Source organism: Methylomonas sp., from assembly GCF_023228165.1.
GTDB lineage: Bacteria > Pseudomonadota > Gammaproteobacteria > Methylococcales > Methylomonadaceae > Methylomonas.
This window is the reverse complement of record NZ_JALOBS010000016.1, coordinates 57,672-115,342: the sequence shown is the minus strand read 5'-3', so window position 1 is coordinate 115,342 and position 57,671 is coordinate 57,672. Positions and strand designations below refer to the sequence as shown.

The 57,671-nt window shown below is 51.8% G+C and carries 48 protein-coding genes, 1 pseudogene and 1 CRISPR repeat array (2 of these 50 cut by a window edge); of the genes and pseudogenes, 23 read left to right on the top strand and 26 right to left on the bottom strand.

The features are described 5' to 3' along the window. From M0R33_RS13715 to M0R33_RS13690, 6 genes and pseudogenes are all read left to right on the top strand, one after another. A protein-coding gene (locus M0R33_RS13715; protein ID WP_292570107.1) for a methyl-accepting chemotaxis protein crosses the window boundary here: on the top strand, positions 1-1,081 show its 3' portion. It extends 380 nt beyond the left edge of the window; 1,081 of the gene's 1,461 nt are visible here — the last part of the coding sequence; its start codon lies off the left edge, out of view; its stop codon occupies positions 1,079-1,081. A gap of 11 nt (positions 1,082-1,092) precedes the next feature. After that, positions 1,093-1,350, top strand: a pseudogene (locus M0R33_RS24425) (Hpt domain-containing protein); the annotation flags it as partial. Between the two features lie 114 nt (positions 1,351-1,464). Beyond that, positions 1,465-3,318, top strand: a complete 1,854-nt coding sequence (locus tag M0R33_RS13705) for a response regulator (protein ID WP_292570101.1) — start codon at positions 1,465-1,467, stop codon at positions 3,316-3,318. Between the two features lie 166 nt (positions 3,319-3,484). Then, a complete protein-coding gene (cheB, locus tag M0R33_RS13700) occupies positions 3,485-4,582 on the top strand; it encodes a chemotaxis-specific protein-glutamate methyltransferase CheB (protein ID WP_292570098.1) in 1,098 nt (365 codons plus the stop codon). 17 nt (positions 4,583-4,599) lie between these two features. Further along, positions 4,600-7,884 (top strand): response regulator, encoded by a 3,285-nt coding sequence (locus M0R33_RS13695; RefSeq protein ID WP_292570095.1) that lies wholly within the window; start codon positions 4,600-4,602, stop codon positions 7,882-7,884. Between the two features lie 11 nt (positions 7,885-7,895). After that, on the top strand, positions 7,896-9,116 hold the full coding sequence (locus tag M0R33_RS13690) for an EAL domain-containing response regulator (protein WP_292570092.1): 1,221 nt from the start codon (positions 7,896-7,898) through the stop codon (positions 9,114-9,116). A 231-nt stretch (positions 9,117-9,347) separates the two neighbouring features. Here the strand turns inward: M0R33_RS13690 and M0R33_RS13685 are convergent, their stop codons facing one another. The 6 genes from M0R33_RS13685 to M0R33_RS13660 all read right to left on the bottom strand — a co-directional run bounded on the left by M0R33_RS13685 (position 9,348) and on the right by M0R33_RS13660 (position 20,986). Beyond that, positions 9,348-10,436, bottom strand: coding sequence for an HD domain-containing phosphohydrolase (locus tag M0R33_RS13685; protein WP_292570089.1), 1,089 nt, complete (start codon positions 10,434-10,436; stop codon positions 9,348-9,350). An 802-nt stretch (positions 10,437-11,238) separates the two neighbouring features. Then, complete coding sequence (locus tag M0R33_RS13680) at positions 11,239-14,964, bottom strand: AAA family ATPase (protein ID WP_292570086.1); 3,726 nt, start codon at positions 14,962-14,964, stop codon at positions 11,239-11,241. Further along, positions 14,961-16,205 (bottom strand): exonuclease SbcCD subunit D, encoded by a 1,245-nt coding sequence (locus M0R33_RS13675; protein ID WP_292570084.1) that lies wholly within the window; start codon positions 16,203-16,205, stop codon positions 14,961-14,963. The genes M0R33_RS13680 and M0R33_RS13675 overlap by 4 nt, the downstream gene beginning before the upstream one ends. A gap of 127 nt (positions 16,206-16,332) precedes the next feature. Beyond that, positions 16,333-17,205 (bottom strand): M35 family metallo-endopeptidase, encoded by an 873-nt coding sequence (locus M0R33_RS13670; protein ID WP_292570081.1) that lies wholly within the window; start codon positions 17,203-17,205, stop codon positions 16,333-16,335. Positions 17,206-17,814: 609 nt separating this feature from the next. Then, complete coding sequence (locus M0R33_RS13665; RefSeq protein ID WP_292570078.1) at positions 17,815-20,328, bottom strand: plasma-membrane proton-efflux P-type ATPase; 2,514 nt, start codon at positions 20,326-20,328, stop codon at positions 17,815-17,817. 76 nt (positions 20,329-20,404) lie between these two features. Beyond that, the gene (locus M0R33_RS13660; RefSeq protein WP_292570075.1) at positions 20,405-20,986 is read right to left on the bottom strand and encodes a DUF308 domain-containing protein; all 582 of its coding nucleotides are present in this window, start codon (positions 20,984-20,986) and stop codon (positions 20,405-20,407) included. Between the two features lie 742 nt (positions 20,987-21,728). On the opposite strand from M0R33_RS13660, the gene M0R33_RS13655 reads away from it, so the two are divergent. Continuing rightward, entirely contained in the window at positions 21,729-23,639 is a 1,911-nt protein-coding gene (locus tag M0R33_RS13655; RefSeq protein WP_292570073.1) for a TIGR00341 family protein, read from the top strand. A 207-nt stretch (positions 23,640-23,846) separates the two neighbouring features. On the opposite strand, the gene nhaD is transcribed toward M0R33_RS13655, so the two are convergent. The 10 genes from nhaD to M0R33_RS13605 all read right to left on the bottom strand — a co-directional run bounded on the left by nhaD (position 23,847) and on the right by M0R33_RS13605 (position 37,140). After that, positions 23,847-25,208, bottom strand: a complete 1,362-nt coding sequence (gene nhaD / locus M0R33_RS13650; RefSeq protein ID WP_292570070.1) for a sodium:proton antiporter NhaD — start codon at positions 25,206-25,208, stop codon at positions 23,847-23,849. Between the two features lie 196 nt (positions 25,209-25,404). After that, entirely contained in the window at positions 25,405-26,802 is a 1,398-nt protein-coding gene (locus M0R33_RS13645; protein ID WP_292570067.1) for a heavy metal sensor histidine kinase, read from the bottom strand. Next, positions 26,783-27,454, bottom strand: a complete 672-nt coding sequence (locus M0R33_RS13640; protein WP_292570064.1) for a heavy metal response regulator transcription factor — start codon at positions 27,452-27,454, stop codon at positions 26,783-26,785. The genes M0R33_RS13645 and M0R33_RS13640 overlap by 20 nt, the downstream gene beginning before the upstream one ends. Beyond that, complete coding sequence (locus M0R33_RS13635) at positions 27,442-30,564, bottom strand: efflux RND transporter permease subunit (protein ID WP_292570061.1); 3,123 nt, start codon at positions 30,562-30,564, stop codon at positions 27,442-27,444. The genes M0R33_RS13640 and M0R33_RS13635 overlap by 13 nt, the downstream gene beginning before the upstream one ends. Continuing rightward, complete coding sequence (locus tag M0R33_RS13630) at positions 30,564-31,628, bottom strand: efflux RND transporter periplasmic adaptor subunit (RefSeq protein ID WP_292570058.1); 1,065 nt, start codon at positions 31,626-31,628, stop codon at positions 30,564-30,566. Before M0R33_RS13630 ends, M0R33_RS13635 begins: the two co-directional genes overlap by 1 nt. Beyond that, the gene (locus M0R33_RS13625; protein ID WP_292570055.1) at positions 31,612-33,045 is read right to left on the bottom strand and encodes a TolC family protein; all 1,434 of its coding nucleotides are present in this window, start codon (positions 33,043-33,045) and stop codon (positions 31,612-31,614) included. The genes M0R33_RS13630 and M0R33_RS13625 overlap by 17 nt, the downstream gene beginning before the upstream one ends. 265 nt (positions 33,046-33,310) lie before the next feature. After that, positions 33,311-33,464: a CRISPR direct-repeat array (repeat unit 23 nt; unit sequence AAGCCGCCTGTGCGGCGGCGGAC). 224 nt (positions 33,465-33,688) lie between these two features. Further along, the gene (locus M0R33_RS13620; RefSeq protein WP_292570053.1) at positions 33,689-34,522 is read right to left on the bottom strand and encodes a hypothetical protein; all 834 of its coding nucleotides are present in this window, start codon (positions 34,520-34,522) and stop codon (positions 33,689-33,691) included. A 171-nt stretch (positions 34,523-34,693) separates the two neighbouring features. Beyond that, positions 34,694-35,827 carry an SEC-C metal-binding domain-containing protein gene (locus M0R33_RS13615; RefSeq protein ID WP_292570050.1) on the bottom strand — a complete coding sequence of 378 codons (1,134 nt, stop codon included), beginning with the start codon at positions 35,825-35,827 and terminating at the stop codon, positions 34,694-34,696. A gap of 126 nt (positions 35,828-35,953) precedes the next feature. Next, positions 35,954-36,790, bottom strand: a complete 837-nt coding sequence (locus M0R33_RS13610; RefSeq protein WP_292570047.1) for an NERD domain-containing protein — start codon at positions 36,788-36,790, stop codon at positions 35,954-35,956. A gap of 65 nt (positions 36,791-36,855) precedes the next feature. Next, positions 36,856-37,140 (bottom strand): hypothetical protein, encoded by a 285-nt coding sequence (locus M0R33_RS13605; protein ID WP_292570044.1) that lies wholly within the window; start codon positions 37,138-37,140, stop codon positions 36,856-36,858. A 139-nt stretch (positions 37,141-37,279) separates the two neighbouring features. Here M0R33_RS13605 and M0R33_RS13600 point away from each other — a divergent pair, with 139 nt between their 5' ends. Further along, entirely contained in the window at positions 37,280-38,344 is a 1,065-nt protein-coding gene (locus tag M0R33_RS13600; protein ID WP_292570042.1) for an IS1595 family transposase, read from the top strand. Positions 38,345-38,348: 4 nt separating this feature from the next. Here the strand turns inward: M0R33_RS13600 and M0R33_RS13595 are convergent, their stop codons facing one another. From M0R33_RS13595 to M0R33_RS13550, 10 genes are all read right to left on the bottom strand, one after another. After that, complete coding sequence (locus M0R33_RS13595) at positions 38,349-38,579, bottom strand: hypothetical protein (RefSeq protein WP_292570039.1); 231 nt, start codon at positions 38,577-38,579, stop codon at positions 38,349-38,351. Positions 38,580-38,625: 46 nt separating this feature from the next. Next, on the bottom strand, positions 38,626-38,790 hold the full coding sequence (locus M0R33_RS13590) for a hypothetical protein (protein WP_292570036.1): 165 nt from the start codon (positions 38,788-38,790) through the stop codon (positions 38,626-38,628). 30 nt (positions 38,791-38,820) lie between these two features. Continuing rightward, positions 38,821-39,216, bottom strand: a complete 396-nt coding sequence (locus tag M0R33_RS13585; protein WP_292570033.1) for a type II toxin-antitoxin system VapC family toxin — start codon at positions 39,214-39,216, stop codon at positions 38,821-38,823. After that, positions 39,216-39,446, bottom strand: coding sequence for a hypothetical protein (locus M0R33_RS13580; protein WP_292570030.1), 231 nt, complete (start codon positions 39,444-39,446; stop codon positions 39,216-39,218). The genes M0R33_RS13585 and M0R33_RS13580 overlap by 1 nt, the downstream gene beginning before the upstream one ends. A 56-nt stretch (positions 39,447-39,502) precedes the next feature. Then, positions 39,503-40,486: a hypothetical protein gene (locus tag M0R33_RS13575; protein WP_292570027.1), complete on the bottom strand. Its 984-nt coding sequence runs from the start codon at positions 40,484-40,486 to the stop codon at positions 39,503-39,505. Positions 40,487-40,540: 54 nt separating this feature from the next. Next, the gene (locus M0R33_RS13570) at positions 40,541-42,457 is read right to left on the bottom strand and encodes a CRISPR-associated endonuclease Cas3'' (RefSeq protein WP_366043868.1); all 1,917 of its coding nucleotides are present in this window, start codon (positions 42,455-42,457) and stop codon (positions 40,541-40,543) included. 7 nt (positions 42,458-42,464) lie between these two features. Further along, positions 42,465-43,436 carry a type I-F CRISPR-associated endonuclease Cas1f gene (gene cas1f, locus M0R33_RS13565; protein ID WP_292570021.1) on the bottom strand — a complete coding sequence of 324 codons (972 nt, stop codon included), beginning with the start codon at positions 43,434-43,436 and terminating at the stop codon, positions 42,465-42,467. A gap of 140 nt (positions 43,437-43,576) precedes the next feature. Next, positions 43,577-44,218, bottom strand: coding sequence for a response regulator transcription factor (locus M0R33_RS13560; RefSeq protein ID WP_292570019.1), 642 nt, complete (start codon positions 44,216-44,218; stop codon positions 43,577-43,579). A gap of 96 nt (positions 44,219-44,314) precedes the next feature. Continuing rightward, positions 44,315-44,929: an NUDIX domain-containing protein gene (locus M0R33_RS13555; RefSeq protein ID WP_292570016.1), complete on the bottom strand. Its 615-nt coding sequence runs from the start codon at positions 44,927-44,929 to the stop codon at positions 44,315-44,317. Further along, positions 44,926-46,035: a PQQ-dependent sugar dehydrogenase gene (locus M0R33_RS13550; protein WP_292570013.1), complete on the bottom strand. Its 1,110-nt coding sequence runs from the start codon at positions 46,033-46,035 to the stop codon at positions 44,926-44,928. Before M0R33_RS13550 ends, M0R33_RS13555 begins: the two co-directional genes overlap by 4 nt. A gap of 114 nt (positions 46,036-46,149) precedes the next feature. Here M0R33_RS13550 and htpX point away from each other — a divergent pair, with 114 nt between their 5' ends. The 15 genes from htpX to hypB all read left to right on the top strand — a co-directional run. Next, the gene (htpX, locus tag M0R33_RS13545) at positions 46,150-47,025 is read left to right on the top strand and encodes a protease HtpX (RefSeq protein ID WP_292570010.1); all 876 of its coding nucleotides are present in this window, start codon (positions 46,150-46,152) and stop codon (positions 47,023-47,025) included. A 45-nt stretch (positions 47,026-47,070) separates the two neighbouring features. Beyond that, positions 47,071-47,301 (top strand): DUF2835 domain-containing protein, encoded by a 231-nt coding sequence (locus M0R33_RS13540; protein WP_292570007.1) that lies wholly within the window; start codon positions 47,071-47,073, stop codon positions 47,299-47,301. Between the two features lie 874 nt (positions 47,302-48,175). Further along, positions 48,176-49,267 carry a hydrogenase small subunit gene (locus M0R33_RS13535; protein ID WP_292570004.1) on the top strand — a complete coding sequence of 364 codons (1,092 nt, stop codon included), beginning with the start codon at positions 48,176-48,178 and terminating at the stop codon, positions 49,265-49,267. Continuing rightward, positions 49,267-51,063, top strand: a complete 1,797-nt coding sequence (locus M0R33_RS13530; RefSeq protein WP_292570001.1) for a nickel-dependent hydrogenase large subunit — start codon at positions 49,267-49,269, stop codon at positions 51,061-51,063. The genes M0R33_RS13535 and M0R33_RS13530 overlap by 1 nt, the downstream gene beginning before the upstream one ends. A gap of 110 nt (positions 51,064-51,173) precedes the next feature. Beyond that, positions 51,174-51,383, top strand: coding sequence for a hypothetical protein (locus tag M0R33_RS13525; protein WP_292569998.1), 210 nt, complete (start codon positions 51,174-51,176; stop codon positions 51,381-51,383). Continuing rightward, positions 51,380-52,081 (top strand): Ni/Fe-hydrogenase, b-type cytochrome subunit, encoded by a 702-nt coding sequence (cybH, locus tag M0R33_RS13520; protein WP_292569995.1) that lies wholly within the window; start codon positions 51,380-51,382, stop codon positions 52,079-52,081. The genes M0R33_RS13525 and cybH overlap by 4 nt, the downstream gene beginning before the upstream one ends. Then, a complete protein-coding gene (locus M0R33_RS13515) occupies positions 52,078-52,749 on the top strand; it encodes a HyaD/HybD family hydrogenase maturation endopeptidase (RefSeq protein WP_292569991.1) in 672 nt (223 codons plus the stop codon). The genes cybH and M0R33_RS13515 overlap by 4 nt, the downstream gene beginning before the upstream one ends. Beyond that, complete coding sequence (locus M0R33_RS13510) at positions 52,749-53,045, top strand: HypC/HybG/HupF family hydrogenase formation chaperone (protein ID WP_292569988.1); 297 nt, start codon at positions 52,749-52,751, stop codon at positions 53,043-53,045. The genes M0R33_RS13515 and M0R33_RS13510 overlap by 1 nt, the downstream gene beginning before the upstream one ends. Then, a complete protein-coding gene (locus M0R33_RS13505) occupies positions 53,042-53,461 on the top strand; it encodes a hydrogenase (RefSeq protein WP_292569985.1) in 420 nt (139 codons plus the stop codon). The genes M0R33_RS13510 and M0R33_RS13505 overlap by 4 nt, the downstream gene beginning before the upstream one ends. A 396-nt stretch (positions 53,462-53,857) precedes the next feature. Continuing rightward, positions 53,858-54,706 (top strand): hydrogenase expression/formation protein, encoded by an 849-nt coding sequence (locus M0R33_RS13500; protein ID WP_292569982.1) that lies wholly within the window; start codon positions 53,858-53,860, stop codon positions 54,704-54,706. Then, entirely contained in the window at positions 54,703-54,924 is a 222-nt protein-coding gene (locus tag M0R33_RS13495) for a rubredoxin (protein WP_292569980.1), read from the top strand. The genes M0R33_RS13500 and M0R33_RS13495 overlap by 4 nt, the downstream gene beginning before the upstream one ends. Before the next feature lie 2 nt (positions 54,925-54,926). After that, positions 54,927-55,388 (top strand): [NiFe]-hydrogenase assembly chaperone HybE, encoded by a 462-nt coding sequence (gene hybE, locus M0R33_RS13490; protein WP_292569978.1) that lies wholly within the window; start codon positions 54,927-54,929, stop codon positions 55,386-55,388. Further along, a complete protein-coding gene (locus tag M0R33_RS13485) occupies positions 55,389-56,576 on the top strand; it encodes a Ni,Fe-hydrogenase I large subunit (RefSeq protein WP_292569976.1) in 1,188 nt (395 codons plus the stop codon). Further along, on the top strand, positions 56,569-56,910 hold the full coding sequence (gene hypA, locus M0R33_RS13480) for a hydrogenase maturation nickel metallochaperone HypA (RefSeq protein WP_292569973.1): 342 nt from the start codon (positions 56,569-56,571) through the stop codon (positions 56,908-56,910). Before M0R33_RS13485 ends, hypA begins: the two co-directional genes overlap by 8 nt. After that, positions 56,910-57,671, top strand: the 5' portion of a protein-coding gene (gene hypB / locus M0R33_RS13475) for a hydrogenase nickel incorporation protein HypB (protein WP_292569971.1). 51 nt of this gene lie beyond the right edge of the window; the window shows 762 of its 813 coding nt (coding positions 1-762); it begins with the start codon at positions 56,910-56,912; the stop codon falls past the right edge of the window. The genes hypA and hypB overlap by 1 nt, the downstream gene beginning before the upstream one ends.

Below are 57,671 nucleotides of genomic sequence, written 5' to 3'. Positions count from 1 at the left end.
AATCGATTTGTTAGTGAATGAGGACTACCAAAAAGCCGATCAATTTGTCGTGCAGGAACTTACCCCCTATACCGCACAAATTAACCATGGAATGGCCGAAGTGGGCGATTTCGCGGAAAAAAAAGCGCAATCCTACATGAGTGAAGCCAATGAAACAGGCCGGCATGCGGTGATTCTGTCATCTCAGCTACTGTTGGCGGTCATTATTACAGGCGGAGTTCTGGCGTTTTTTACCACCCGCATCATCAACCGCCAATTACGCGAGACCATCAACCAGCTCGCCACCAGTTCCAGCGAAATTCTGACCACAACGGCGCAAGTGGCGTCGGGCTCCGCGGAAACCGCATCGGCCGTGAGCGAGACCACCGCGACGGTGGAAGAAGTAAAACAGACGGTACTGCTGGCCAGCCAGAAGGCCGGATACGTCTCCGAGAGCGCCCAGCAGACTGCGCAAGCCGTGCAGGTCGGCCAGCAAGCGTTGGAGCGGATGATCGATGGCATGGGCGGTATTCGGGCACAGACCGCCGCCACTGCCGACGCCATCGCCCGCTTGAGCGAACAGAGCCAGGCCATCGGTGAGATAATCGCCAGCGTCAACGACCTCGCCGAGCAATCCAACCTGCTGGCGGTCAATGCCGCTATCGAGGCGGCCAAGGCCGGTGAGCAAGGCAAGGGCTTCACCGTGGTAGCGCAGGAAATCAAGAGTTTGGCCCAGCAGTCCAAGCAGGCCACTGCCCAGGTGCGCGCAATCCTGAGCGACATCCAGAAAGCCACCACAGCGGCTGTGATGGCCACCGACCTAAACGGCAAGGCGGTGGAAGCGGGCGTGCAGGAGTCGGCGGCGGCGGGTGACGCCATCCGTTTGCTGGCGGACAACATCTCGGCGGCGGCACGGGCGGCGCTGCAGATCGCCGCTTCCAGTCAGCAACAGATGGTGGGCATGGATCAGGTGGCGCTGGCCATGGAAAACATCAAACAGGCCAGCGCCCAGAACATGGCCGGCACCCGGCAAGCCGAAATTGCCGCCCGGGACTTGCATGAAATGGGTGACAGGCTGAAACAGCTGGTAGGGAAGAATTAGGGAGATACCCGATGGCCGACACAAATCATGCCTTCCTCAAGCGACTCCTCGCCACCTTCATGACCGAGGCGCAGGAACATCTCGACGCCCTGTTTTCCGGCGTCGCCGAACTCGAGAAAGCCTCTGACGAAGTCACGCAGGCCAAAATCGTCGAGACGATCTTCCGCGAAGCGCACAGCCTGAAGGGCGCCGCCCGCTCGGTGAAACTCACGCAAATCGAAGCCGCGTGTCAGTCGCTGGAAAGTACCTTCGCTGCAATGAAAAGCAAACAGCTTCCCCTGACCGCCACGCTGTTCGTCACTCTGCACCAGGAAATCCGTCGCCTGGGTGATCAAATTGCCGCGTTGCAGACCGAGCCAAAGCCGGTAGTAGCGCGGACCGCAATGCCAGCGGACACACCGATAACGGCACAACCGGAGGCGGACGCCCTGCCCTCGCCTAGCGCCACCGTCGTGGCGACATCCCGCAACTTGCCGGAGGAAAAGTCGCCGCAAATCGGAACGGTTAGAGTGGCCAGCGAAAAACTGGATGCGGTTTTCCTGCAAGCGGAGGAGCTGCTTTCGGCCAAGCTGCTGTCAGAGCAACGTCTTCGCGACCTAAGCGAGATTCAGGCACAGGTCGCCAGCAGAAGTAAATCATGGACCAACATCCGCACGCGCCACCCGGATTTTTATAGTGCCACGGCATCGCAGCCGCAATGGCTGGAACACCTCGAACAGAATACTGTATTCCTGAAAGACCTGACCTATCAACTGGACGCCATGGAGAAATCAGCTCGCCAGGATCAGCGTTTGTTGGGAAAAATGGTGGACGACCTGCTGGAGGGGATGAAGCATATCCTGATGCTGCCGTTTTCGACCTTAATGGAAATACTCCCCAGGCTGGTCAGCGATCTTGCCAGCGACAGCGGCAAGGAAATCGATTTGGAAATCCATGGCGCCGAACTCGAGGCCGACCGCCGGATACTGGAGGAATTCAAGGCCCCGTTGATTCATCTGCTACGCAATTGCGTCGACCACGGCATCGAGAAACCGGAGCAGCGGAGGCTCCGCGACAAGCCCGCGCGCGGTAACATCGACATAACTATTGCGCCTCGCAGCGGCAACCGGGTGGAAATCAAAATATCGGACGACGGCGTGGGGATAGACATTGCCAAGCTGAAAGCCACAGCCGAGCGCTTGGGCCTGCTGGACCAGGATACCGCGTCCCGGCTGGACGAGCACGCTGCATTAGCATTGATGTACCAATCCGGGATTTCTACCAGCCCAATCATTACCGAAGTCTCGGGGCGTGGCCTTGGTTTAGCCATCGTGCGCGAGAAAGCGGACAAACTGGGAGGCGATGTCCGTGTCGAAACCCGCCCCGGTGCCGGCACCACCTTCCGTATCGTGCTGCCGCTCACGCTGACCACCTATCGCGGCATCATTGTACGTCTGGACGATCAGCTGTTCGTATTGCCGATCACTAATGTCGAGCAAAGCATCAGAGTGCATGAAGATGTCGTACAAACCGTGGAAAATCGCCCCACCATTCGGCTCGAGCAGGCCACGTTGTCAATGGTATGGCTCGGCGACCTGCTGGGTGTGCCATGCCGGCAAAAGGCCGAAACCGGACTTTATCAGGTGGTCGTGCTAACCGCGACGGGAATGCGCATCGCCTTTGTGGTGGATGAAGTGCTGGGCGAGCAGGAGGTGCTGGTCAAAAGCCTCGGCCGCCAACTGTCCCGGGTACGCAATGTCGCGGCAGCGACTATACTGGGTTCGGGCAAGGCCGTACCTATACTCAATGTCACCGACCTGATGAAATCCGCGCAGCTGGCGCCGGCCGGCAAAGCCCGGCTAACGACCGCGGCAGATACGGAAAAAACCGGCGAGGAATCATCCGTGCTGGTAGTGGAAGACTCGATCACCGCACGCAGCCTGATCAAAGGCATCCTCGAGCTGGCCGGCTACCGGGTCAGCACGGCGGTGGACGGCATCGACGGCTGGACCCAGTTGCGCAGCAAGAAATTCGACTTGGTGGTGTCCGACGTGGACATGCCGCGCATGAACGGTTTCGAACTGACCAAAAAAATCCGTGGCGACAAACAGCAGGCCGATCTGCCGGTGGTGCTGGTTACCGCCCTCGAATCGCGCGAAGACCGCGAGCATGGCATCGAGGTGGGCGCCAATGCCTATATCGTCAAACGCAGCTTCGAGCAGAGCAACCTGCTGGAAGTGGTGCGCAGGCTGATTTAACTATAAAACGCTACGATCCTCCAGGAACACGGGAATAAAATGTTGAGAATCATGAAACGGCAGCTTGCGGCGCCCCGAACTCCAGGAGAATTCAGAAGGTTGGGCCTGCTGCGGAATAGAAATGTGGTTTTCAGATCGTGGTTGACATTCTGCAAGGAGCCGAAGGATGACTAATCGTCCATCGAACCAGGAAAACCGCCCCCCGATCAGGTTGCTGGTTGTCGAGGATTCGCCCACGGTGCGCGAATTTCTGGTCTATCTATTCGCCTCGGATCAGGAAATCCAGGTCATCGGTACCGCCAGCAACGGAGAGGAGGCGCTGGCAGCCGTCAGGCAGCAACAGCCCGACGTCATCACCATGGACGTCAATATGCCGAAAATGGACGGCTATGCCGCGACACGCGCTATTATGGAGCTTTTCCCCACCCCCATAGTCATCGTAACCGACACCGCGCTGACGGATGGAATAAGCACAACGCTTGCGGCGCTGGACGCCGGTGCGCTGGCGGCCGTCAAAAAGCCGGCCGGCATCGGTCATCCGGATCATGCATCGACCACTAGGGAATTGGTGCAGACCGTCAAGCTGATGGCTGAGATCAAGGTCGTCCGACGCTGGACGCGGCACGGCGCACAGGCAAAAACGGTCAATGAGGTTATTTTAACGGCGATGCCGCCCTGCGTCGTTTCCCTGCCGCACGATATTCGGCTGGTAGCCATAGGCACCTCCACCGGCGGACCGCTGGTATTGCAGCAGATATTCTCCGCGCTGCCCAGGGATTTGTCCGTGCCCGTCATTGTCGTTCAGCATATCGCACAAGGCTTTACCGATGGACTGGTCGAATGGCTGAGCGAATCCACCGGATTCCCGATTCGCGCGGCCGCGTCCGGTGAAGCCATGCTGCCGGGCCGGGCCTACATCGTGCCGACCGGCTATCAGGCGGCGGTAAACAGTAGCGGCCGTATTGCCTTGATCGCGAATAATGCGGAGAACGGCCATTGTCCGTCGGTGTCGTACCTATTTCGCTCGGTGGCCGCCGCTTACGGCGCAAGGGCAATCGGTATTCTGTTGACGGGGATGGGCAAGGATGGCGCCGTCGAGCTCGGATTGATGAAAACGCAAGGCGCGATTACCATTGCCCAGGATAAGGAAAGCTCCGTGGTACACGGCATGCCGGGCGAGGCCATTAGCCTCGGCGCTGCCTCCTATGTACTGGCGCCGGACAAGATCGCCGCGGTGTTGGCAAACTTGGCGATGCACAAATAGTAAGAGGAACTTAGGCCATGACACCCACAACAAACCCGCTCAACAGTATCAACATCCTGATCGCCGAGGACAGTCCCACCCAGGCCGAACAACTGCGCTATCTGCTCGAACAGCAGGGCTATCGGGTGACCGCCGCCGCCAACGGTAGGCACGCGCTGGCGGAGGCGCAAGCGCACAAGCCGGATTTGGTCGTCAGCGACGTCGTCATGCCGGAGATGGATGGCTACGACTTGTGCAAGTCGATCAAATCCGACGAAAACCTGAAGGGTGTGCCGGTGATCCTGGTGACATCGCTATCCGACTCACAGGACGTGATTCGCGGCCTGGAATGCGGTGCCGACAGCTTTATCCTCAAACCCTATGACGAAAGCGACCTGGTTAACCGGGTCAAGCTTATACTGCTTAATAGCGAAGTCTACCAAGCCGAGCAGATCGGCATAGGCGTAAAAATATTCTTCAACGGTCAGCAGCATTTCATTTCCAATGACCGCCTGCAGATCATCACCCTGCTGCTCTCCACCTACGAAGCCGCCATTCAGAAAAACCGGGAACTGAACATGGCCCAACAGGCGCTGCGCGCCAACGAGCAACGCCTGCAAACCGTTCTGGACGCGGCGCTGGACGCCATCGTCAGCATGGATACGCAGGGAATGGTGCTGGACTGGAACCCCAGAGCCGAACAAATGTTCGGCTATACGCATGCGGAGGCAGTGGGCAAACCGCTGGCCGACTTGATCATTCCACCCACTCTGCGCGCATCGCATTGGCAAGGACTCGGGCGCTTTTTAAAAACCGGGGAAGGTTCGCTGCTGGGACGACAGGTTGAAGTGACCGCCATACGGGCGAATGGCAGCGAATTTCCGGTCGAACTGGCTATAACGGCTATCCATCATGACGATACCGTCTTTTTCAGTGCCTTTCTGCGCGACATTACCGAGCGCAAACAGGCCGCGGATCAGTTGCGCGACAGCGCCGCACGCCTGCATGCGATTCACGAAACCGTAGTAGACGGTATTATCACTATTGACGAGCTTGGCACCATCGAGTCCTTCAATCCCGCGGCCGAACGCCTGTTCGGCTATTCCGCGACCGAGCTCATCGGGCAGAACCTCTCGATGCTGATGCCCGATTCCAAACTCAGTGTGCATGAAGCCCGCGCCAGCGGCGGCGGACGCGAAGTCACCGGGCGGCGCAAGGATGGCGGCAGCTTTTCGCTGGAACTGGCGCTGAGCGAGATGCGACTGGGCGAGCAGCGCCGCTTTACCGGCATCGTGCGAGACATTACGGCACGCAAACAAGCCGAACTGCAAATCATCGCCGCCATGAACGAAGCGCAACAAGCCAACACAGCCAAATCCGCTTTTCTCGCCGCCATGAGCCACGAGATCCGCACACCCATGAACGGCGTCATCGGCATGGTCGACGTGCTGCACCAGAGCAGCCTCAAGGGTTATCAGGTGGAAATGGTCAACCTGATACGCGAATCGGCATACGCTCTGCTGGATATCATCGACGACATTCTCGATTTTTCCAAGATCGAAGCCGGCAAGCTGGAGCTCGAAAAGGTACCGATTTCGGTAGCCGAGGTGGTGGAAAAGGCCTGTACCATGCTGGATCGGCTTGCAGCGAAGAAAAAGGTGGAACTTACCCTATTCACCGATCCGGCACTCCCGGCAAAGGTGTTCGGCGATGCGGGGCGTTTGCGTCAAGTGTTAATCAACCTGATTAATAACGCCATCAAGTTTTCCTCCGGCCTCGAACATGCCGGCCAGGTATCGGTGCGTGTAGTACTGGTCGAACACGGCCCGGACCGGATCGTGGTGGAACTTCGCATTACCGACAACGGCATTGGCATGAATGCCGCCACCCAGTCGGGTTTGTTCACCCCGTTCACCCAGGCAGACGCCTCAACCACAAGGCGCTTTGGCGGTACCGGACTTGGGCTGGCCATTTCCCGTCATCTGATCAATCTTATGGGCGGCGAAATCTCCGTACAGAGCGCACCTGACCAGGGTACCACCTTCTGCGTGCGCCTGCCCTTGGTGCCGCTACCCGCCAAAGCTGATGCCGAGGCATCGCCTATCGCCGGATTATCGTGCCTGGTGATCGGCGACCCGCAAGGAATGGCCGGCGATATCGCTGTTTACCTTGCCCATTATGGCGCAACGGTCGAGCAAGTGCCCAATATGCTGACGGCCTGCGACCGGGGTAGGTCCGAGCACTCATCTGTTGAGGTGTGGATTCTCGATGCCGGAAGCGTGGCACTGCCCTTGGACGAACTGCGCGCCATCGCTCGCTTGCCGCAAGACATCCGTTTCGTGGTGATTAAACGCGGCCAGCGCCGCAAGCCGCGACTGGAAGACACCGGCATTGTGCAGGTGGATAGTAATGTGCTGACACAACTGGGCGTGCTCACGGCAGTAGCCATCGCCGCCGGGCGGATACAGGACGAGTTAGCACCAACCGCACCCTGCAGGTCTGAAGCGGAATTCAGCCCGCCCTCGCGCGCAGCGGCCCTACGCCAGGGTCGGTTGATCCTGGTGGCCGAGGATAACGAAACCAACCAGAAAGTGATCCTACGCCAACTCGCGCTACTGGGGTTTGCCGCCGACGTGGTCGATAACGGCCGCCAGGCGCTGGATAACTGGCGGAGCGGCGACTACGCGCTGCTGCTCACCGACCTGCACATGCCGAAAATGGACGGATATGAGCTAGCCACCGCCATCCGTGACTTGGAGCAGGACGCCCAACGCATCCCTATCGTGGCGCTGACCGCCAATGCACTCAAAGGAGAAGCCGACCGCTGCCAAGCCCTCGGCATGGACGATTATTTGAGCAAACCGGTGCAACTGGCGCAACTGAAAGCCATACTGGAGAAATGGCTGCCGGCCGATTCCGGAGCGGACCCGAATTTGGCTGATTCAGCCCCTTCATCGGCGACGGTGACGAAACCGGTGGACGTGAACGTGCTCAAAGCGTTGGTGGGCGACGATCCGGCGGTAATCAACGACTTTCTGCACGAGTTTCGCCTTGGCGCGATGAAGACTGCCGAAGAGCTGAAGGCCGTTGCCGAGCGAGGACAGGCGGCACAGATGGGCGAACTGGCACACCGACTGAAATCCTCGGCGCGCTCGGTCGGCGCCCTGGCGCTGGGAGAGCTGTGCGCGGAAATGGAACAGGCCGGCAAATTCGGCCAGCATGAAGTATTGGCGACGTTGCTGCGCCGCTTCGAGACGGAAATGGCTGCTGTTGAGGCTTACTTGGTGACCTATCCGGAACTGCAATCACCAGGAAATCAATAGGAGAAAAAACCATGACTGTTAAAGCTGCCATCAAGATTCTGGTGATTGATGACGATCCATTTATGCTCAAACTGATTGGGCATCTGCTGAATACCCTGGGCTATCGCCGTGTGACCAGCTGCGATAACGGCTGGGCCGCACTGGAGACGTTCGACAATCCGCCCGATCTGATCCTACTGGATCTCAACATGCCGGAAATGGACGGTATCGAGTTTATGCGCCACTTGGTGGAAAGGCATTATGCCGGTTATCTGATCCTGGTGAGCGGCGAGGACGAACGCATGTTGCAGACTGCCGAAAAGTTGGTAAATGCCCATAAAATTCATACGCTCGGTCATTTGCGCAAACCCATCAATCCCAGTGAATTGTCGGAGATGCTTCAGAACTGGATGCCGCCAAGCCAAAGCCGGACCAGATCGCTCAGAAAAGTTTACCCCGTTGAGGCGGTGCGCGCGGCAATTGCCAACGACGAACTGATTCTGCACTACCAGCCCAAGGTGAATCTGGCAACCGGCAAGGTGGAAGGCGTCGAGTCGCTGGTTCGGTGGCATCATCCCAAGGACGGCATGGTGTTTCCCGACCAATTCATCTGTGTAGCCGAGGAGCACGGGCTGATCGACGATCTGACTCGGGGTATTGTCGGAATGGCCTTTGCCCAGACCAGGGATTGGCAAGCCGAGGGCCTATATTTGCGAGTGGCGATCAATATTTCCATGGACAATCTCAACACCCTGGCATTTGTGGATGAAATTACAGCCGCCATCTGCGCAATTGACATCTCGCCAAACGACATCGTACTGGAAGTGACCGAAAGCCGACTGATGAAAAATCTGTCGGCGCCGCTGGAAATTCTTACCCGGTTGCGCCTGAAGCGCTTCAGGTTGTCGATAGACGACTTCGGCACCGGTCATTCCACCCTCACCCAGCTACGCGACATCCCTTTTAACGAACTCAAAATAGATCGGGGCTTCGTCCATGGCATGGCTAAGGACAAGACGCTCAGCGCCATTTTTAACGCCAGCCTGGGCTTGGCTCAGCAGCTGGACATGGAAACGGTGGCTGAAGGGGTTGAAACACATGAGGACTGGGCGTTTTTGCGCAACAGCGGCTGCGACTTGGCACAAGGTTATTACATTGCGAAACCCATGCCGGCAAGCGAAATTCCCGACTGGATCAACGCATGGGAGGCCAATTTTAACCAACTCATCGAACCACCCGATGCGTGCTGCTAACGTCCAGGAGCCGAAGAAAATTTTCGCCATCTGGATAGCAACCGCTAATCCGGACATTTTGTAAAATAGCGAGCGACCCCGCCGGCTCATCCATTAGAGAATCCATGGCCCGCCTCATCCAATGCGCTTCGCCATCGGCAATAACCACCGTCAGCGCTAGTTCTGCTTTATCGTTTCACGGACGTTGCTTTCGGCGGCATCCCAAGGTTCATAAGGCAGCATGGCGGAATATCACAGACTGATCAAGCTCTCGTCATCATTTTCGGCGAAAATGACAGCCAATTTGTCCGAACAAACCTCAAAAGCCGCCAAGATCCTTGGGTCAAAATGACAGGGCTGAGTGCGCTGGTCGCCCGCCATGATGATTTGCATAGCTTGCTGATGATCAAATGCCGGCTTATAGGGGCGACTGGAGCGCAAGGCGTCGTATTGATCGCAGATGAGCATAATTCGGGCTGATAGCGGAATCTGCTCGCCTTGTTTGCCGTTGGGATAGCCGCTACCGTCCCAATGCTCATGATGATTGAGCGCAATTTCGGCAGCCATTCGCAAATGCAGCGACTTACCGTGTTGCAGAATTTTGCAGCCCACCTCGGTATGCGTCCGCATAATCTTCCATTCATGGTCGGACAGAGGGCTAGCGGATTTCATTAAGATATCATCGGGAATACCGATTTTTCCAATATCATGCATGGGGCCGGCCAGAACAATGCATTTGCGAAAGGTATCGGTCAACCCCATCTGTTCACACAGCGCATCGCAATAGAGACTGACTCGCGTGACATGCGCGAACGTCTCATCGTCCTTATATTCAGCTACATTCGACAGGGTAAGAATGGTTTCGCGAAAACTGGATTCAAGTTCCGCTGTGCGCGAGGCGACTTTCAATTCCAAAAGGCGATTATGTCTAGCGAGGAAATTGGCGTATTCCTTGAGCTTCAGAAGATTCTTGACGCGTATAGCCAGTTCCGTCGGATCTATCGGCTTGTTTAGGAACTCCTCCGCACCCATTTCCAACGCCTTTAGCCGTGACTGGTTATCCTCCAGCGAGGTAATCATGATTAGAGGGATATTGGCTGTTTCACGACTGGATTTCAAGCGCCGAGCAACTTCAAAACCATCCATTTCCGGCATCATAATGTCGAGCAGAATGATGTCCGGTCGTCGCTCAGACGCTAACCACAAGGCGTCCTTGCCGCGCTCGCACGTCAAGGTGTCATAGCCCTTGGCCTTGAGCAGGGCATCAAATAATTTCAAATTAAAGGGGTCGTCATCTATAACCAACACCAAAGCGGGGGAATGAATATGTGAATTATGCATGCAAAATCTCCGCTTTCAGGAATGTTCAGCACTAAAACGCTAGGGGCTGTGGCCGTTGCCGTCAGTCAAGAGCGGCGGCTTGTTAATGTTTGCTGATTTTTTCTAAAACCGCCAAAAATACCTGCAGCCGACAACGCTGCACTGCCGCTCATGCGGAATATATTTGCTCCGGGCGCTCATCACGTCGCGCTATACGCAACACCCCAGATGCCTGTTTTAAACCCTCCTCACCCTAACCCCCGCCTGCAAGAGAGGGAATTGAGGCGCCGAGATTTGCCAAGCGAAGGCGATATCATCCTGGCTGCGATTGTTTGTGATTGCATAACCGCGTTACTACCGGCTATTCCTGTTCGGTCCCGCACCGCATTCATCGCATTGCCGCCCAGCCATCTTGGTGTCTGCCGAAGGCTGGGTGACGCGTGCTATCGGCGCAATTTGCGGCCGTCGGTGCGATGTTTGCGAACCCTGCATGAAATCATCGACGCCACCAAGGCTTAACGGCATCCATTGCCGGCACCCGCTAGCGGATGCAGCCTCCCGGCGTATCCGGCGGCCGTTGACGGCAGGACTGGCAGCCCTAACGGCCACACATGAATTTACCGGAGTTTCGTTTCGAGGCGGCTTTGACTCGAAGTCACAAAAATTCAGCGCCCCCGACCAGCGCGGCGATCCGCGGTTACCAACCCAAGCAACGATTTTGGCAGGTATGCTGCCGTCGATAACCGGGATTGAATCGGTGGTTTCGTGCCGACCGACTGCATCTGCGGCGACCTACGTCTAATATTAGTGTTATTTAGCCAAATCAACAAACATGTATCTTACTTAAGGCGCTGCCAATTCGCGTCACCTCAATCCGCGTGCCAATCCGCTCGGTCATTTCCTGAACATGAGAGATCACGCCGACTTTGCGGCCCAAGGATTGCAGACTGTCCAGCGCATCCATCGCGACTCGCAGCGTATCGGCATCCAGACTGCCAAAACCTTCGTCGATGAACAGCGATTCGACGCGAACCCGGTTCGACGATAATGACGCAAGACCTAAGGCCAAGGCCAGCGACAGCAGAAACGATTCGCCGCCCGACAGCGAATGTACCGAACGGATTTCGTCGCCCATGTCCTGATCCACCACCTGTAAAGCTAAAGTGTCGCCAACCCGCTGCAAGCGATAGCGCCGGCTGAGATCCTTTAAATGTTGATTGGCATAACCCAGCAAAATATCCAATGTCAGCTGTTGGGCGATGTTGCGAAAGCGTTTGCCGTCGGCGGAACCGATGATACTGCTCAATTTGGCCCAGGTGTCGTTGACGGCGGCTTGACCGGCAATCTGCGTTTGCAAAGCGCTATTGGCTTGCAAGCGCTGGTCATCCAGGCGCCGCTGCAGATTCAGTTCGCCGAGTTGTCGAGTCAATTCCTCGAGTTGGCCCAATAGCGCTGCCAGCTGGGTTTGCATGTTTTCCCGGCTCTCCAGCGAAGTTCGGCTCTGCAAATGCTGTTCGCATTGCCGACGGCGTTCGTTCAACACGGTTTGCGCGTGTGCCAAGGCTTTGTCCAGTAGCTGCAGCGCTTCGCGTTCCTGCTTCAGCCAGTCCGCGTCGTGCTGCAAGCCTTGACGTAATACCGATAACGATAAAGGCGGCTGCGCCACGGTAAAAGCTTGCAACCATTGCCTCAGATGCCGCTCAGCGGTGTCCGATTGTGCCCGGCGAGCGTTGAGCAGACTTCTCAGCTGACTGACGGATTCCTGCGCGGTTGCCACTTGGGTTGCCGCCGTATGCGCTGCCGCGACCGCGATCTGCAATGCTGACTTGGCGTCGTTCAGCACTTTTATCAACCCGGCTTCTACTTCCATCACCGGGCGGCCATTCAGTATGCTTTGGCGTTGCTGCTGTTTATCCTGCAATTCGGTATCAATGGCCGCGAAGGATTTGGCGGCGTCGGTATGCTGCGTTTCGGCTTGCATGACACTACCCTGCAAGCCGGCCAAGCGGGTTTGCAGAATCGAAACTCGATGGCCTAATTGTTCACGCTGCGTTTGTCGGGTTTGCCAATCTTGCGCTTGTTGCAGACAACGCTGATAAAAATCCTCGGCATCGGTCGACCAGGCCCGCCGCCAATCCGACTGTTCAAAAGCGGCATCCAGCTGATCCAACAGTTGATCCAGTTGCGCGGACAATGCGTGCTGTTTTTCTCGGGCATTATCGAGCGCCAAGGCGGCGGTTTGTCGGTCCGCCTTGGCGCCATCCAATTGCTGTTGTAGCGCCTGCTGCTGCCGATGCAGCGCATCCAAGGCCTGCCGGGCTCGATCCCGTGCCGTTAATGCCGCGCTCATGGCTTTTAGATTTTCCGACACGCCGCGCTGAGCCTGTTCCGTCGCCTGGATTTGTGCTGTCAGCCAGGCCTCGACCTGCTCGTCGGCCAAAGTGGCACAGCCCAGCGACTCGGCATGCACTGCCCAATCGTGTCGCTTTTCAGCAATTTGCGCTGCTAATGTAGTCAGCGTTTCGCTAACCGTCGCGGTCTGCTTGTCGAACTGCTGGATTGCAACGCTCAATCGGTCTTGCAGTTGTTCCGCTTGTCGCCGGCGTTGCAGGCAGGCTTGCACTTCCGTATCCAAGCCTTGCAATTCCCGGCGCAGCGGTGTGGCGTCGCGGGCAAACGGATGCTGGGTGGCACCGCAAACCGGGCACTCGGCGTCCGGCTTAAGCCGAGCGCGCAGGGCCTCCACATTTTCGCTACAGGCCAATTTAGCTAAGTCCAGCATTTTGGCGGCTTGTTCGTGACTAGCCACTAATGCCGGCAACTGACTAACAACACCGTTCAATGCTTCGCCGGCCTGTTGCCGCTGCCCGGTTAAATCCTGCAGTGCGGCATTGTGATTGTCTTGAGCAGCGTTCAATCGTATCCATTCTTGCCAAACGCTATCCGCCTGACGCAATTGAAACAGTCGGAGTTGATGTTGTTCGGATTCGGCTGTCAAGGCGTCGGCATCGAACGGCTTAGCCTGGCTTACGGCAGATTCCCAGCGTTGATTCGCCTCTGTCACCTGGGGCTGCAACGCCTCTATTTGTTCATGAACGGTTTTCGCTGCCTCCTCCGCCGCGCGTGACGCGGCTTCGGTTTGAGCGCTCAGCGCACCAGCCGCCGCCTGTTGGCCGGCAATGGTCTTGCACTGCTTGAATAAGGTCTCCCAGCGCGGCCATTGTTCGCTCAAACGCGCCAAACCGGCATGGCCTGCCAGCCATGCGGAACAATCAGCCAAATCCTGCGAGCTCTGTTGCTGCTGCTGTTGGGTTTCGTGCGTTTGAGCTTGCAACGCAACCAACTGTTGACGCACCTGCAGCAAGCCCTGTTGCTGCTTAAGATGCTGGGGGCCTAAGGTGCTGATTTCCGCGTCCAAGGCCCGTGCCTTGACGATATCAATCTCCGCCTCTGCTTTACGCTGCTCGGTGACCTGCAGATGTTGTTCGGCAGCGGTTTGTTGTTGCAGGGCGGATTGTTGGCTGTCCGCTGCGGATACCACCGCGATTTCCGCCGTGTCATGTTGCCGCTGTAGCGCTTGGCATTCCGCCTGCAAGCGGTCGTACTCGACCAGCAATGGCCGCGCGGGTTGTAAGGACTCAATCAATTGCAAGTGGTCTTTACGGGCTTGAGACTGCCGCTGGGCCGCTTCCGCGCGCTGCACCGCGCTTTGCGCGTCCTGCTCCGCGCTTTGCAGCGCCTCAAAATGCTGATACCAATTCAGATGCGCATCGAGCTCGGTTTTTTGTTGTCGGGCTTGTTCGCTGCTGGCTTGCAAGGCGTGAATTTGCACCAGCAAGGCCTCTCGGTCGGTATCGGACAGCGGCTGCTGGGCGGTGACTTGTTGCTGCAAGGCATCGAGTTTCTGTCTTTCCAGCTTGGCGCGTTCGAAGGCCCGCATCGATAGCCGACTGTACTCGTCGGTGCCGGTCAAGGTTTCCAGCAAGCTGGCGCGTTCGTCATCCGGTGCTTTCAGAAACACACTGAATTCATTCTGGGCCAGCAGCACCGCGCGGGTAAATTGATCGAAACTCAAACCCAATTTTTCCACGATCGCCGCCTGCACCTCGGTTTTCTTGCCGCCGATGGCTTGTTGTTCCGGCAAGCGCAACAGCGTCATTTCGCTGGGCTGCAATTTGCCGTCCGCCCGCAACCGCGCCCGACGCACGCTCCAGCGGCTACGGTAATGCTGTCTATCGTTACCGATGAACTCCACCTCGGCGTAACCGTCCGCGCAGCCGCGCCGCAACAGGTTGCGAGCGTCATAAGGCGGCAAGGTTTCGTCGCCGACATCGCGCAACTGCACGCCCTTGCTACCGGCCTGCTGTAAACGCGGGGTTTTATCGAACAAAGCCAGACACAAGGCATCCAATAGCGTGGATTTTCCGGCACCGGTCGGGCCGCTGATGGCAAACAAGCCGGCGGAAGCCAAGGGTTGCTCCAGAAAATCGATGGCAAACTCACCCGCCAGGGAGGCCAGGTTTTTACCGCGAATCGCCAATATCTTCATGCCGATTCCGCCGTTTCCAGCAATAAGGTCTGAAAAGCCTGTAACAATTCGTCAGGCACGGCGGAACCGTATTGTTTTTGATAATGCCGTTGCAGCACCTCTTCGGGTTGTAATTGACCGAGATCGCCCAGTTCAGGATTCGCGGCATTGCCGTCCGGGCCATTACCGCGCCGATAGCTGACATCGATGCCGGCCAAGCGCAGCGGTTTACCGTTCAGAACCGACTCGATCGCCGCCCGAGCACCCGGCTCGGGGGCATCGAACAGCACTCGCACCTCCAGATAGGGCCAACGTTGTTCCGGTAACAGCGGCTCGACACAGGCTAATGCCGCCAGTGCCGCCAGAGCCTCCGACAACGGCGCCGGCTTGGCGGGAACTCTTAGCAACTCCACAGCCCGAGGCACATACAGGCTTTGGATGGATTGCAGCTGCTCGCCGTCCAATTCGACGCAGACGACTTGATGGGGGTAATCGATCTCGGAAAACGACATCGGTAACGGGCTACCGCTATAACGTACCCAATCCCTGCCACCGACGCTTTGCGGCAGATGCAAATGCCCCAAAGCCGCATAGGCAATAGGCTTATCAAACATCGCCACCGACAGCGACTCCAAACCGCCGATCACAATCCGCCGCTCCGATTCCCGCGACACTGCGCCGCCATCCAGATGGCAATGCCCCATCGCCAATATCGCCTCACCGGCTTGCCGATTGAGCAATACCTTCCGCAGCACTTTCCGGTACAGGGCCTCAACGCCGGCCGGATAACTGTCGCCGTCGGTTTCGACCCGCGGCACATCGCCGGGACGCAGAAACGGCACCGCCAAACACCAAGCGCGCCGAATCTCATTTCGATCGTATAAAGGTACGATCAACGCATCCAGATCGATCTCGCCATCGGCATGCCGCCAGGTTTGACCCACCACCGTGGTCTCGAACAAATCCAGTAACGGCGAAGGCGCTTCCAGTCGCCCCGGCGAATCGTGATTGCCTGCTATCAATACCACCCGCAAATGCGGCGCGGCTTCGCGGGCCGCCTGCAAAAAACGGTATAACTGCTTTTGCGAGGCCGCAGACGGATTGGCGTTATCGAAAATATCGCCGGTAACCAGCAACACATCGATATCCTGCTCGCGGATTTGGCCTAATAACCAATCCAGAAAACATTGGTGTTCGAAATGGCGGTCAAAGCCTTTCAGATTGTGGCCCAGGTGCCAGTCGGAGGTATGGAGAATTTTCACGTGTGGTCCTTGCGGTCAAGCAAATACCGGTCTGCTTTTTTCATGGGCACACGACCGAATGCCAATCAGGAAATGGTTTCTGTTTTGGCCTCACCCCAGGCATCGTGCTCAAGCCGGCGCTTAACCGTTAAAGCATCCTATCCTGCAGCCAACGCATGTCGTGCATGGGTTGGCTGCAGGCCGCCGGCCCGACCAGATCGGCTTTGCTGACGACACGATTGAGATAGACGCTCATACCGGCAAAAGCGTAGCTGTCGGCATTGTACAGAGCCTGCTTGGCTTTGATGCCTTTCATCGACGTCGCGTCGTATATATATTGATAATCGCCGGTGTAAGCGAATTTGTGCGTGGCTTCATGGAAAATGACGCGGGCCAAGCCTTCTACGGTAAGCTCGCGAACCAAGTTGAACCGCATGTAAATATCCTGCACCTGCTCACCCTCTTTTTCCAGCATCTTACGCATGATATCCCCGGCGGCGTCGCTCTTTTTCGCCCGCCGGCTATAGTCGCGGAGGATATGTTGCGGTATAAGCACCTCGCCCTCGCTAGGCCCCCAACTCGGGCCACCGGGCTCATGATCGGCCCCTTTGAACATATCGCAAATGGTGACGGAACCGTCTAGCCCGCGGCGAGTTTTTTCAAAAGTCTCCTGTACGACACGATAATCGCTACCGCCGGGCTTTTTGGTCGAGAACAATTCGCTGAAGATATCGGACAGCAGCTTATTGGGCTGTTTACTCTTCAGCGCGGCTGAAAAGAACGCATCCGCCTGAACCGACGCCTCGCGAGCGATACAAAAGGCGTCGATCAGCGCCAGCTGCACATCGGAGTCGCTTAGATCGGCGATATGGGGGACGGTATATTTCTCAATATATTCTCGTTTCCCCGTTTCCAGCGCCGCTAAATAACGCTTCTTGAAATCCTTTTCGGTAAATCCGGCAAAGGTGACGCGTTGCGCTTTGCTATTGGTGTAACTTAGGCGGGTCGTTTCTAGGTACATTGAGGTTCTTCCATCTCGTTATGATGATTTAAAGGTTAAAAAATGCATCGCACTTGAGAACTTGAGCGGTCGGCATAACAGAGAATACAGTCATGCCGAATAATAACCAGGGAAAATATCCAGTAAAAAACCTATTCCAAAATTGCCTTCCAAATATCCCATTGAAGCCTTGCCCTGGCAGAATCCAAAACCGCTTGAGGAAGGTCCTGCTTCGTCGGTACGCAAGCCGCAATGATGATCGAGCGCCTCATACCGCCGGGCCGGTCGGTATGTCGAATTTCCGTGGCACGTCCAAACACGTTCCGCAGGCTTGCATCGAAGCAGGCCAAGCGACGCGTCTAATCGGGCTCCGCCTTTAAATTATACTCATTACCTTTCAAAACTCGGTTTTAAATTCTCCTTACCCCACCCTCTTCAGCAGGCGCGAGAAGTGCGGCACCGAAATTTGATCCGCGAATGATAGCTCTGTCGGCTTGGGTTCAAAATGATGCTGCAAGTAGTCTTAGATGATTGCTTCCGCCATCCGCCTCAAACTACCGACTCGATAACAATTCTTTGCATCCGGAAACGCTTCAATCGGATCACTCTGGGTAACCCGTGCATCCAGGTTCAACGAAAATGACTGTGTAACGAGCGATTCAACATACCTAGAAAACGACTGTGTTTGACTGTTTTACAGTCAAGCTGCCGGTAGACGCGTAATTTCATAAAATCTTCGACAAACACCCAAAATAGACAATACGCCCAAATCAAGCCCACATATTCCCAGGAAATCGAGGTGACAAACCAGCCAAAACCGGCGATGCAAGCCGCAACGATCTGAGTGCTGATAATCGCAAATAGCAGCAGTGGATTGGGAAATGGCTGAAACAGGAAACAATTGCGGGTACGAGCGACAAATAAAGTCAAATGCCCGGAAACCGCCAGCTTGAGAAAAATAATGGTTTGCAGCTGATCCAGACCGACGTGGAAGTGGTTTTTGGCAATGATCAACAGTAAAAAGGTTTCCGTGACGCCTAACACACCTAACACGGTGGCCAGGGTCAACACTTTGCGCATTTCCCAGCGCACGGGTGTCGGCGATAGCCAGGTATTATCCTTGGCGATGGTCAAAATGGGCAGGTCATTTAATAAGGCCAGCAGGATGATCATCACGGCTGTAATCGGATAAAAGTTGTAGATCAAAATCGCCGATACCATGAACAACATGATGCGGATGGTTTCGGTAATCCGGTAAATCGCGTAGGCATTCATGCGTTCGAAAATGCGCCGGGCCTCTTCAATAGCGTTAATAATCACGCTGAGCCCGGTACCGGTTAACACCAGATCGGCAGCCGCGCGGGCTGCATCGGTTGCCCCGGAAACAGCAATACCGACATCGGCCTGTTTCAAGGCCGGCGCATCATTAACGCCATCGCCGGTCATGCCCACCAGATGCTTATTAGCCTGCAGGTCTTTGACCAGCCAGTATTTATGTTCCGGAAATACTTGGGCAAAGCCGTCGGCCCGCTCGGCGCATTGCGCTACTTGATGGATAATATCCTCTTGATCCTTGGCTTTGATTAACTGCTCGGCCAATAAAATGTTTTGGCCTAAACCCAGCTCGCCGGCAATTTGCTTGGCAATGGCAATATTGTCGCCGGTGACCATTTTGATGTCGATGCCATGCTGTTTGGCTTCTTTGATGGTTTGGGCGGCATCTTCGCGTGGCGGGTCGAATAACGGCAACACCCCTAAAAACAGCCAGCGACCTCCGGCATCGGTTTTAGCCACCCCTAAAGCCCGATAACCTTTTAAGGCAAATTCGTTGACGACTTGGTCGGCATGATTTCGAATTTCAGCATCAGGGCTGCACAAATCCAAAATAACCTGTGTTGCGCCTTTGCTGACTTTAAAGGTTTGGCCCTGATCGGATTTTATGCTGGCTTCGGTACGTTTTTGCACCGGATCGAAAGGCACGAAATGGCTTTGCTGATAGGGCTTTAAGGCTTGGTCATTATTCAGTTGCTGCAAAATGGCGCCATCGATGGCGTCGGGATTTTCGCTGTCGGATGCCAGTGCCGCAGCCAGAATAATCGCTTGCTTATCGGTGCCGGTAAACATCACCGGTTCACCCAGGGTGAGTTTATTTTGGGTCAAGGTGCCGGTTTTATCGGAACAGAGAATATCCATGCCCGCCAATTCTTCGATAGCCTCAAGCCTGGAGACGATGGCTTTTAATTTGGCCAGCTTGATGGCGCCCACGGCCATAGTTACAGATAACACGGCGGGCAAGGCGACCGGTATCGACGCCACGGTTAAAATTAACGCAAACTGCACTAGCTCCATAATCGGCAATTGGCGTTCCAAGCCCACCAATACCAGTATCACTACCAATACCAGACTCATTAAAATCAGGTAGTCGCCGATGTTGATAACGGCTTTTTTAAAATGCGACACGGTTTCCGCCGAGCCCACCAGTTTTGCGGTTTTGCCGAAATAAGTATTTGCGCCGGTACTGGTAACCAGTCCCAGCATTTCACCTTGTTTGGCGATCGAGCTGGAGTAAATCAACTCGCCGATGTGTTTGTCCACGGGCAGGGACTCTCCGGTCAGAGCGGATTGATCGATAGTTAAATAATCGCCCTCCCACAAAACGATGTCGGCGGGCACTACATCACCCAAGCGAATTTTGACTTTATCGCCGGGCGCCAATTGCGCGGCGTCGACTTCCCGCCATTGGCCGTCGCGTAACACACGGGCTTTTAAGGCTAAATTCTTTTTTAACTGTTCGATGGCGTTGCCGGCTTGGTATTCCTGCCAAAAGCCGACGATGGCATTGAAAAAAAGCAAAATCAGGATGATGACTAAGTCGTCGGTATTGTGGGCAAAGGCCGATAAGACGGCGGCGATTTCTATCATCCAGGCGATTGGCCCCCAGAAATAGGATAGAAATTTAAGCAAAAGACTTCGGTGTTTTTCCTGAATGGTGTTGAGCCCGTAAAAACTCAGTCTGCTTTGTACATCCGCCGTGGACAAGCCTTTTGCATCGCAGGCCAGATACGTCAGCAGTGCTTCAGTGGTCATCGACTTGGCATGCTCTGCATCCAAAGGTGGGGGTAAGGTTTGCGATTCATTTTTCATAATAGATGACCTATTGTCATTTCAGAACAAACACACTAGCAATAACCGTTTACCGCTGGATCAGCGAATTTAGAAGCTATTGATAGGTTTTATGATGCAGGCTGATATTCACTAATGCGATACCGATAAAAATCATATTGATACCCACCAACAAACCCAGCACCCAAGTTGAACTGCCATGCCAGCCGACCCAAACGACAATCGCCAGGGCCAGCGATGTAATACCGGTCAGCAATAGTCCGCCCCAGCGGGCTAGCGGATAAACCATATAAGACAGATACACTTTTGCCATACCATCCAAGGCAAAAAAGATAGTCAGTAAAAAAGTCAGCGTCATGACGCCTTGCGTGGGTGCCGATATTAAAAAATAGCCGATCACAGCCTGCAAAATGCCGCTGGACAACCACAAGCTAAAGCCCGGCATCTTGACCATATTCAGGACTCTGATGACTTGAGCAACACCACCGACCAATAGCAACCAACCCAGCATCAGCTCAATGCCTATGCTAAATATTCCGGGAATAATAATTGCTGTGACACCCAAGGCGATAAAAAACAGCCCTTCTGCCAAGAATAACTGCCAATGCTCGCGTAGATTATTTTTTATCATTTGGCGAATTTCTTCCGGCTGCGGATGAATATTAAATTTTTCAGACATAATGTTTGTAATTGATTAGGCGAATATGAGTTGTAACCGGAAACCCATAAATTGAATCCGGCTATAATTCGATTGCAATCTTACCATTCATGCAATATATACATAATTCCCAACGAGCATGAAACAAAACAGAATCACTGTCTTTTATTTTTTTGTTTAGGTAATTTAAATTTCCTGTTTAAGTTTTTTAATTTTTTGTTGATTTGTACCTAAAAAAGATAACCTTTATATAGACGGCACACTTATAAACAGACAACCCTCCATACCGCCATAGCTTAATATTTCCGCCGGCTGGAGAGTAGCCTGCCTTAGCGACACCAACATAGTTCAACACCCGCCAATGCCGATTATTCCGCCGGCGGGGTGGTTTTACTTAAGCCATTTTCAAGCCAACTATCGCCAAATGAATTACACACTAGTTTTCAATTAGTTAGATATTAATCCTGCAGAGTAATCATTAAAAAACGGTTCGTATGAACCAAACCGTGTCTTCATTTGAACCACTTGGAGTATCTAAACTTCGTGTATTTAAGCGCTAGCCGATTCTTTTGCAGAACCTAGCTGCCGCCAGCGGGATTACGGACGGCATTTATGCTAATCGAGCGATTCAAATAACAAAACACCTGAACTGCCATTGAATACTAGGATTATTGGTGATTGATATTCAAACCAGTAAACTTGACTAATGAACTCAATTAAAGTATCAAATCACCCTATAAAACTTACAAAGGCGGAGTAAAAAATGGCAATTATCGATACAGGCTGGCTAATCCATAAGCCCGAACAAAAACATTTGCTATCCCATGCGTTGGATTGCGCCGAACATTTAGGAACCCAATTAGAAGCCGTGGATTTAGCCAGTTTTATCGCCGATGCGCCGAATTTTCTAGCTAAAACCGCAAATGTCGTCACCTTATTGGAAAGTACCGATCTGGGGGTGTTATTGCTATCCGCGCATCGGCACGACTTTAAGGTCGGGTTGCTGCCCGTGCATCCTAAATCCAAGGTGTGTCGCTTATTTCAGATACCCGCAAAAATAGAAGATGCCATGCCGATAGCCCTGGAAACCGAAAAAGGCGCGCGACTGGATTTGCTGTTGTGCAACGACGAAGTCGTGACTTGGCTAGTGAGCTTGGGTGATGTGCCGCTTATCGAATTACGCCATATGGCGGATAACCAAGCCTTATTATGGCAACGCATAAAGGCGGTACCGACCGATCTGCTGACATTGTTAAATATAAAACCGAAAGCAGTGGTTTTGACGACGGCAAAGGGCAATAAAGTAAAAACCGCAATCGCCGGTGCCTTGGTGATTGAAAACGACATCGAATCGCTAGCCGATCACTTTGCCAACGAAACCATACTCAATGCCAACGGTAAGCTATCCGCCGTACTGGTCGCACCGTCGTCCATCATGGATTATTTAAGCTTTTTCCTGACCTTTCTGTCACCTAACCCGCGTCTATCCAAGTCAATTGGCTATATTGAAACGACCAACCTGACACTGGAAAGTAACGAACTCATCCACTATTACATCGATGGCCAGCCGCGTAGCGCAACGCAACTGCAATTTAACATCATCGCCAAGGCCGTAACGGTAAAAGTGGGACAAAAGTTTGTGGTCGCGCCAGCAACGACGGACGCAAGCAAGGAAATCATCAAAATCAAAACCTTACCGCAACGCGAAGAGCATTTAACAACGCTCAAACAACATCTGCCCTTATTTTCCCTTGCCCAGGAGGAGGATTTTAAGGAGACCTTTCTGTTATTGAGAGAATACGCCTGCTTTTCGGTGCCGTTTGCCTTGCTAATGATGTTGAGCACCATGCTGGCTACCTTAGGTTTGTTTCTAAACAGCACGCCTGTCGTCATTGGTGCGATGATTTTAGCGCCGTTAATGGGACCATTGGTCTCCATGTCCATGGGCATTCTCCGCAACGATAACAAGCTGCTAATGGCCGCCTTACAAGTACTTGCCTTAGGCACGGGCGTGACCTTATTGGTCGCCGCAATCACCACGTTGTTTTTACCTTACGAACAAGCGACAAACGAGATATTGAGCCGCTTGCAACCCAATCTATTGGATTTGGGCGTCGCCGTTGTCTCCGGCATTGCCGCAGCCTATGCGCATGCCAGAGAAAGCATTCAAAAAAGCTTGCCGGGTGTTGCCGTAGCGGTCGCCTTGGTGCCGCCGGCCTGTGTGATGGGCGTAGGCATAGGCTGGTTCGACTGGAACATTATCAGCGGTGCCGGCTTATTGTTTTTAACCAACTTGGTAGGCATAACCCTGGCCGGTACTTTAACCTTTCTTTGCCTCGGATTTGCCCCGGTCATCAAGGTCAATAGAGGCCTTGGCTTTTCGGTGCTTTTGACAATTTTAATCAGCATCCCCTTGTATAAAACGCTAGAGAATACAGTGGTTTATCAGCGCATGGAAAAAAGCATCAGCACCAAAACCTATGAGATCAACGGTAAAACGCTGCTGCTTTCAGATGTTTCAGCAACGCCTGAGGGCGATAAAATCAAAATCTTGGGGCAGTTACACAGCTCCGAGCTACTTCTGGCTGACGATATCGCCGGCTTGAGAGATGTCATTGGCGAGCAATTGGATAAGTCGATCGTTTTGGACGTTTCGTTAAGATTGGTGCAATAGCTTTTAGCCATTAATCTCGATAGGGTATTTAAACAATAACTCCCCACTATCCAAGCGCGTCATGCCGGCATACCCTCTGGGGCACAACAAGTGGCTCTGCCGGAACGACGCTGTAAACCCCTCTCCCGCGAGGAGAGGGGCTTTTACGACAACCTCTGCAAGTGAATTGACTGATATCCAGCAAAAGTGCTGAAACCGTGAAAACTACTAACCATTGATAACATAATGCACAACGATGCTGGCTATATAACCCGCTGCAATGACAGGCGTCCATTTCAAGTGACTGAAAAATGTATATTTCTGGTTAGATTGCCCCATCAAAGCGACCCCGGCCGCGGAACCGACAGAGAATAACGAACCACCAACACCCGCAGTCAAGGTTATCAATAGCCATTGATATAAATCCATATCCAAATTCATGCTCAACACTGCAAACATAATTGGAATATTATCAATCACCGCCGAAATCACGCCCACCAGAATATTGGCAGTGGTGGCGCCCAAACCGTCGTACAAGGCTGCGGATAGTAATTCCAAATAACCGATATAACCCAGTCCCCCGATGGCAAACACCACCCCAAAGAAAAACAACAAGGTATCCCACTCGGCTGATTTTATTTTGCTAAAAATATCAAAACGCTCGCTGGCCTCTACGGTGTATCGCACTTTCAGGCTATAGCCATACAGCATCAGAACAGAAAGCCCTAACATCATGCCCATAAATGGCGGCAAATGCAGAAATTGCTTAAAACAAACCGCCGATACGATGGTTAATAAGAACAAACCACAAATTTGCAGGGCGCCGGGCTTTAATATAACCGCTACTTCATTGTTTGCCTTGGGTTGTAAGTCAGGGATGGCTTGTGCCATAAAAAATGCAGGCACGGCATAATTAACCACGGAAGGGATAAACAACTTAAAGAAATCGAAAAACTCGGCGTGACCGGCCTGCCAAACCATTAACGAAGTAATGTCGCCAAACGGGCAAAACGCGCCTCCCGCATTAGCAGCGACCACTATATTTACAAAACTGACTGACACGAACTTTTCGTTGTCGGCACCCACCGCCAATACCACCGCGCCTACCAACAATGCCGAGGTCAGGTTGTCGGCTACGGACGATAAAAAGAACGTAAGGATGCCGGTTATCCAAAACAATTGCTTGTAACCGAACTGTTTGCGGGTTAACCAAGATCGCAAGGCATCGAATACATTGCGCTCGGACATGGCATTGATATAGGTCATGGCCACCAGTAAAAACAACATCAGTGCGGCATATTCTTCTAAATCATGTTCGAAAGCCTTGAGTAATTCTTGATTCGACACACCTGCTTCTTTAGCTAATATCGCCACATGCCCCCAAATTACCGCCGCGGCAAATATCACGGGTTTGGATTTCCGCAGATGGGTAAATTCTTCCGTCATCACAAAGCCGTAAGCCACCACGAAAATCAAAACGGTGTAGATGCCTCGTTCAGTGCCGGTTAACCCTAGGTTATTTAAATCCTCCGCCATGGCTGTTTCCGGTAAAAAAAGCAAGCCTGCAAAGATCAACAGTAAGTGCAACATGATCATTTCCCCAATATCAATGTTTCGGACATTATTTATAAAAAACGTAATTATTCAGTCAAAACAGCGTAAAACAATCGTAGGCTGGATAAGTCAAGCGCATCCGGCGATCATGGTGGATGCGCATAGCGTATCCGCCCCACGCTTCACAATCGCTGAATAGTGACTAAAAAACAATGGCTATGTTTTAAAGAACTCATCCAACTGGCAAGGGGAATTTAACGGTAACGCTAGTCCCCTGCTTGACCGTACTATTGATCGTCACAGTACCACCATGCAGCTCTATGATGGATTTAACGATGGCCAAGCCCAAGCCGGTACCATGCATGCTACGTGCAGAATCGACCCGATAAAAGCGATCAAACAGCTTGGGCAAATGTTCGGCGGCAATCCCGCACCCCGAGTCTTGCACACGAATTTCCGCCGAACCGTCTTCAGCCTGCTTGATGGATAATTGGATGCGGCCGCCAATCGGGGTATAGGCAATGGCATTCAATAACAGATTGCTTAACACCCGTTTCAGCAATTGCGAGTCAGCATGCAAAAAGCCGTGACCCTGGCAAAGGAGTTGAATGTTTTTTTCCTCCGCCAAGCCTTCATGATAACTGCAGGCTGCTTCCAATTCGGCTCTGCCGTCCAACTGTTTGGTGCAAAGGGAAATTTCGGTGTTCTCGGCGCGGGCTAAAAATAGCAAGGTTTCCACAATGCGTGACAACCTTAGATATTCCTCCAGATTGGAGGCCAAAATCTCCTGATATTCCTCGCCGCTGCGTGGTTTGGCCAGTGCGACTTCGGTTTCTCCCATCAGGTTATTAATCGGCGTGCGCAACTCATGGGCCAGATCGGCGGAAAATTGATTGAGTTGATTAAAGGATTTAGCCAAGCGCTGCAACATTTCGTTAAATGCCGCGGCGACAGTAGATAATTCCGCCGGCCATCGCCTCGGCTCAAGTTGCTCATCCAACTGTGTAGCGGTGATGCCCCGTATGTGCCGGGTCATGTCTGTCAGTGGCTGCAAGCCGCGTCGAGCAACCAATAATCCCGCCACGCTGGAAAACAATAAGCCTATCAACAATGCGGCCAGTAAATTGCGGCCATGGGCCACCAGCAAGGCGGCTTCATGACTGGTATCCAAGGCAATTTGTATGATGTGTCGTGAGGGCGCGGTCGTATACACACTCATCAGCATCAAGGTGCGTCCATCAGGCAAGGTTTGTTTGCTCAGCTTTGCTTGCGCTACTTCCGTGGCTGCGGGGAATTGTGCTTTCGCCAACAGTGCGGATGCACCCGCTGTTTCGCTTAGCGGCTGGCCGTTTTCGCTGAATATTCTTGAGTAATATCGTCCCACCGGCAGATCAACGCCCTCGTTTTGCTCGGCGCTTAAATGCTCGCTATTCAGCGGTTGCTGTTGCAATACCGTTTGCAGCAGCTGGATTTCCTTTAGCAGAAACTGCTGATTATCTTGCGCGAAAGCGTCGACCAGAGTTTGATGCAAATACCAGCCGATCGAACATAAAATCACTGCCGCGGATAACACATATAAACATGTCAGCCTGGCCGTAATCGACCAGGGTTTAGCGCTGTTCCAACACATAGCCCATCCCACGCACGGTGTGCAGCAGCTTCTCGGCGAATGGGTCATCTATTTTTTGCCGCAGCCGGCGGATGGCTACATCGATGATGTTGGTATCGCTATCAAAATGAATATCCCAAATCTGTTCGGCGATCAAGGTGCGCGACAAGACTTCGCCCGGCCTTTGCAGGAAAAGTAATAGCAAGGCAAATTCCTTGGGGGATAAATCCAGCCGTTGCTCTTGCCGATAAGCCTTGTGACGGATCGGGTCCATGGTCAGATCGGCCAGGCTCAATTGCGTGGAAGGTCGCACCGGGCCGCGCCTTAAAATCGAACGTATCCGGGCCAGCAATTCCACAAAGGCAAACGGTTTCACCAGATAATCGTCCGCGCCCAGTTCCAGGCCTTTGACTTTATCTTCAAGATTGTCTTTTGCGGTCAGAAACAGCACCGGCGTTTGCTTGCCCTGCTCTCTTAGCGCCTGCAATACCGACCAGCCATCCCGTAGCGGCATCATCACATCCAGTAAAATCAAGTCAAACGCTATGTCGTTGGCTAACAGCAAGCCCTCTTCACCATCATGGCAAACATCGACAATAAAGCCTTGTTCGCTCAAGCCTTTTTGCAGGTAAGCGGCGGTTTTTTTCTCGTCTTCTACGATCAGGATGCGCATGGCTTTTGCTTAAATCGATGGTTAAGGCCGCGCAACACAAAATACACGGTCGGTGTGGCGACCAAGGACAGTAACACCGACAAGGTCAGCGCGCCGATCACGGCAATCGCCAGCGGTTTCAGCATGTCCGAACCGGCGCCTATGCCATAGGCCAGCGGTAACAAACCCAGGGCGGCAGCCAATGAGGTCATCAACACCGGTCGCAAGCGACGCATGCCCGATTCGGCCAGCGCCTCGGGCAAGTTTTTACCCTGAGATTCAAATTTATGCACCGAATCCAGCATCAAAATACCGTTTTTCGCCACCACGCCTATGCCTATGATGGCGCCCAGAATAGAAATAATATTCACCGAGGTGCCGGTCAAATACCAGGCCAGTACCGTGCCGCACATGGCCAACAATGAGCCGAACACAATGGCAATCGGCTCGTAAAAGCTGCGAAATTCTATCAACAACACGCTAAACACCAAAAATACCGCCGCCAACAATACCACCATTAAATTATGAAAAGACTCCTGCTGTTGCTGATACAGGCCGCCGTATTCCACCACGCCGCCGGGTAAGTCGGGGTCCTGGCTGAGTTTGGCCTTGATTTCGGCGATCGCGCTACCGAGATCGCGGTTTTCCAGGCGGGCGGACACAGCTACCAGTTGCCGCAAGTCTTCCCGATGCAATTCCAGTTGTCCCGGCTCGGTGACGATATCGGCAACTTGGGATAACTTGACGGTTCTGCCATCCAAGGAGCGTAACGGTAATTCGCGTAAATCGGCAATCTGTGCGGTGGCTGCATTATCCATTCTGACCCGGATATTAATGATGCGATCGCCCTCCAACACATACGAGGCTTTTTGGCCAAGCATGGCGGTACTGGCGGCCAGCGCCACGTCATTTACGCTTAAACCGAAGCGCTGCGCATCGGCATAGCGTACCCGTATGCTCAAGGATGGACCGGTGGTTTCCAGGCCATCGGCGGTATCCACCACGCCGCTAATTTTGCCCAACTCGGCTTCGATTTGCGGCGCCTTATGTTTCAGCCACTCGATATCGGTGGAAAATAATTTGATCTCGATGGGACGTGGCGACCAGGTCAAATCGCCGATCAAATCACCCAGAATGCCGGCAAATTCCCAATGCAAGCCAGGTACCGCGGCATTCAATTGCTGACGCAGGTCGGCGACGACTTCATCGGTTTTGCGTTGCCGTTTGGCTTTTAATTTCACTAAAAAATCGCCGCTGTGCGCTTGCGAAATACCCAATGCCAGCCTGGCGCCGGTGCGGCGTGAATAACCATCCAGCTCCGGCACGCTACGCAAAATTTCTTCAGCCTGCTTTAGCTGGCGGTCGGTCTCGCTCAAACTGGTACCCCACGGTGCGTGATAATCCAATACAAAGCCGCCTTCGTCCATAAAAGGCAGAAAATCGCTGTCCAAACGACTATATAGCCAGGCACCCAAGGCCAAAATCAACACACACCCCAGCAGCACTTTAGCGGCTTGTTGCAACGCAAACCGCAACAGCTGCCGATAGCCTTTGCTCAAGCGTTGCAACCAAACCATTGCCGGCTGATGTTGAGGATTGGGATTTGTGACTTCCGGCATCCACCAACCGGCTAATAAAGGAATCAGGGTGATGGCCAGCAGCAAGGATGTCAACAACGACACCACCATGGTTAATGCCAGGGCACGGAAAAAACTGCCGGCCACCCCGTCCAGAAAAGCCAACGGGATAAACACCACCACTGGTGTCAGCGTGGACGCCAACAAGGGACGAAAAATATCCGCAACCGCTTCCTGCACGGCGGTCAGGCGTTTGAGTCCGGCGCTGATTTTAGTATGCACCGCTTCCACCACCACAATGGCGTCATCGATAATCAAACCAATCGCGGCAGCAATACCGCCCAGCGTCATTAAATTAAACCCCAACCCCATCACCCGCAGGGCAAGCAAGGTGATTAATACCGTGGTCGGAATCACCACGGCGGCAATCAGGGTGGCGCCCCAGTTTTTCAGGAAAACGTACAAAATGGCGATAGCCAGCAACAGCCCTAAAATGATGGCTTCCCAAACGCTCTGTATGGAGTCGCCAACCAACAAGGACTGGTCGTAAAACACCTGGGCTTGTACATCCGCCGGCAAACTTTTTTTCAGCTCATCCAGTTCCCGGTGCAATTGCTTGGCGATGTCCAGCGTGCTGCCATCCGGTTGACTATAAATATTCAGCAAAACCGCATTCACCCCATCGGCGGTGACGATGTTAAATACCGGCTGCTCACCCCGTTCCACCCTGGCAAAGTCTTTGATTCTAATCGGATGCGCAGCCGGCGCGGTTGCGATAACGCCAGGTATTGGGGGTGTATTCCCCAGCACGGTGACGATCATATTTTCGATATCAGCCACCGAGTGCAGCCGGCCATCCACAACGGTTAGGAACAGCTTGTAATCTTCTTCCAGCATGCCGGTCGGGGCAATTTGATTGTTTTTGATTAAAGCATCGCTGATCTGACTCAGGCTGAGATGCAAGGCTTGTAAGCGCAGGGGATCGACGACCACCTGATATTCCGGCACCCGACCACCGACCAGACCGATACGGGCCACGCCGGGAATACGCAGCAAGCGCGGCTGCAAGTCATAGCGGGCGGTTTCCCAAAGTTGCGTCAGAGATTGATGGGGGCCGGTCAAACTCAAACCCAGCACCGGAAAAGCCGCAAAGGTCAAGCGCCATACCGCCGTGCTGGCCGTATTGGGTAGCGATTTCTGCACCACGCCCAAACGGCCCTGCACATACAGTTCCGCCTGTACCATATCGGTTTGCCAAGTAAAAAACACATTGATTTCCGCCGAACCGCGGCCGGTTTTCGAGCGTATGGCACGCACACCCGGAATGTCTTTCATGGCCTCTTCCACCGGACGGCTGATGGTCGCCATCATCTCGTTGGCGGGCATGACGCCGTTATCGACCAGGATCACCACGCGCGGAAAGTCGGTTTGCGGAAAAATGGCCGAAGGCATGCCCAGCGCCGCATAGGCCCCGGCCAAACATAAGGCCACACACAGAAAAGCAATGGCCAGGCCGTTTTCAGTGGCGAACGAACCTATCGTGAAGTTGCGCATTATTTCAGCACCCTAATCCGGGTTTTCGGCGGCAAACCATAAGCGCCCGAGCTGACCACCGTCATGCCTTCGTGCAAATCCTCAGCGGCTATTTCAATCAAATTGCCGTCGCGTAACCCAGGTTTGACCGCAACTTGTCTGGCATGATCGCCTTCGACCACCGCGATAACGCTGGAATCCATGCTATTGACCACGCTCGCTATGGGTACCGCCAAGCGATCGGGTCGCTCTTCCACCAGAATACGGGCAGTGACGAATTGTCCAGGTCTAAGCCCCGAGTCTGCCGCAACCGAGACGCGCACCACAACCGTGTCGGTCAAAGGATCGATCTGGCTGCCGACGAAAGTTACCCTACCCGAAAATGGCTGGGCCTGCGCTTGAGACGCTGCAGCGGTGTTGCTTTGCACGGTTTGATTTAATTGAATGCTGTCGGCTTCAGGGCTGGGCAGCTTTAGGGTAATGCTCAGACGTTGCAAATCGGTTAAATCCGCCAACACCGTATTGGGGTTGACCACCTCGCCGACTTTAAAATTAATAGCTGAAAGGGTGCCGCTCAACGGCGCCCTGATTTGCAACAATTCCCGCTGAGTTTGCATATTCAGCAAATCCTTGCGGGCGTTTTGCAGCAATTGCTGGGCTTCGTCGTACAATTTACGCGAGACATTATCCGTGGCAGCAAGCGCCTGTTTGCGGGCAAAATTCTTCTGGGCAAAGTCGACCGCCACTTCGGCTTTGGCAATCAAGGCGTCGCTGTTACGCGTGTCCAGCTGAAATAATAAATCGCCTTTTTTAACGGATTGGCCTTCCACGCAAAACACTTGCGCCAGCAATCCGCCGATGGGCGTAGCGATTTTAGAACTGGCAGCCGCTTTGCCCTGCATGGCGGGTGCCGGCTCCACCATGCCGTAAGCCGATACGTAACGATGTAGTGTAGTCTTGATGGTCTGGCCAACCTTAACCGCCACCTCGGTGGCAACTTGCGGTTCTTCGGCGGGCTTGGCGCCATCACAGCCGGCGATGCCGAACAGGCAGATAGCCACTATCAGGCTAAGGCGTGTTTTCATGCGGGCTTTTCCATAGGGCAGTATCGGCTATCGATTTTGCTGTCAGTGCGGAAGCAAGCGGATATCGCAAAGTGTCTTCCAGGGCATTCAGAGCCTGCTGGGTCTCTATCAGCACATTCAAACGGGCGGTTTCCGACACAATCCCTTCCAGCTCAGCGCTGAGCAATGCCAAGCTGTCCGTTTCGCCGGCCTGAAATAAAGCTTGGCTGGATTGCAGGTTATCCTGTTGTAGTCGGGTTTGCTTTTCCGCATCCTGCCATTTGGCAATCATGGCCGATAAGCCGGCCTGAGCACGATCGATATCACCTAAAATCCGCAATTGTAAGGCTTCAAAACGCACGGCCATTTCTTGCCGTTTGGCCTCTGCTTCGGCGATAGACCCCTGATTTTGATGAAACACCGGCAGTTGCAATGCGCTGGCGGCCAAGGTCCAATAATGCGCGCCTATATCCCAGGTATAGCCAGGGTTGGCCTGAATATTGGGATATTGATTGGCAATTTCGATCTGCAGCGCCGCTTGCGCCGCATTGTAATCAGCCAAGGCGGCCAAAAGATCCGGACGCTGTTTTAACGCAATATCCCTTAAAACCTGCACCGGTACGCCAGCCAAATCGGCGGGTATATCCAGTGCGGCAAAATCCAGTTCGACAGCCGCTAAGGACGATACCGGCACACCCATGGCATTGGCCAATAGTGCTCGGCTTTGGTTACGCCTTTTTTCAGCAGCACTGACATTCAGTTGCAATGCATTCGAAGCCAGTCTAGCCCGCATAACATCCAGCCTGGATAATTCACCAGCCGCTAATTGTTGCTCTAATCGTTGCGTCATGGCTTGTTGAATACCGAATTGCTGTTTCAACAACTGCTCGGATTGCCGGGCGGCAAAGACTTCCAGCATAGCTAGGCGTATCCGCCCGCGTACCAACCAGATACTATCAACTATGCGCAAATGGGCGGCATCGCTTAAGGCTTGGGCTTTTTGAATACGGTAATCGCGTTTGCCGGCCGTTTCGATGGGAATACTGAGCGAGCTACCGATAATCCAGGGCTGCGAAGCCGCCACGGCGTTGCTGATCCAGGTTGGTGACACGTTCAGAGTGGGATTAGGCCGTTGCCCGGCTGTAATGATACCCGCATCGACTGTATCCGCCTGAGCTCGAATCAACGCCATATCCTGGTTGTAATAAATCGCTGCCAGTGTCAGTTGATCGACATTCCAGCGCTTAAACGGCCAAAGAACTGCAGAACCCGATACGGTCTGCATAAACGTCTGTAGTTCGTGACTGGTTAGACTGCGTGCTTCGAGACGCATTTTAGACGCTGCAGGCTGTAATGGGCGGTCCTGAAATTCAACGCAGCCATTCAGCAATAAGCTGAGTAAACTCAATAGAAACAAAAAGGGCAATAATCGCTGCATGGCAAACAGGATAAGCTGTCAATCCAAACAACAGCATGACAGCAAGATTACAATCTTGTCAGATTGGTCGATCCGAAAAACCCGACCGCTGTCGACACCCCATTAGGCAGCAGTGCAAGCGAATGACGAATTTTTTACCTAAATATATTGCTGCCTGGAATGCCCTCTCCCGCTAAAGAGGATTGATGTAGGGGACTTATCCGACCCTATGCCGGCCGGCCATTGCGACGGCTGACACCTGCCTGTAGGGGCGGATTTATCCGCCCAATTTCCAAGCCGCCTGTGCGGCGGCGGACATCCGCTGGGCCGAGTACCGTCATAAACACAATTTCTAAGCCGCCTGTGCGGCGGCGGACAACCAGGTTGGACGGGATAACTGAATAATTAATTTCTAAGCCGCCTGTGCGGCGGCGGACCTCTGCAATATCTTTTCTAGTCAATTTACGCATTTCCGCTATTATGTAGCAATTGCACAAAGAAATTTCTTGACACCTTTATCGACAATCGTTCTAAGGCACTATAGCAGTAAATCTGACATTTCTTAGTCATCATAAGAATCAAAAAATTGATGCTTATGCACACTAAACCGAGTTAAACCTCAAATATTTGACGTTTATAACAATGCGTAGCGTCTTGTTAAGTTCTACTCATACCATGATGATGTGTCTACATCCAATTCTTTAGACTCAATGGTGAAATCACTAGGATTTTCAACATGAGATTTCATCATTAAAGAAAAAGGGTAGTTTTCATTCATTATGCAAAGATCATCTTTTGACCCATACTCCTGCTCAACATATACAGTGCCTCGTGCAGTAATGTAAATGTACTCATGATCTATATTTGTACATTCAATTTCTTCAACTTCTGAGTATTCAACAAATACGTTAGTAGCGATAATTGACAGACTCTCAGGTATTGCTCTAGCCGCAATTGAAACCACAGAATCATGAACTTTATCTTCAAGTGCTTCGACAACTATATGTTCAAGATCATCTAATTGGCGCAGAGAATCCCTGGCAATTTTTACTACATACTTAGCATTCTCAAAGAATCTTTTTGGGCATGTTTCAAAATATTTCGCTGTGATATGCGTGTATTTATTAAAAAAATGAAATTCCTTTATAAACTCTGATATTGAAGCATTCAAGTCAGCAAGAACTCCTTCACCGAGATATTCATCTGCTATATTTGATTGAGCACAATACTTTAACTGCTGCCTTCTGGTAACTTCGTGAATATCACTTTCTCTCGTATACCATGAAACTTTTTTGACTTGATTAACTGGGGCCTTTCTTGTGATGACATGTAAAACAAGTTCGCGCATTGCAAAAGCAAAGTTATGAAATCTAAGCGGATTTCCATGTGACGCATAATTTCTTAAGCTGGCAACAAAAAGCTTATGCTCAAATTCAGTTTCTAATAGAGACTGAAAATCCTGCATAAAATCTAGAGACAATAATTTCTTTAACTTCATAAGTTCCTTTTAAAATAGCCATTGCTTAGCAATTTCAAAAATTTTAAGCACCTATTTTTTCTCGCAATATTATTGTAAAATCAAATAATTAACGATTAATGTGATAAAATTATTCATTAAGATACCAATCGGTAGTGGCGATTATCTTGTTTTGTGTTTTTAAATTTATCCTCAAGGACACCAATTAACATAGTCAATTGACATAGGATCAGGCAGAGTGGTGGTTAATAGCTTTGCAGATATATGATTACCATGAGGGTCAATATATGGGTCTACATTGTGGTGGGACATTTCAATTACTTTGTTTCTATCTTTCTGGCTAACACAGCTCCACCAATCAGGAGAAATAAAAAAATTCTCAAAGTTACTGAATATATACTGCAAAAGATATGTCGATACATGTTCTTTCTGTTTATTTATTAATGACATAACAAGCTCTTTGCATGTTTCATGGCAATTTTGAAGCCATGACAAAACAATATATCCATTCGAACCGTCAAAAAACGACGTAAATGATAAAATATCGGGATTTTTTTCCAAGTCTGATAGGTCTTGAAGTTTTTTGTTTTCAAAGTCAAAATCAGGATTTACTGATCCGCTAACCTGCACTGGAAATGGCTCTTGAAATTTGAATACTACAGCCCTAACATCACTATAATCATTGTTAGCAATACATCTATCAAATTTTCCTTTATGAAAAATGCCGTCTTTCACACCAGCTTCAGCACCAACATTCATCAAAAACGCTAGCTCTTGTATCTCAAGCTGGCGATGAATTGGCTTTCCTTTATCCAAACTTGAATTTAAATCATAACTATCTGCCAGCGAATATTTTGTATAGAACTCACGTGCGAATGATCGAAAAGCCAGCATAAAGCACTGTTTATCTGTCATCCGAAAAGCTTCTTTTTCTAAACAAGAAAAAAGTTGATCATCATGTTTTTGGCAGAAGCCTGTAAAGGTTGACGCATTGTTGATACCTATTAATTCCGGCTGTAGCTTTCCACCATATTTCTGAAAACTTTCCAAGCTAATTTTTAAACCTAAGACATGACCATCTTTAGCAAAAGCTTTTAAACTTGAACTTTTTGGCACCGTATGAGCCTTCACGATCCTATTTGCACATTCTTTATGTAAACTCTTTGGAGCCGAACAGAGTTTGCGTGCGAATTTATTACGCATTAATTTCGACGCTTCCCATTCCTGAATTGGTGTTTCATTAACCCTGTCAATGTGGCATTTCTTATATTTTTTACCAGAACCACACCAACATGGATCATTTCTACCAATCTTCTTTAGTCCCAATTTATACTCCCTCTTTATAAGAATCCGCCATCTTTTAACAAGTCATTATCTGCATATATTTACTTTATAAGTTAATATATTTAACAAATTCGTTAAAAAGTGTTTACATAAAATACGATTGCCTAGCTAGTTTATTGACTTGGTGGTTCTGCATTTTGGGAACGTACTACATGCAAAAAATTGGTTACCACGTTCTCTAGCTGTTTTTATAATCATTGCGCTTCCACATTTAGGGCAGGCGTTTTTATCCAATGGCTGCTGTTTTTGCTCAACGATAGATTTGACATGTTTAACATGATTGATATGCGTTTTGATTGTTGGCGAAAGCCTGCCTGACTCTATTTGGCTACAAATACTTCTAACTTCTAAATCGGTAAAGACTTTGGTGGTCTTACTTTTAATGTAAGCAACGAACTCGCCAGCATAAACAACGTTATCTGGCATATTGGTTTTAAATTGACTATCGCCTATAAATACAATGAGTGAAAACACCTTGTTTGTATCTAATCCTAGTGCGCTTCGAAGTATTTCGGTGTGTTTATAGTTTTGGAGTAAAGGATTTTGAAACTTTTGTGAATGCCGATAGATTTTTTGAGTCCATTGTCTGTCGTTTTTGCCGCCGTAAATCCAGCCTTTCATATTTTTTGTTTCAATAACAAACACACCATAGGGCGAGACAATAATATGATCAAGTTGTGTGGTGCCGCCATCTTCGGTAGGTAGCGTGACATTTTTAATTAGATGGTAAATATTTTTGTCCAACCGTAGTTTGGCAATAATATTTACCTGAAACTCTCCCAACATACCTTTGACAAAAGGAAATCTGAGCAAAAAGATAAAAAACAACAAGAAAAAGCCCCAATGTTGCTGGAACAAAGGCACAAAAGCTTGCAAAATCATTTGTAACGGATCAATCTTTGGCATAAATATTCCTTGTTTATTTGCTGTTTTGACCAATTTCATCCCAAGTCTTATATTAGACTGCTACTTTGATAAGCAATTAATATTTCCACGATAATATTTATGCATTATTTTTTATCTTTGCGAAGAAATGATATAAAAGTGCCAAGTAGAAATCCAAATGGAATTATATACTGGGCGGCTAGAGCTATCGCTCTTTTGAATTCACCAGCCGCAGCTGCCCCGATTTGGCCTGGCGGCATCGAACCAGGATTGATTTGCGGTGCTGCCGCAATATTGTGTAGGATAATATAACTCACCAAAGCAAGTATTAAGTTAACCCACCAAGGAAGTATTGATGCAAGATCAACTAACGCAGAAAACATACCATCATTCTTTCTTCTTCTAGTCATAAAAATTCTTGAGTTATTAGTAAAAAATTCTAGTACATTCTAGCATCCAAGTTATGGAAATGTTAATAATTCATTGAGCTGTAACTTGACGTAAAGCCTGGCTTTTAGTATAAAGATCATGTCCTAACTTCCGAGGAACATGGTTACTAATACTTCTAATTCAGGTCAACATTTTCTTTTATCAGCTCAAGCTCGCACACTTTCAGTCCTTAAAGTGGCGCGAATGACGGACGATCAAGCGCACCAACTCTTCAAAGAACTGCGATGGGGAGAAGGTGAAGAAGTCACCTGCCCAAATTGCGGCGATTCCAATAAGCACTATTTCATCAAAACACGCCGTCAATGGCGCTGCAAGTCCTGTCAGCGTTCATTCTCCGTCACATCCGGTACAATCTTCGCAAACCATAAGCTACCGCTAACAACCTATCTGGTCGCTATTGCAATTTATACTAATGCGGTCAAAGGCATTTCCAGCTTACAGTTAAGCCGTGATCTTGGCGTCCAATACAAAACAGCTTTTGTACTATCGCATAAGCTACGCGAATCCCTCATGATTAAACGTGACGAAACACCTCTTTCCGGTGAAGTTCATATAGACGGCGCTTATGTTAACGGGTCTATACGACCAGCCAATCAGAAGAAAAATCGCGTTGATACGCGTCTTGAGGAAAACCAAAAGCCAGGGAAATGTTGCGTCGTTGTAATGCATCAGAAGGTGCCAGAAGAGAAAGGTCATGGCGCTGATCGAACAATAACTGCTGTTGTCAAAAATGAAAATCGGAAAGATGTTGGTAAACTGGCTGAAAAGTACATTTCACCCGATGCCATTGTTTGCGCAGATGAATCCAAAGCCTATGATGGGCTTCATGCAACCAATGAGACGCATCGGGTCAAGCATGCTGAACGATTTAGAGCTAAAGATGGCACAACCAATAATCAGGCTGAATCCTATTTCTCTCGGCTTCGCCGGATGCAATACGGTCAGGTTCACCGCTTTGGACAGGTCTGCATGGAAGATTACGCGAATGAAGCGGCATACCGTGAAGACACTAGACGCGTAGATAATGGTGGCATCTTTCGTGATATAGTCGAAAAATGCGCAAGGAGCAAAAATAGCCGAAATTGGAGCGGCTATTGGCAGGGCAATAAAAAGCCGCGTGTTGACTTAGAAACTGGCGAAATTATATACCCTGCCGTAGCCTAAACTTTTAATGGACTGACCACTGGTTAGCGCCAGTGCTATCTTCAACGCCTAATTTTTCAACGGTGTTGTCTTTCTCAAAGCTACGCAGCCGTTTGTCGATGGACTTTTGAATCGCTTTGCTATTATCGATGCTCTCAGCGTCCAATCCTTTATGCTGGATAATTGCATCGAAAATAGTCCTAACGGTCATGGGCGATTTTGATTGGCGCAATACATCCAATATCAGCAAATTCAATTCATTGTGTTTAAAGACTGCATTTTTTTCACGCTTGATACGTGGTCTAATACGCAGTCAGATTGGTATAGCCGCGCAATTTGGGCATGGAATGGTTGTCAATAATGCGTCCATCGCTTTGTAAAGTCGTCGGACCATTCCAGTTGACCACGCCATAACCTAATGCCGTGATTTTGAAATCTACGCTTCTAATGCCGGTAATTTTATTCATTGCATTTTTCCTTGAAAAAAATAAATTATGTCAATTAAACCAATCTTCTAACCGCAAGCCATCAATGCGCGAAAACTCTTTGGTGTTATGCGTTACCAAGGTGGCTTGATTTGCCAAGGCAATACCCGCAATCATCATGTCCAGTGGACCAATCGGCGTGCCCGCTTTTTCTAAGGCCACTCTGATCCGTGCGGTAATCGCAGTTTCATAAGCGGTAAACGGCAACACGCTCACCACCGTGAGCAATTCGTTAAGTTGATTGCTACGTTTTTCGGGTGCGTTGGATTTGGCAATGCCGACTTGCAGTTCATACAAAACCACCGCTGGTATTGCGATTTCATGGGGTGGCACGTTAAATAAATGCGTTGCGACATTGCCCATGCCTTTAAAAAAATAAATCACGGTATTGGTGTCGAGAGCGTACATCAAAAATCTTCCCTGGCAGCATCCCGGCCTTCAGCCGCGCGTAATGCTTCCGACAACGGCGCGTCTTGCCATGTCCCGGCTAATGCCTTGATGGAATTCGGCCAGTTTGTCGCCGTTTTTTCCTCAATGATCTGCTGTAACCATTGCTGGGCAGACAGACCCGCTGTTTTAGCGACAGCGTTAATTTTCGCTTCGGTAATTTCGTCTATTTCTAATAGCAGCTGTTTCATAGTGACCTCGATAAGCATTGATCTGGCGGGTTTTGATTTCTTAATCCTGGCAGAGTTTAATCTTCAGTTGATGTTAACTGCTTGATGGAGATTGCGCCAATGGGCTGTTTATCGCATACGGCATAATAAATTGCCCAGGGATGCCGTCCGCTGTCTCTACCTGCGTCTTCTAAGTGTTTCGGGGTGTAGCTTAGGTAAATTGGGTTTTCCGGGTCTCTGGCTTCATTCAAGAGCATGTAATCTTTGAATGGAGCCTTTCCTCCCATGATTTGATGGTGTTTTTTTGCCATGTGTGCGAGCAAGCTTTTTTGGCTATTACCATAACCTTCAATCAGCTCCTTCTCGGCAGTGATGTTATCTATTTGCTGGTTATCACTGATTGGCATTTGGTAAGCGTAACAGTCCTCGAATTGGTATTGATCAAACCCGCTGACCGTACATACCGCCAATTGCACAAAACGATTATCCCCTCGCAAGGAGTTTTTGCTGATTTTGCCGCGTTTGTTTGCCGTCTCCTTTTTATTTTGGAATAGTCGAATAGGGTCGGTAACTTTGTCGTCAATCAAGTCAACGCTTTTTTGCATCGCCTTGAGCAAGTCGTTCTCGATCTCTTTTTTGCTGGCTTCGTTGTTGTGAAACTCGCGATAAAACGCGTAGATTTGCGGCAAACGTAAGGGCTTTTCATCCATCAATTTGGCTGCAAGGAAATCACGCCACGCCCGAGTTGAAGCAAAACTATTCATACTCGATAAAAATTTACCGACACCGTTAGTCCCTTTGAATGAGCTAGGAATGGCGATCAGGTAACGGTTGATGGATGCGTTTTCGCCGAAGCGATCCAATCGGCCAAGTCGCTGCAAGCAATCCTCAGCGGTACAAATATCACTAATCATTTCATCACAGGTAATATTCAGTGATGCTTGCACAATCGGCCCGCTACGCAGGACATCGTAGGTTTTTGTGCCGCCTTTTTTGAAAGAATCATAAACCGCTTCAAACCATTTTTGTTTGTCGCTCTTGATAAATTTGGAGTGATACAACACCGCCTTTTCACGGCGCTGATCATTTTCAAACTTCAGATTAAAAATAAAGCCCTATTGCGCTTTTAAGGCAGTGTTGCTAATGACAAAAGTATTTCCAGCACGCGGTGCGAAAAATGGGTTGTTATCGTCGATTTTGTCTTCGTCATAAGGAACAAATTCTATTTGGTACTGACTTGGGTTAAATGACTGCATTTCTACGACGTCGAAGCGACTATCAAAGCCGTTGCCAAACAAGCTATCAATGAAATAATAATGCGGTGTAGCGGACACCAGTAGCGTATTTGCCCGGCTGCCTTTTAAGCGTTTGCCGTGTACCAATTCTGCAAAAAACAAATTAAAAGCAGGCATATTGATATATTCGTGATACTCATCAAATACGACATGGGCATCCAAAAAGCTGATCAAGCTATCCGCCTTAGTGTGGGTAATGATGTTATTAAGCACTTGATCCATGGTGGTGATAACGATGTCCCCACTAAAGAATTCATCATCCGACGTTTGCTTGCCCCATTCCTTCGTGTATTTATATTCGCCCGTGAAAATTTCGATATTGGCATTAGGTAAATAGTGCTCCATAATTAATTCATCAAACAGACCTTGGCAAATTTGTACCCTCGGACACACCCAAATGATTTGTTGAGCGTTTTTCAGTTTTGCCCATTCCAAAGCGATTTTGGTTTTGCCGCAACCTGCTGGACCGGCTAAAACGGCAATATCACGGCACTCTGTTAATTGCTGGGCAATTTCACTCTGCTTGGTATTGCGCTCGCCACTAAAACTGGGGTGTTTCAAGCAGTGTTCGATATGACTGCCAAGATTGCTGTCGGGTAACAAACATTGGTCGATCAAAAAATCAAAGTTTCGATTTTTAATGCATTCTTCTATGAGTTCTTGCGCCGAAAGTGCAGATATCAGTCTATCAGCGCTAATAACACAGGCACGAAATATGTTATTTAAGGCATTAAAACCAATATCGCTTTGGTAGTCGTTCAATTTGGTTTTATTTTCATAGCGCTTAAAAACGGGTAACGGCGTACCGCTTTTTAAGTGTTGAACTTTATCTTCGTCGACTGTTTTCTGATAACTCTCAGATAAACCGGTTTTATTATCGAAAGCAGCCTGCTCCTCAAGTTTTAGCACTCTTGATAAAGTATCTATTGCACACGTAATAAGCTGAGAAAAATCAAGTGACGGATTGTTGCCGATACATTTTGAGTAAATATCCCAATATGTGGAAAAGCCTTTATCATTGTCCTTGCGAAAAGGTTTGGCGTGATGCCAATAAATAGTGTGGCGGATAGCGTCCTTAACATCTCTGTTTAATGTCTTTATGGATATATCGTCGAGTAACTCATATAGCAAAACCGAAATTTCGTTATGCCTTGGATGTTTATCAAAACTAAATTTCGCAGCATCAATATGTTGTCCGTCTTCAGGAATGTAATCCTTGCGATTAGAATTTCTCACCCAGCTTTGAAATTGCGGGTCGATCTTGCCAAGGTCATGCAAACACCCGGCAATAAATACCGCATGGCTATGGCTGGGATTTTCTGGAAATAATGTTTGATATATTCGCATTGCTAAATAACCCACAGCAAATAAATGCTCCGCTAAGGGTTGTAAATGCGTGTTGGCGTATAGACAGCCAGGAATCGGTTTATCGCGAGGTATATCCATAAATAATTCTTTGTTTGTGATATTAACGGGAACAATGCCTTGGGCGCTAAATTGGTTACGATTACCGACTATCCACACCAACTCACTACGACTGCGCGACCTAATCCAATGACAGGAAACAGCGGTATTTTTGGTGGCGGTTTTGCGCAGTAGGGTTTTGACGGCGATCAGGCCCTCTTCGGTAATCACGGTTTGCCAGGTGTTGTCGCCGATGCGGTTGGCGAAGGCATCCAGAACGCGGCGGGTGCGGTTTAACGCTTTTTTCTGGCATTGGCTGACGAAGGTGACCATCATGATTTTACCCCTCACCCCGCCCCTCTCCCTGAGGGAGAGGGGGATTTAACGCTTGTTGTTTGACTTGCTCGAACATGAAATCCAAAGCCTTGTGTTCGGTAAACTTTTGCAGACATTGTTGGCGAAATTCCTGCTCGGTCATTTTTTCCTTGGCGCAAACAAAGGCCCAGGGCAACACGATGGCGTCCTTGACCAAGTCGGCCACGTCGAACACCAGCGCGCCACGGCGGGTTTTGCCGTGCATCACCGCGAAGCCGTGCGGAATGCCCAACACCCATAGCGTGGTGGCAGCCAAGCCGTAAGCCAGGTAGTTGCCGTGATTTAAAAAGCCATTGGCTAAATCGGTGCCGCCGTGGTCGCGGCTAAAGTCGCTGTGTTGGGTGGCTTTGGCCGCATAGCGGTAGAGTTGTTTGGTGAGCAAAGCTTCGCGTTGCAGCAGGTCGCCGGTTTTTTCGGCGCTGGCGAGGTTGTTGGTATAACTGTCCAGGGCGCCAGCTATGGCGCTGTCGTCTGCAAAGATGTTTTCGGCTTTCAGTTCCCGATCTTTGTCCCAGCTGCGGCGTATATAGTCGACGCGGGCCTGTTGAAAGGCTTTGGCAACAGCCAGGCGTTGGGCGTCGTCGAACCAGAATCTCAACCAGCCTTGTACGTATTCGGTGGGTCGGTATTCGCTTTGCGGGGTGAGCCATTCTATTTCGCTGCCGGAAAACAGCGGCGTACTTCCGCCGCCGCAAAATCCCACCAGCACGCCGGCACTGGCCAGCATACGCATCGCCGCCTGGGTGATCGAAGTGCCGGTGCCCAGCAGGATCACGGTGGTATTGGCAATGGGAATATTCCAGTAATAGTTTTCATCCTTGGCTTCGGTCAAATACAGCACACGGCCGTCTTTCTGCATTACCCGGCACTTTTCCAGGTAATAGATATTGGCGCGCTTGGAGTGCAGGATAGCTTTTAAATCCGTTAATTGATCCATAATCCGATTTCATCTAATTTCGTAACTGTTTAACGAGGCGTTGCGCCACGGTTACGCTCGATGGGTTTCGCCAATGCCGACAACGCAACGTTCAACCGGTTCGATCAGGCGCATTAACGCGGTTGACAAGTCATTAATGCCTAGCGGTATTGATCGATTTCTTTTAAACGTATTGCCAAACGCAAGCGGTCGTCTACTTCAAACTTTCGGAAAATCGAGGACAGATGGGCTTTAACGGTTCGTTCGGAAATATTCATGGCTTCAGCTATGCAACGGTTGTTTTCGCCCAGCCGTATCATGTTGGCCACTTCAATTTCCCTTGCCGAGAGGGATTTGGACATGCGGGTCAATTTTTCGCGTTCTTCCAACGTTAAATGATTATTGTGGTTGGACTGTAGTTGACCGGTGAGCACCCCGATCACTTTGGGCACCAAAGCCCGGCGTATCCAGATGTCGCCTTTCAAGATGCAATCCACGGCGCGTTTCAATAACAGGGCGGCTTCCGATTCTTCGCAATATCCGGCGGCGCCATGCACCATCACCTCAATCTGCTTTTGCTCTGGCCAATTGGAGCCCATGATCAGGAAGCGGGTGTTTGGGTTGGCTAACACGGCCAACAGGGTGGTATCTTCATCCAGCTTGCGGGCATCAAAAATAACCGCATCGGCATGGTATTCGGTTCGCGCATTCAATAATCTATTTACACTGTGATCGGAGACCAGAGCATGCATCCACTCAGCTGCCAGTTGCGGATTATTGGAATAAATCAAAATATTGGCCACGGTGAAATATTCGGTTAAATATCAATCAAATTAGTTAGGGTGGGTAAATCATCCCATTTCAATGAACATTCAACAAGCACTGTGTTTAGCGTAGGATTATTCATTCTTATTGTTAAGCCAACGAGCTCTAAGTTTGTCGCGGTGTATATATAGCCATTGAATGGCGATGATGGGAATACCGGACTCGATTTTGCCATCTTCCAACATTTGAAACACATCGGCAAATTTAACCGCTGTAACGCGGATGTCTTCGTCTTCTTCCACCAAGCCGTGCACGCCGCCGACCTTATGGCTATCGACCCGACCGCAGAATAAGGTAATACGCTCGGAACAACCGCCAGGTGTGGTGTAAAACTGCTGAATTTCCATGAGTTCCGTAATGTCGCAACCCGCCTCTTCCGACGCTTCGCGATAAGCCACTTCTTCAGCCGTTTCACCTTCCTCTATAGCGCCGGCCACAATTTCGATCAGCCAGGAACACTGCGGTTGCAGCACCGCACCGACCCGGAATTGTTCGATCAATACCACTTCGTCGCGCTCGGGATCGTACAACAATACCGCCACGCAATTGCCGCGTCGAAAGAGTTCGCGGCTAATCGGCCGGCTCCAGCCGCCTCTATATAAAGTGTGTTTTAGCGTGTATCGTTCCAAACGAAAAAAACCTTGGTAAACGGTTTCCTTTGCCAGTATTTCAAACTGTTTTTCGCTCACTTTTTATACTCGACCTTGTAAATCACGCCCAGTTTGTCGTCGCTGATCAGCAAACCGCCCTTTGGCGTTTGCACTATATCCACCGGCCGCCCCAACACATCACCGGAGGCCGTCAGCCAACCGGAAACAAACGCTTGTTCGCTAAACGGCTCGCCTTCCCTGAATTTAATCAACGCCACTTGATAGCCCTGCGGTACGCTTCGATTCCACGAGCCGTGTTGGGCCACGAACAGCTGTTTGTAATAGTGATCTGGAAATTGCAGCCCGGTGTAAAAACGCATACCTAACGGCGCAACATGGGCTTTATAGCGCCAGACCGGGCCTTGAAATTGGCCGCATTTCTTTTTACCGCCGAACTCCGGATCGGAAATGGTGCCGGCGTGACAATAGGGAAATCCGTAATGCTGATGAGTGCCCGTCCACTGGTTCAACTCATCCGGCGGTACGTCATCGCCTAAATTATCACGTCCGTTATCGTTAAAAAACAGATGGCGGGTGCCCGGCTCCCAATCGAAGCCGACGGTGTTGCGAATACCGTTGGCCAATACTTGAAAACCGCTACCGTCGGCATTGATGCGAAATAGCGAGGCGTACAGACTATCTTCAGGCGCACAAACATTGCAAGGCGCGCCCACTGCGCTATACAACTTGCCGTCGGGGCCGAATTTCAGATACTTCCAGCCGTGGTGTTTATCGGACGGCAATTTATCAAACACCACGATGGGTTTGGGCGGGTTATCCAGCTGATCTTCTATTTCATTGAACCGAATGATGCGATTGACTTCCGCGACATATAAAGCGCCGCTTTTGTAGGCAACACCGTTGGGCAGATAGAGTTCCTCCGCCAGTGTATAGCGTTGTTCGGCCACGCCATCGCCGTCCTTGTCCTGCAAGGCATACACGTGTCCGTCCTGGGTGCCGACAAACAATACCCCATGTTCGCCCAAGGCCATTTGCCGGGCGTTCGGCACGTCGTCCGCATAAATGGAAATCTTAAACCCGTACGGCAAATGCAATTGTTTCAAAACGGCTTCGTGCGCGGGTTTTACTGCAAAACACAACGGGGAAACGGCCATAAAAAACAATATTGCCTTTAAACCTTTCATTTTTCAGTCCTCTAAAATAAACTTTGCCGCATCTTACCACTCCAAGCCTTGAATTTAACTATTCAGCACCCACCTTGTTTCCATCACTACACTACACAACACAGGATAATTATTATGATGAGGATATTGTTGTTTATGGCTACCAACGTGGCCATCATGATTGCGATTACAATAATTTTTAATATTCTCGGGCTGAAAAGCACCCTGGATGCCCAAGGCGTCGATCTGAACCTGAATGCCTTGCTGGCCATGTCCGCGATCATCGGTATGGCCGGCTCGGTCATTTCCTTGTTCATGTCCAAATGGTCGGCCAAAAGAGCCATGGGCGTGCATGTCATCGAGCATCCGCAAAACCAAACCGAACAATGGTTGCTGGGTATCGTGACCAGACAGGCTCAACAAGCCGGCATCGGCATGCCGGAAGTGGGTATTTTCCAGGCACCGGAACCGAATGCGTTCGCTACCGGCGCTAACCGTAACAACGCATTGGTGGCCGTCAGCACCGGTTTGCTGCAAAGCATGAACGCCGATGAAGTGGAAGCGGTGGTCGGTCACGAAATCAGCCACGTAGCCAACGGCGACATGGTCACCATGGCCTTGATGCAAGGCGTGGTGAATACCTTTGTGTATTTCTTCGCCACTATCATCGGCCACATCGTCGACCGGGTGGTATTCAAAACCGAACGCGGATACGGACCGGCTTATTACATCACGCAAATAGTCGCGCAAATTGCCCTATCCATTCTGGCTTCCATGCTGGTGATGTGGTTCTCCCGCTACCGCGAATTCCGTGCCGACGCGGGCGGCGCCAAATTGGCCGGCCGCCAAAAAATGATTTCCGCCCTGCAAGCCTTGCAACGCTCGCACGAACCGGCCCAGTTGCCGGGCGAACTGGCGGCTTTCGGCATTAATGGCGGCGGCGTACGACGCTTATTTATGAGTCACCCGCCGTTGGAAGAGCGCATCGAAGCATTGAAAAACCAACGTTAATTTCATTCATCTGTGCCGGTTTTTAAGCCGGCACGGCCCATTTCCATGGCAACCAACCAATTTATCCGTTTCAAACTTTATTTAAGTTACGACCAGTTCCTGGCCGTCTATCAAGGTATTGCCGATTCCGTCAACGTACAGGCAGACGACGGTCGCCGCATCCGCTTTCCGGCCAGCAAGATTCAGCGATTTTTAACCAAGGACGGCATCCAGGGCTATTTTGAAATGGAACTTACCCCGCATAATAAATTCGTCGGTATTCATCGAATCGCTTAAATTCATGCGCTGTTCCGCTCGATGCGCTCTGTTTGTCGACGCCTGATGCGTCGCATCGAACCCCACACGGCTCGGCCTCGGATATATTTGCTTATCCGTTCAAAACCACCGGGCATTCCAATCGCAAAACCGCCACCCATTCCGATACAAATCCAGCTAGCTTTTGAACGCCTTGGGTCGGCCACTATGTATAGCTATACATAGTGGCCGTTTGGTTGAGGTCGCCAACGTCGGCTTTGTAGTCCTCCAGTTCCAGAATCTGGCTTCGGCCGACTGGCGGCTTTGGAGAAGCGCGAGTGGCAAAAATGGGTCGATGGCGCCAATTCGCCACTTCCCAAAGCCGTCATTCACTACTGGCGCCGCCGTATCGGAGTTGGTGGCTGGCTTGGGGTGGAAAATGCAACTATTGGTATTTTTTGATCCTCCCTTGGTTTAAATCGAACAATCCAGCGCCTTAATCTCAATGTCATATTCCGCGCATTTCGTCTGACACTTTGTCGTATTTGTAATAAGACGCACAAAGAATTCACCGCACCCAAGCCATATAGCCCACATTTATCAGGGTTTTACCTCTGTCCGCAATCCGGCATAAATGTTGCGATTAATCATGCCGACTCTCGGCTCATTCCAGAACCGATAGTTTAAGAAACCGACTCAAATTTTCCAATACATTCCGTTCAGGCCGCGCTTTTGGCAGCCTGACTGATGTGGCCTTGCAGGCAATCAGGGCAAACCGAATTTTTAGGGCCGGGCAAATAATAATTCAGCACCTTCAAGCCGATTCGGCCTTGACGGTGCCGCACTGAAAGATACAACTACCTTCTCCGGGTAGATGCCACTTTTCAGCTTGCGCATAACAATGCCGGGAGCTTACGTGATCGAAACCTTTTACGATGTGATGCGCCGCCAAGGCATCACCCGCCGCAGTTTTCTGAAGTTTTGCAGCCTAACCGCTGCATCCTTGGGGCTTTCTCCTGCTTTCGCCCCGAAAATAGCCCACGCCATGGAAACCAAACCGCGCATCCCGGTGTTGTGGCTGCACGGCCTGGAATGTACGTGCTGCTCGGAATCCTTCATTCGTTCCGGCCATCCCTTGGCGAAAGACGTGATTCTGTCCATGCTGTCGCTGGATTACGACGATACCATCATGGCCGCGGCCGGCCATAACGCCGAAGCCATCGTCACCGAGATCGTCGAAAAATACAAAGGCAACTACATCCTGGCCGTGGAAGGCAATCCGCCGCTGGCCGAAGACGGCATGTATTGCATCATCGGCGGCAAACCCTTCGTCGAGCAACTCAAATACGCGGCGGAAAGCTGCAAGGCCATTATTTCCTGGGGTTCCTGTGCTTCCTGGGGTTGCGTACAGGCCGCCAAACCCAACCCAACCCGCGCCACCCCGGTACACAAGGTACCCGGTTTGGCCGACAAACCCATCATCAAAGTGCCCGGTTGTCCGCCTATCGCCGAAGTGATGACCGCCGTAGTGGCTTATTTGTTGACCTTCGACAAGCTGCCGACCCTGGACAAGCAAGGCCGGCCGCAGATGTTTTACAGCCAGCGCATTCACGATAAATGTTACCGGCGCCCGCATTTCGACGCCGGCCAGTTCGTCGAACACTGGGACGACGAAGCCGCCCGCCAAGGCCAATGCCTATACAAAATGGGCTGTAAAGGCCCGACCACCTACAACGCCTGCTCGACCGTGAAATGGAACGAAGGCACCTCGTTTCCGATTCAGTCCGGCCATGGCTGTATCGGCTGTTCCGAAGACGGCTTTTGGGATAAAGGCAGTTTCTACCAGCGCCTGACCGACATCAATCAATTCGGTATCGAAGCCAATGCCGATGCTGTCGGTGGTACTGCCGCCGCCGTGGTGGGCGCTGGCGTTGCCGTGCATGCCGGTCTGACAGCCTTGCATCGCGCCAAACAACCCGGTGACAAACAGCCAGGAGCAGAACAATAATGACAGTCAGAAACACCCCCAACGGTTTTCATTTAAACGATGCCGGCCGCCGCGTGGTGGTCGACCCGGTCACCCGTATCGAAGGCCACATGCGTTGCGAAGTCAATATAGACGAGGACAACATCATCCGTAACGCCATATCCAGCGGCACCATGTGGCGCGGCCTGGAAGTGATTTTAAAAGGCCGCGACCCGCGCGACGCCTGGGCCTTCGTGCAACGCATCTGCGGCGTTTGCACCGGCACCCATGCCTTGACTTCGGTACGGGCGGTCGAGGACGCGCTGAACATCAAGATCCCGGAAAACGCCAACTCGATCCGTAATATCATGCAACTCAGCTTGCAGGCCCACGATCACTTGGTGCATTTTTATCACCTGCATGCCTTGGATTGGGTCAATCCGGTTAACGCTTTAAAAGCCGACCCCAACGCCACCTCGGCCTTGCAACAGCAGATTTCGCCTAGCCACCCAAAATCCTCGCCGGGCTATTTTCGCGACACCCAAAACCGTTTGAAAAAGTTCGTGGAATCCGGCCAGCTAGGCCCGTTCAAAAACGGTTACTGGACCAACCCGGCCTATTTACTGCCGCCGGAAGCCGACTTGCTGGCGGTCACCCATTATCTGGAGGCACTGGATTTTCAAAAAGACATCATGAAAATCCGCACCGTGTTCGGCGGCAAGGACCCGCATCCGAACTGGCTGGTGGGCGGGGTGCCGTGCGCGATCAATATCGACGGCATCGGCGCGGTGGGTGCCATCAATATGGAGCGGCTTAATTTAGTTTCGTCGATTATCGACCGCACCATCACCTTCATCGACCAAGTTTACATTCCGGATTTATTGGCGATTGCCCAGTTCTACAAAGGCTGGATGTACGGCGGCGGTTTGTCCGGAACCAGCTTGTTAGCCTACGGCGACATTCCCGACAAGGCCAACGACTATTCGGCGTCTAATTTGTTGATGCCGCGCGGCGCCATCATCAACGGCGATTTGACAAAAGTGCATGAAGTCGACCTGACCGATCCCGAGCAAATCAAGGAATTCGTGCCGCATTCCTGGTACAGCTACCCGGACGAAGCGATTGGCCTGCATCCCTGGGACGGCATTACCGAACCCAACTATAAAATCGGCCCCAATACCAAGGGCGACCGAACGCATATTAAAGAGCTGGACGAAGCGGCCAAATACTCCTGGATCAAGGCGCCGCGTTGGCGCGGCCATGCCATGGAAGTCGGCCCGTTGGCACGCTATGTGGTGGGGTACGCCCAAGGCAATAAGGAAATCACCGAACAAATCAATTTCGTCTTGAAAACCCTGGACGTACCGGTCAGCGCCTTGTTCTCGACCTTGGGCAGAACCGCCGCCCGCGGCCTGGAAGCGCAATGGGCGGCCGGTAAAATGCGCTACTTCATGGACAAAATGATCGCCAACATCAAGGCCGGCGATCTGGCTACCGCCAACGTCGAGCGCTGGGACCCCGAAACTTGGCCGAGCAGCGTCAAGGGCGTCGGCTTTACCGAAGCCCCGCGCGGCGCCTTGGGTCACTGGCTGAAGATAGAAGACAGCAAAATCGCCAATTACCAATGCGTGGTGCCGACCACCTGGAACGGTTCGCCGCGCGACCAGCAAGGCAACATCGGCGCTTTCGAAGCCGCGCTGATGAATACCAAAGTGGAACGCCCGGAAGAACCCGTGGAAATTTTACGCACCCTGCACAGTTTCGACCCCTGCCTGGCGTGTTCCACGCATGTGATCAGCCCGGACGGCACCGAATTAACCAGCGTCAAGGTACGATAAAAAAATGTAACCCGGATTAAGCCTGATGCAGCGACAGAAAAATCGGGCACTTCCGGGGCAATCAACCGTTTGCCAGACTCATATTGGCCCGAGCGGCCATGGGAGAAAAAATGCATAGATTTATAGTGATAACCGTTTTCATGTTGCTGGCCAGCCAGGCGGAAGCACATAGTCACCCCGCCGCCGATGCCATGACGCATGCCCTCGAGCATCTGATGTTAAGCGCGCAAAACTGGTTGCCCTATGCGGCGGGCTTGTTGATCGCGGCACCGTTGACCGCCTTGCTGCTTGTCCTGCGCGGACGGCGGAGCGCCAAATGAGCCAGCCGAAGCCCCCCATCTATGTCTACGAAGCTCCGGTCAGAATTTGGCATGCGCCGAACGGTTTGGCCATCGTCGCGCTGGCGGTGACCGGCTATCTGATTGCCGCACCCTTACCCTCGCCCGGCGGCGAAGCCTCCGAACATTTTCTGATGGGTTATATCCGCTTCGGCCATTTCGCCGCCGGTTATTTGTTGGCGATCGGCTTGCTGGGACGTTTGTACTGGGCCTATGCCGGCAACGCACATGCCCGGCAAATCTTTTTACCCCCGTTGCTGAGCGCACATTTCTGGGACGGCGTCCGCCAGGAAGTGCTTTGGTATGCCTTTATAGCCAAGGCACCCCGGCATTACATCGGCCACAACCCGCTAGCCATCTTGGCCATGCATTTCGTATTGGTGTGGGGTAGTTTGTTCATGATCGTCACCGGCTTTGCCTTGTACGGCGAAGGCGAGGGACAAGGCAGTTGGCAATGGGCGCTGTTCAGTAGCTGGGTGCTGCCGCTGTTCGGCGACAGCCAAAGCGTGCACAGCTGGCACCATTTGGTGATGTGGTTGATCGTCTGCTTCGTGTTGATCCATGTCTACGTGGCGATACGGGAAGACAAGCTGTCGGGACAAAGCATGCTCGCCACCATAGTCAACGGCTGGCGTACATTCAAGGATGACAAACCCATAGACGACGCGCATCGACCATGAACGCAACCCCGCAAATCCTGCTGCTCGGCATCGGCAACCTGTTATGGGCCGACGAAGGCTTTGGGGGGCGCGTGATTGAGCGGCTGCAAAAAAACTACCGGTTTCCCGACCATGTCACGGTATTGGACGGCGGTACCCAAGGCCTATATTTGGTTGAACATGTGCAGATGGCGAACGTGTTGGTGGTGTTCGACGCCATCGACTTCGGCCTGCCGGCCGCCACCCTGAAATGTATCGAAAACGACGACGTACCGAATTTTCTCGGCGCCAAAAAAATGAGCCTGCATCAAACCGGCTTTCAAGAGGTGTTGGCAACGGCGCAGCTGTTGGGTCAATACCCAAAACATTTGTTGCTGGTCGGCGTGCAACCGGAAGAATTGGAGGATTACGGCGGCAGCCTGCGGGATAGCGTCAAGGCACAAATTCAACCCGCCATCGACACGGCTTTTAGCTATCTGCAGCATTTCGGCGTCGCTCCGACCTTTATCGATACGGCTATCGAATTAACCGACCCGGCTTTGGACATGCTGCGATACGAACGGGAACGCCCTTCTTCCACGCAAGCCTGCCGCATCGGCGACCGGCGCATACTGCATGCGGTACGTACGCCAGCACCATCCGAGATGCCCGGCCTGCAGGTCGATGTGGATTATCGAGGCAAATACTGATGTGTATCGGTATCCCGATGCAGGTGATCGAAACGCGCGGCGAATCGGCTCTGTGCGTTTACCGGGGCCAGACCAGCCTGATCGACATGATGCTGGTCGGCGAACAACCCGCCGGCAGCTGGTTGTTAGTGTTTCTGAACACCGCCCGCGAAGTCATCACTCCCGAAAAAGCCCGCCAAATCAACGACGCGCTGGAAGCCATGCGCCTTGCCATGCAAGGCGAAACCGATATCGATCACTTGTTCGCCGATCTGGTCGACCGGGAACCTGAACTACCGGAGCATTTACGATCATGAGCATTCCCTCGCAAGACATATCCGCTACCCGTCCTAGCCTGCCTTTGCTGGATGCCGACAATTACGACAACTTCGTTTACAGCCACGACACCGTAGTGCTGTTCTTCCGCAACGACCCGCTGCAATTTCCGGAAAGTCAGGATGTGCAGGTAATCTTGCCGGAGCTGCTAAAAGTGTTCAGCAATCAACTGCAAGGCGCGGTGATCGATCGCTCCATCGAACGAGAACTGCAGGCCAGATTCCACTTCACCACCTGGCCGGCGCTGGTGTTTTTGCGGCGCGGCGAATATCTGGGCGTGATCACCGGCATCAAGGACTGGCAGGAATTCGGGCAGGAGTTTGCCCGCATTTTGGCATTAAAGCCTGGACACCCGCCGGGGTTTAATTTGGATAAGGTGTGCGGGGGTCATGCTTGATTCACTGTACTGATGTAGGACTTTAGCTATAACAGAAAGATATCTTTCGGTCAGAAGCTTTGTTCCCTCTCCTGCTGGAGAGGGTTAGAGTGAGGAGAATCCAAACCTCACAGGCTCTTTAACAATTTGGTATCGCTATCGCGATGTGTTTTTTATGTCGGTTCTCGGACCGACAGCCGAGGTCCTTTTCTTTGCTTGTCCAAAGAAAAGGACCCAAAAGAAACGACACCCGGATCCCGCCTTTTCTTTGGTTTCTTTCTTTTGGCGGAACAAAAGAAAGAAACTTGCCTTCGGGTGCGAGAACCCGATTCAAACAAACCGCGATAGCGACACCAAATAAAACAAACACCCATAAACCCAACAAACTACCCAAAACCATAGCCAACGCCCAAACACATGACAGCAATTACCCTCCCAATTTTCGGCCAAGGCAGTCAACCCGCCGAAGAAGACGGCGTCGAACTCGATTACTTGCAAATGCCGGAAGAAATGTTCATCTACCGGATGCCGCAGATTTCAGTCGACCTGAACGCCGCGAATCTGGCTCAGGCCAAAGCTACTTTGCAGCAGTTGGAACAAGACTTGCTCAGTTACCCTGCTAGCGGCCGTGCCATAGACTTGACCGGTCTGGACGAAACCAACCGCCGCTTTGTCGACGAACTAATCGGCGAAGGCGAAGTCAGCGCGATATGCCGAGGTGCGCAAACGCTGCGGATTCAGGAATCTGTACTGGCCGGGGTTTGGCGCTTGCAAAGCCTGGACGCCCAACAGCAGATGGTTTCCGATACGTTGGAAGTCGGCATTATGCCGCATCAAATCAGCCAAATAGCGTTTGCGGATGCCGCGCGGCAAATCGATACCGACTGGGCCGCATTGCCGGAAGGGGTGATGAACGCGCCGCCGCTGCTGGCCGAACTAAATGCTCACACCGACGCTTATCAGCCAGACCGGGACCCGCACGTCATTAACCTGAGCTTGTTGCCGCAAACCGAACAGGATTTGGCCTTTCTGGAACAACGACTGGGCCAGGGGCCGGTCACCATCCTTTCGCGCGGATACGGCAACTGCCGGATTACCGCCACCGGCAGCCGTTTCGTATGGTGGGTGCGGTATTTCAACTCTCAGGACAGCTTGATTCTGAACACGCTGGAAGTCAGCCAGGTACCTACCGTGGCCTGTGCATCGCCGGAAGACATCGCCGACAGCCGGCAACGTCTGCGGGAAATTCTGCAGGTTTATCTATGAGCGATGCTTTCTTTGCTGGTGCTTACGGCGGCGATGCATCTAGCCTGCCGGACCGGGCCAAACTGGAATGTAAAATCTGCTGGCATGTTTACGATCCCGCCGCCGGCGACAGCGTTTGGCAAATCCTGCCCGGCACTGCATTCGCCGACTTGCCCAGCTATTGGTCTTGCCCGCAATGCGGCGCGGCGAAGCAGGATTTTCTGTTACTGGACGCCTGAGTATGCCGTGGCTGGATAGCGAGCAAATCAAATCCGCCTTGGAAGCCACTTTTAACCAGATACTGGCGACGCGTATGCGCGGCCTGCCTGTGGTCAATCCACTGCTGTCGGTGCACGCCATCGGTTTCGAACGATTCGGCGACCTTTGGCCGGGTGTGCTGGTGACGCCATGGTTTATGAATTTGCTGATACTGCCCGATAAGAATAATCCCTGGCTGGAATTGTCGGCGGGGAACCAGTTCGAACAGAGCTTTCCGGCCGGCAATTTTATCTTTACGGTCGCTCAAGAAACCCGGCTGGGTATATACGCCCAATGTTCGCTGTTTTCGCCGATGTTCCAATTTATCGATCAGGGCTCGGCAATCGCCGCCGCCCAATCGGCTTGGCAAGGGTTACTGACCAGGCCGGCACCCCGTGCCGTCAGCCGACGGGATTTATTGCGCGGCCAGTTAGGAAACGTATAAGTGGCGGCCGGCGGCGAAATCGACATTAGACTCGCGCATCACCATGGCCGCGCCCGGCGGGTTAACATCGATTTGCGCCGCCCCCAAGCGGCTCGGGTCTTGATCGGCAAGACGCCGGAACAACTGTTGGAACAACTGCCCCTGCTGTTCAGCGTGTGCGGCAACGCCCAAGCCTACGCGGCCCTACTGGCTTGCCGAGCCGCGCTTGGCCTGCCGGCTCCCGTAGAGGCGGACCGGGCCAGGGAGCTGTTGGTCGATATGGAAATCTTGCGCGAACATGTCTGGCGCATGGGATTGGATTGGTCGGGCTTCGTGGATTTGCCCGCCGACAAAACCGCGCTGGCGGCCTTACTTAAATTCGACACCCGATTTAAACAACTGCTGTTTGAGGACGGCGATGCCTTCACATTACATAGCCGTCTGCGTGGCGAGCTGGATTTTAATCGACTGTTACAACTCATTAATGAGTTGACTGGACTGATAGACGGCTGCCTGTTTGGCAACCGTCTGCAACAATTTTTGTCGCTAAGCAGCGAAGCGCAGTTGGGCGACTGGATCTCGCAAAACTCCGCCCTGCCCGCCCGCTTGCTTGCTTATGTATATCACCGCGACTGGGAAGCCGCCGGCAACAATGCTGTGATGTGTTTGCCAGCCATCAATTGCGAGCGCCTGCATGCCGAGTGGCAACAGGTCGACCTGGGTCAATTCAGCCGGTTTCCACACTGGCAAAACCAATGCTGGGAAGTCACGCCATTGAACCGGCAATGCACCCATCCCTTGTTGGCGGCATTAAGCGGCCACTACGGCAACGGCTTGCTGGTGCGTTTGACGGCAAGTTTATTGGAAGTGGCCGGCATTTTAGACAAACTGATCAGCAAAACCCCAGCTTCCGGCAGCCATTTCGGCCATGAGGGCGTCGGTCTGGCGCAAGTCGCCGCGGCGCGCGGCCTGCTGATTCATCGTCTGGCGTTACGGCACGGACGCGTGTACGATTACGCTATTGTCGCCCCAACCGAATGGAATTTTCATCCCGGCGGCGTGGTTACGCAAGGCTTGCAAAATTTACGGGCTGATACCGTCGAAGACTTGCAACGCCAGGCGGCGCTATTGATCAACGCGATTGATCCTTGCGTAACATACCGTTTAACCTTGATGGAACAAGTTGATGAGGTAGAAGTCCATGCATGAAATGTCGCTGTGTGAAAGCATTCTGCAAACCCTGGAACAACAAGCCGCCGTGCAACACTACAGCAAGGTGAAAACAGTGTGGCTGGAAATCGGTGCCTTAGCCGGCGTGGAGATTGAGGCCTTGCGGTTTAGTTTCGAACTTGTGGTTAAAAACTCCTTGGCCGATCAGGCCAGGCTGGAAATTATCGATATACCCGGCCAGGCCTGGTGCCTGCCATGTGCTAAAAATGTAGTCGTGCAGCAGCTTTATGACGAATGCCCGCTGTGCGGCAGTCATCAATTACAAATAAACGGCGGCGATCAAATGCGAATTAAAGAACTGGAGGTTGAATAATGTGCGGCATCTGCGGCTGCGGCGAGGGCCTTACCCACTCGCACGACGAACAACACGAGCACGATCATAGCCACGACCACCATCATCATGACCATGACCACAGCCACGGCGCCGAACACGCGCACGCACCGGGCTTAACCCAGGCGCGCATGGTGCAAATCGAGCAGGACATCCTGGCCAAAAACAATCGCTATGCCGACGAAAATCGCCACTATTTTAGCCAGCGCGGCATGCTGGCCTTGAATCTGGTTTCCAGCCCCGGCTCAGGCAAAACCACGTTGCTGACCGAAACCATCAGCCGTTTGAAGGAGGAATATGCCATCGGCGTGATCGAAGGCGACCAGCAAACCGCCCGCGACGCCGACCGCATCCGCGCCACCGGCGTGCCGGCTTTGCAAATAAATACCGGCAAAGGCTGTCATCTGGACGCGCATCGGGTTGGTCACGCCTTGGAAAGCTTGAATCTGCCCAACCACAGCCTGCTGTTTATCGAAAACGTCGGCAATCTGGTCTGCCCGTCGGCTTTTGATTTGGGCGAGGCGCATAAAGTGGTGATCCTGTCGGTCACCGAAGGCGAAGACAAACCCATCAAATACCCGGACATGTTCCATGCCGCCGATTTGATGATCTTGAACAAAACCGACCTGCTGCCGTATCTGGATTTCGACAGCGCGGAATGCATCCGTTATGCGAAACAGGTGAATCCAAGAATTAAGGTATTGTCGTTGTCGGCCAAGACCGGCGAAGGCATGGAGAGTTGG

Excerpts from the sequence above, each read along its gene's own strand:
- M0R33_RS13705 (WP_292570101.1), top strand. The coding sequence starts at position 1,465 with ATGCCAGCGGACACACCGATAACGGCACAACCGGAGGCGGACGCCCTG.
- cheB (WP_292570098.1), top strand. The coding sequence starts at position 3,485 with ATGACTAATCGTCCATCGAACCAGGAAAACCGCCCCCCGATCAGGTTG.
- M0R33_RS13695 (WP_292570095.1), top strand. The coding sequence starts at position 4,600 with ATGACACCCACAACAAACCCGCTCAACAGTATCAACATCCTGATCGCC.
- M0R33_RS13690 (WP_292570092.1), top strand. The coding sequence starts at position 7,896 with ATGACTGTTAAAGCTGCCATCAAGATTCTGGTGATTGATGACGATCCA.
- M0R33_RS13685 (WP_292570089.1), bottom strand. The coding sequence starts at position 10,436 with ATGCATAATTCACATATTCATTCCCCCGCTTTGGTGTTGGTTATAGAT.
- M0R33_RS13680 (WP_292570086.1), bottom strand. The coding sequence starts at position 14,964 with ATGAAGATATTGGCGATTCGCGGTAAAAACCTGGCCTCCCTGGCGGGT.
- M0R33_RS13670 (WP_292570081.1), bottom strand. The coding sequence starts at position 17,205 with ATGTACCTAGAAACGACCCGCCTAAGTTACACCAATAGCAAAGCGCAA.
- M0R33_RS13665 (WP_292570078.1), bottom strand. The coding sequence starts at position 20,328 with ATGAAAAATGAATCGCAAACCTTACCCCCACCTTTGGATGCAGAGCAT.
- M0R33_RS13660 (WP_292570075.1), bottom strand. The coding sequence starts at position 20,986 with ATGTCTGAAAAATTTAATATTCATCCGCAGCCGGAAGAAATTCGCCAA.
- M0R33_RS13655 (WP_292570073.1), top strand. The coding sequence starts at position 21,729 with ATGGCAATTATCGATACAGGCTGGCTAATCCATAAGCCCGAACAAAAA.
- nhaD (WP_292570070.1), bottom strand. The coding sequence starts at position 25,208 with ATGTTGCACTTACTGTTGATCTTTGCAGGCTTGCTTTTTTTACCGGAA.
- M0R33_RS13645 (WP_292570067.1), bottom strand. The coding sequence starts at position 26,802 with ATGTGTTGGAACAGCGCTAAACCCTGGTCGATTACGGCCAGGCTGACA.
- M0R33_RS13640 (WP_292570064.1), bottom strand. The coding sequence starts at position 27,454 with ATGCGCATCCTGATCGTAGAAGACGAGAAAAAAACCGCCGCTTACCTG.
- M0R33_RS13635 (WP_292570061.1), bottom strand. The coding sequence starts at position 30,564 with ATGCGCAACTTCACGATAGGTTCGTTCGCCACTGAAAACGGCCTGGCC.
- M0R33_RS13630 (WP_292570058.1), bottom strand. The coding sequence starts at position 31,628 with ATGAAAACACGCCTTAGCCTGATAGTGGCTATCTGCCTGTTCGGCATC.
- M0R33_RS13625 (WP_292570055.1), bottom strand. The coding sequence starts at position 33,045 with ATGCAGCGATTATTGCCCTTTTTGTTTCTATTGAGTTTACTCAGCTTA.
- M0R33_RS13620 (WP_292570053.1), bottom strand. The coding sequence starts at position 34,522 with ATGAAGTTAAAGAAATTATTGTCTCTAGATTTTATGCAGGATTTTCAG.
- M0R33_RS13610 (WP_292570047.1), bottom strand. The coding sequence starts at position 36,790 with ATGAAATTGGTCAAAACAGCAAATAAACAAGGAATATTTATGCCAAAG.
- M0R33_RS13605 (WP_292570044.1), bottom strand. The coding sequence starts at position 37,140 with ATGACTAGAAGAAGAAAGAATGATGGTATGTTTTCTGCGTTAGTTGAT.
- M0R33_RS13600 (WP_292570042.1), top strand. The coding sequence starts at position 37,280 with ATGGTTACTAATACTTCTAATTCAGGTCAACATTTTCTTTTATCAGCT.
- M0R33_RS13590 (WP_292570036.1), bottom strand. The coding sequence starts at position 38,790 with ATGAATAAAATTACCGGCATTAGAAGCGTAGATTTCAAAATCACGGCA.
- M0R33_RS13585 (WP_292570033.1), bottom strand. The coding sequence starts at position 39,216 with ATGTACGCTCTCGACACCAATACCGTGATTTATTTTTTTAAAGGCATG.
- M0R33_RS13580 (WP_292570030.1), bottom strand. The coding sequence starts at position 39,446 with ATGAAACAGCTGCTATTAGAAATAGACGAAATTACCGAAGCGAAAATT.
- M0R33_RS13570 (WP_366043868.1), bottom strand. The coding sequence starts at position 42,457 with ATGGTCACCTTCGTCAGCCAATGCCAGAAAAAAGCGTTAAACCGCACC.
- cas1f (WP_292570021.1), bottom strand. The coding sequence starts at position 43,436 with ATGGATCAATTAACGGATTTAAAAGCTATCCTGCACTCCAAGCGCGCC.
- M0R33_RS13550 (WP_292570013.1), bottom strand. The coding sequence starts at position 46,035 with ATGAAAGGTTTAAAGGCAATATTGTTTTTTATGGCCGTTTCCCCGTTG.
- htpX (WP_292570010.1), top strand. The coding sequence starts at position 46,150 with ATGATGAGGATATTGTTGTTTATGGCTACCAACGTGGCCATCATGATT.
- M0R33_RS13540 (WP_292570007.1), top strand. The coding sequence starts at position 47,071 with ATGGCAACCAACCAATTTATCCGTTTCAAACTTTATTTAAGTTACGAC.
- M0R33_RS13530 (WP_292570001.1), top strand. The coding sequence starts at position 49,267 with ATGACAGTCAGAAACACCCCCAACGGTTTTCATTTAAACGATGCCGGC.
- M0R33_RS13525 (WP_292569998.1), top strand. The coding sequence starts at position 51,174 with ATGCATAGATTTATAGTGATAACCGTTTTCATGTTGCTGGCCAGCCAG.
- cybH (WP_292569995.1), top strand. The coding sequence starts at position 51,380 with ATGAGCCAGCCGAAGCCCCCCATCTATGTCTACGAAGCTCCGGTCAGA.
- M0R33_RS13515 (WP_292569991.1), top strand. The coding sequence starts at position 52,078 with ATGAACGCAACCCCGCAAATCCTGCTGCTCGGCATCGGCAACCTGTTA.
- M0R33_RS13510 (WP_292569988.1), top strand. The coding sequence starts at position 52,749 with ATGTGTATCGGTATCCCGATGCAGGTGATCGAAACGCGCGGCGAATCG.
- M0R33_RS13505 (WP_292569985.1), top strand. The coding sequence starts at position 53,042 with ATGAGCATTCCCTCGCAAGACATATCCGCTACCCGTCCTAGCCTGCCT.
- M0R33_RS13500 (WP_292569982.1), top strand. The coding sequence starts at position 53,858 with ATGACAGCAATTACCCTCCCAATTTTCGGCCAAGGCAGTCAACCCGCC.
- M0R33_RS13495 (WP_292569980.1), top strand. The coding sequence starts at position 54,703 with ATGAGCGATGCTTTCTTTGCTGGTGCTTACGGCGGCGATGCATCTAGC.
- hybE (WP_292569978.1), top strand. The coding sequence starts at position 54,927 with ATGCCGTGGCTGGATAGCGAGCAAATCAAATCCGCCTTGGAAGCCACT.
- hypA (WP_292569973.1), top strand. The coding sequence starts at position 56,569 with ATGCATGAAATGTCGCTGTGTGAAAGCATTCTGCAAACCCTGGAACAA.